Origin of the sequence: Uliginosibacterium sp. 31-12, assembly GCF_030548425.1 — a bacterium.
Lineage (GTDB): Bacteria > Pseudomonadota > Gammaproteobacteria > Burkholderiales > Rhodocyclaceae > Uliginosibacterium > Uliginosibacterium aquaticum.
Map to the genome: position 1 here is coordinate 1 of NZ_JAUOOA010000011.1, position 56950 is coordinate 56950.

Here is a 56950-nt window from a genome sequence, read left to right on the forward strand (position 1 = left end):
TCCAGCGCCTTCAGGGCAGAACCCTTGACGATAGGCACGTCGTCGCCCGGGAAGTCGTACTTGGAGAGCAGCTCGCGCACTTCCATTTCGACCAGTTCCAGCAGCTCGGCGTCATCCACCATGTCGCACTTGTTCAGGAACACGATGATGTAGGGCACGCCCACTTGACGAGCCAGCAGGATGTGCTCGCGGGTCTGGGGCATGGGGCCGTCAGCGGCGGAACACACCAGGATGGCGCCGTCCATTTGGGCAGCACCGGTAATCATGTTCTTCACGTAGTCAGCGTGACCCGGGCAATCCACGTGGGCGTAGTGACGGTTCGCGGTTTCGTACTCGACGTGAGCGGTATTAATCGTAATACCACGCGCCTTTTCTTCCGGCGCTGCGTCGATCTGGTCGTAGGCCTTGGCCGAACCACCGAACTTCGAGGCCAGCACGGTAGTGATGGCTGCAGTCAGCGTGGTCTTGCCGTGGTCAACGTGACCAATCGTGCCGACGTTCACGTGCGGCTTCGTACGTTCAAACTTTTCCTTAGCCATGATCTACCCCAATACCGAGCAAAGCGTTAAGAACAAAAGGATGGTGCCCTTGACGTGGATTGAACACGTGGCCTCTCCCTTACCAAGGGAGTGCTCTACCACTGAGCTACAAGGGCACTGCAAAAACAACAAAAACTGGAGCGGGTGAAGGGAATCGAACCCTCGTCTTAAGCTTGGAAGGCTTCAGCTCTACCATTGAGCTACACCCGCCCAACAAACGAATCGCACCACTTGACTCGCCCATCACCCATCGCATGACAGACTTCATCACACAACTTAAATCTGGTGGAGGAGGTTGGATTCGAACCAACGTAGGCGTAAGCCAACAGATTTACAGTCTGCCCCCTTTAGCCACTCGGGCACCCCTCCGGAGAGGTCGAGACTATAGAGAACCGATTCAGGCAAGTCAAGCACTTCTTGCTAACAATTCCCCACTCTTTGTTCGCACTTGCTGATTCAGGCTTACGGCTACAGTAGTTTTTCCAAGCTCAAACCGGGGAACTGGCAATGCCGACCCACATCGTGAAGGCGCTGGCCGCCCAGGCCGCCGGCCTAATTCTGGTCTATACGCTAGGCCAAAATGGCTGGCTTGCGGCTCTGCCTGCGATCGGCCTCGCACTACTGCAAGGCGTGCTGGCCGCAAGCGCTGCGGTGCTACTCAGCTCACCACGCTGGTGGCTGCCGATTCATTTTCTTTTCTGCCCAGCCTTGGTTCTAGCGTCTGCATCAGGCCTGCCCGCCTGGCTATATGGAATCATCTTCCTTGCCCTGTGCCTGATCTACTGGAGCAGCTTCCGCACGCAAGTCCCCCTATTCCTATCCAATCGCACCACCGTACATCGATTGGCTGCAAGCCTCCCCTCTAGCAATAGCCTGAAGGTCCTGGATGCCGGCAGTGGCACAGGCTCCTTTGTGCGCCATCTGGCCCGACTGCGACCGGACTGGAAAATCCGTGGGCTGGAATCAGCACCAGCCCCCCTGTGGCTATCGCGCTGGCTTGCGCGCAAAACACCGGCAGCGCAGTTGCTACGTGGCGACATATGGGCCCATCCCTTCGGCGAGTACGACTTGGTGTACGCCTTTCTTTCGCCCGTACCAATGCCCGCACTTTGGCGCAAGGCGCGCAAGGAGATGAAGGCTGGCAGCCTGCTGGTCAGCAACAGCTTTGCCATCCCGGACGTCAAACCAGAGTCCATCATCAAGATCGACGATCGACGCCAAACCCGCCTCTACTGCTACCGGATCCCAGGAGCAAAGCCCACAAAGCCCTGATCAGGCGGAAGAAATGGTCGCTGCTTGGCGCTTCGAGCTAGACATCGGGCAGGCATGATCCAGACTGATTAAACCTGCGCCTTAAGCAGGCTATGGAGAAGCAATATGGCTGACATCATCTGCATCATCGGCAGTAAGGGCGGAAGTGGCAAAACCACGCTATCCCATATGCTGTGTTATGGACTTGGCCTGATTGGCCGACGCGCAGCCTGCGTGATGACCGATATCTGCCGCGAACCTCCGCCCGCCCACAGCCTGCCTTATGTGTATGCCGACGGACGTTCAGCCACAGCACGCAACCGGATTCTTGCCACACTGCGCGAGCGCGATAACTGGGTTGGAGTCATTGATGGTGGCGCCAACAGCCTGGATACAGACTCAGCCCTTCACGCCGAGGCGGATCTGGTTCTGCTCCCCTTTCGAGACTCAGCTGAGGATCTACGCGTAGTCTGTGCCGACTTGGCACGCCTGCCGAACGCTTACGCCCTGCCCTCGCAATGGCCAACAAACCCCTGGCAATACAAAGCGTCGGTACGCCTACTCGAATCCATCCCGGCGGAGTTCCGCGGTCGAGTGCTGGCGCCGGTATTCTCGATTTCTTCGTCCAAGCTGCTCCTACAGCAACCGCCAGCGGACAATCTGCCAACGCCGCTCAACAATGCCTGTCGTGCGATCGCACGCTACACACTGGGAATCCTTGAAAACGGGGGAGCGGCCCTGCCAGAAGCACAGACTGCCATTGGCGCTTCACGCCGCCTCCAGCGCATGGTCGACCAGCGGGAAAGCCAGGCCGCCCACGCCTGAACGACCGGATGCAAAAATCAGGCGCGCAGCCCCTGACGGGCCAGCACCACGAGTGCCTGGGCCCGATTCGGAACCCCCAGCGCCCGCAGGATGGCCGAACAGTGCACCTTGATGGTGCCCTCGGCGAGCCCCAGCAAATCAGCTATCTCGCGATTGGTCCGTCCCTCGACCATCAGCTCCATCACCCGCGTCTGCGCAGAGGTAAGTCCATACTGTTCGGAAAGCGAATCGATGCCACGCCGACGCGGGGAGCGCTGCACGGTAGCTGGAGCCTGCTGGAATTCGGGCGTTACCATTCCGCCCTCAAGCACGGCACGAATCGACTCCACCAGTTTGTCGGATGACAAGGCCTTGGAAATGAAGCCGGCAGCGCCGGCTTTCAGTGCGCGCTTGACTGACGCTTCATCCGCCAGCGCCGAAACCACCACCACCGGAATGGTCGGAAAGCGGTGCGCCAGCACTGATACCAACGAAAAACCACTCATATCCGGGAGCATCAGATCGGTCAGAACCAGATCGAACTCCTGCCCGGATTCGATCAGCGCCATGGCTTCGGCCGCGCAGGCGGCCTGAGCCTGCTCGCACGGCATGCCGAGCTGATCCAGCGCCCGCACCAAGGCTTCGCGCACCAGCGCATGGTCTTCGATCACCAGTACCCGACATGACTCCATAACAATTCCCTGCAAGGCCGCGAATTTTGTTCGACCGCAAATCTTACGCTCCCACCTCACTTCGCGCTGATCCGCTTGTCCGGGACTACCCGAGTGGGCAGGGTATTGAAGAGGGATTTCCGGCTCTGCGGCAGCATCAGACAAGCCCCACTCTTGTATCCTTCGGGACTGAATATGACACCCACCAAAATCCAGGCATCCACGCTGATGCCCGCCCCATTCAACGTATCACCCCCTGCTGCGAAAAGTCTGCTCCGGGAGTGCGCACGTTGCGCTTGAAGAGCCTCTGGCGCGTCCTTCTGCTGCTTGCTTGCCTTGCGTGCAGCGCGCTCATGAGTGCCGCCCATGCGGCCTCAATCGTAGTAGTGCTCAGCGAATCAGGGCACGTTCATCAGGAATTTGCCCAGACTTTCAGCAACCAGGTATTGCGCAGCCAGCCCGGTATGCAGATCTCAGTGATCGAAGTCGCCCAACTGGCGGCCAACGCACTCAGCGAGGCCAGTCTGGTCGTCGGCGTTGGCAGTCGGGCCGCTGCTGCCTTGCTCGCTTTGGAAAGCACTCCGCCACTACTTCTGAGCATGCTGCCGCGCGAGAGTTTCGAACGCTTGCGCGGCCAGCGCACACGCGTTGGTGCCGTTTTCATTGACCAGCCGCCAGCACGCTACATCAGCCTGATCCGCCTGGCGCTGCCGGAACTTGAGCGTGTCGGCATGCTCAGCAGCCGCGACAGCCAGGATGGCGTAGCGCGTCTGATGCAGGCAGCACGCGAGCAACACCTGCGCGGGCACAACGAGTTGATCGCGGACGAAAGTGAGATCATGCCGGCGCTGCAGAAGCTCTTCCCGGGCGGTGGTGTGCTGCTCGCCACGCCGGACAGCTCGATCTTCAACGCCCACACTCTGCCCGGCATCCTACTCGGCGCTTTCCGGCGCAAGGTGCCGGTAATTGGCTTCTCTGCAGCCTACGTCAGCGCAGGCGCAGTGCTCTCGCTGTACTCCTCGCCCGAGCAGCTCGCCAGTCAGTGTGCCGACATCGCCCGCAACCTGCTGAACGGCTCGACCGCACTGCCCGCCCAATACCCACGCCAGTTCAGCATCGGGATCAATGACCGGGTGGCCCGCTCCCTCGGGCTAAACCTCGACAGCAGTACCGCCCTTCGCGAAAGACTGGAAAAACTGGAGCGCCAGCCATGAAGCTGAACTGGGATATCCGGACCCGCGTCCTGATCGTTGCGCTCGTGCCGACACTGGTACTGGGCGTGCTGCTCACCGCGCTGCTGACCTTCTCGCGCATCTCCGACCTTGAAGAGGCGCTGACCCAGCGCGGCCAGGCGCTGGCTCGCCAGCTCGCCGCAACCGCGGAATACGGGCTTTTCTCCGGCAACCGCGATGCCTTGCAGCGTCTCGCCGCCTCGGCACTCAATGCGGCCGACCTCTACGGTGTGGCGATCTACGACAGTGACGGCAGCCTGATGGCGGTTTCCGGACTACAGACCCATCCGGCAGGCAGCTCGACACAGCCCAGCCAGGCCGATGTGCAGGCCATCAGCAGCCAGATGCTGCGGATTGCCGAACCCGTGCGCCATAGCCATTCGCTGGAGGATGATCCCTACACCCTGACCGGCGTGCTACCCGCCGAGGACCGGGCACTTGGCGAAGTAGTGGTGCTGATCTCGCGCGAGACCCTGGAGAACCGCAAGCTCAGCCAGATTGCCACCGCGTTCACCACGCTGGTGCTGGTGCTGGCGGGCAGCATCGCCCTGTCAGTGCTGATGAGCAGCTCAGTGAGCACGCCCATCCAGCGCATTGCCCAGGCCATGGCGGATATCGGTCGCGGCAACCTCACCACAAGGGTGCCGATCGAGGGCCGCGGCTCGCTGCGGCGCTTGGCGGAAGGAGTCAACGAGATGGCTGGCCACCTCGCGGTGGCGCGCGGCAACATGGAGCAGCGCATCTCTGCCGCCACACTGCAGTTGCGCGAGCGCACTGAGGAAGCCGAACGCGCCAACATGGCCAAATCCCGCTTCCTGGCAGCAGCCAGCCATGACTTGCGCCAGCCAATGCACGCGCTGGGCTTGTTCATTGCCGACCTCTCGCGCAAGGAACACACCCCGGACACCCGTCTGCTGATCGAGCGCATTGCGGCCTCGGCCGAAGCCATGGAGAACCTGCTCGACAGCCTGCTCGACATCTCCAAGCTCGATGCCGGTGTGGTCAGTTCAGCACCGCGCAGCTTCGCACTCGGCCCGCTGTTCGAGCGCATCGGCAATGACTACACCCATGCCGCCCAAGAACGCGGCCTGCGCCTGCGCGTGCGCTCCACTCAACTGTGGATCCACAGCGACCCGCTGCTCTTTGAACGCATCCTGATCAACCTTGTCGGCAATGCCCTGCGCTACACGCCCAAGGGGTCGATCATGCTGGCAGCCCGCAAACGCGGCGACCATGTGCTGATCGAGGTCCGCGACAGCGGCCTGGGCATCGCGCCCGAAAATCAGGCCAGCATCTTCGTGGAGTTCGTGCAGCTCGATAATCCGGCGCGTGACCGCAGCAAGGGCCTCGGCCTGGGTCTGGCCATCGTACGGCGTCTGGCGGACCTGCTCTACCATCCGATCACCCTGCGCTCGGAGCCCGGGCGCGGCTCGGTGTTCGGTGTGGTAGCCCCGCTGGTGCCAGCTGAAGCCAGCTATCACAGCCAGCCGCTGCCGGAGCAGGACTTCCTCGGCCGCATCATCGCCATGGTCGATGACGACGCACTGGCCCAGGAGAGCCTGGCCGGCCTGCTGCGAGCCTGGGGCTGCTTCGTGGTCGCAAGCGACAGCCTGCAAGGCATTCTGGACGCACTGGAAGAAATGGAGCTGGAACCGGAAGTGGTGGTCAGCGACTACCGTTTGCCTGGCGAGCACACCGGGCTGGACATCATCGCCAACATGCGCGCCCGCTTTGGCGCCCATCTGCCGGCCCTGCTGCTGTCTGGCGATACCGGCCCGGAAACCCTGCAGGAAGCCACCTCGCGCGGCGTACCGCTGCTGCACAAGCCGGTCCGCCCGGCCAAGCTGCGCGCAGCCCTCGCCCACCTCCTCAATTCGCGCAACACGCAGACCACGACGCCCGCAGTCCGCAACGAAGCGCTATGATCGTCCGCTAGATCGCCTGGAGGATATTCATGTCCACGAACAGCAGTCAGGAAGACGGTTTCGAATTCATCCGCAAGATGTGGGGCAACATGGGCGTCGGTCTGCCCGGCATGGTCACCCCCACTCTGGACGTGGATGAACTGGAGCGCCGCATCAAGGATCTGCAGGCGGTCGAAGGCTGGCTCAAGATGAATCTGGGCATGCTCCAGATGAGCATCCAGGGGCTCGAAGTGCAGCGCTCCACCCTGGTCGCCATGCAGGCCATGAGCAAAGCCGGCGAAGGTGAGGGCAATGCCAATCCTTTCGCCAATCCGGCGCTGTGGTCCTGGCCTTTCGCCAACAGCGAAACACCCACCCCGGCAGCCCCCTCCTCCACCACAGCGGCTCCGGCAGACACACCGGAAAAGACCGCCAAACCTGCTAAACCCGGCAAACCATGAATTCACCGCGTTTCGCCAGTGCCTGGGCAAATGCCGCTGGCTGGGAAGACGCGCTGCATGCCGTCATCGCTGCCCTGCCCCGGCTGGCTCAGGCCAATCTTGGCTTTCTCTACGTCTCGGATCATTTCGCCTTCGCGCTGGAGCCCATCCTGTCGCGCCTGCGCCAGCACACTGGAGTGCTTGAATGGGTCGGCGCCACCGGCGTTGGCGTTCTGGGCACGCAAGGCGCGGCACTGGATGCGCCCGGCATTTCGGTGATGCTAGGCGCCTTCCCGCTCGACTCCTTCCGCGTGTTCTCCGGCCGCAAGCCGCTGCCGCGTGATTTCGCGGCCTATGCGGCACTGGTTCATGGCGACCCGCTAACGCCGGACATGGGTGAGCTGGTCGCGGACATGAGTCTCAAGGTACGTGGCGGCCAGCTCGCCGGTGGTCTGGCCAGCGCGCGCCAGCAAGCTTGGCAGATCGCCGAGGAGCCGCTCACGGGCGGCCTATCCGGCGTGGCCTTCAGCAAGGACATCCAGACCCTCACCGGCGTGAGCCAGGGCTGCTTGCCACTGGCCGGCAACTGGCGCATCACCGCCGCGCAGGACACCCTGATCGAGCGCATCGATGGTCGCCCGGCAGTTGAGGTGTTCCGCGAAGCCGCCGGCCCGGCCCTTGGCGCCGATCTGCGCCGCGCCGTAAGTACCCTGCTGGTAGGCCTCACCGACGATGATTCGGATCGCCGCCAGTTCGCCGCCCGACGCATCGTGGCACTGGATGTCCGCACCGGCCGCCTGGCCATCACCGAATCGGTCGATGCGGGGCAGCACATGGTCTTTCTCAAGCGCGACGAAGCCGCCGCGCGCGAGGATCTGCAGCACATGCTGCAGGAGTTGCGCGACGCCTGCCCGCGTCCGCCTGCCGGCGGCATCTACGTCAGCTGTGCCGGGCGCGGCGGCATCATGTTCGACGACGATGAAACCGAGATCCGCGCCATCCGAGAAGTGTTCGGCGATATCCCGCTGGCCGGATTCTTTGCCGCCGGCGAGATTGCCGGCAGCCGACTCTACGGCCAGACCGGCAGCCTGACCCTGTTCGTATGAAACCGCAGGCCCACAAAAAAGCCGCCCAAGGGCGGCTTTTTTGTGGGCTGAGCCGACTTCAGTGGGCAGCGTTCTGGCCGCGATTGGCCCAGCCGGTGAGGCGCCGCTCCAGACGTGCAAACAGCTCGTACATGATCACGCCCATGATGCCGATCACGATCAGGCCAGCAAACACCAAGGGCATGTTCATCGACGAGCTGGCGCTCATCATCAGGTAGCCGACGCCGACGTTGGAGGCCACGGTTTCGGACATCACCGAGCCAACGAAGGCCAGCGTAATCGCCACCTTCAAGGACGCAAAAAAGAAGGGCATCGAGCGTGGCAGGCCGACCTTGCGCAAGATGTCCAGGCGCGAGGCACCCAGCGAGCGCAGCACATCTTCCAGCTCGGGCTCCAAGGTGGACAGACCAGCGGCGACGTTCACTACCACCGGGAAGAAAGAGATCAGAAAGGCCGTCAGGATGGCCGGCACGGTGCCAATGCCGAACCACACCACCAGCACCGGCACGAAGGCTACCTTGGGCACGCTGTTGAAGCCCACCAGCATCGGATAAACCGCCTTGTAGATAACCGGCGAGGAGCCGACGATCATGCCCAGCACGGCCCCTACCACCACGGCCACGGCAAAGCCCGCCAGCGTGGTCAGCAGGGTATGGGTGGCGTGCTCCATGATCGGTCCGGCGAGCTCAATCCCAGTGGTATAGATCTGGCTCGGTGCCGGCATCAGATAGGTCGGGATAGAGAAACCGCGGCAGATGGCTTCCCAGCACACCAACACGAAAAGGGTCAGCAGCCAGGGGGCCAGACGGCTGATGGTCTTGGGGGATAGTTTTTTCATCTCAGCTCTCCCGCACGCGGCCGATAGCCTCGCGCAGCACATGGACGTGGGCCGAAAAAGCGTCGGTATAGGTCACTTCAAGCTCCCGCGGGCGGGGCAGGTCGATCTGGCGTTTGACCAGGATGCGCCCCGGGCGCTTGCTCATCACGTACACGGTGTCAGCCAGGAACACCGCCTCGCGCAAATCGTGAGTCACCAGGATCACGGTGAAGGGCTGCTGCTGCCACAGATCACGCAACATGCACCATAGCTCTTCACGGGTGAAGGCGTCCAGCGCGCCAAAGGGCTCATCGAGCATCAAGAGGCGCGGCTTGTGGATCAATGCGCGGCAGATCGAGGCGCGCTGTTGCATGCCGCCGGAGAGCTCCCACGGATATTTGTCCTCGAAGCCCCCCAGGCCCACGCGTTTGAGCTGCTCGCGGGCCATTTCCTCGAATTCCTTGCGGCGAGCGCGCAGCTGGCCACGATAGGGCTCAACAATTTCCATCGGCAACATCACGTTCTCGAGCGTGGTGCGCCAGGGCAGCAGATTGGCCGCCTGAAAGGCCATGCCGACGATGCCCAGCGGGCCACCGACCTGGCGGCCATTCACGTACACATAGCCCTCGGAGGGCGGTTTGAGCCCCGAAATCAACTTCATCAGGGTGGACTTGCCGCAACCGGAGGGACCGACGACGGCAACGAACTCACCCTCCTCGATCTGCAGGCTGACATCCTCGATGGCCTTCGGACCGCCTTCGCTGTAGCGCAGGCTGACATTCTCGAACTCCACGAAACTCATGATCGGGCTCTCTGTATTCTGGATAGATGGGCGGGTCACGTTGCAGCGCGCCCCGCCCTTGTTGTGATGAGGTCTTGCGGGTACTGCCTTACTTCACCATGCGCTCGGCCTTGGCCGGCAGGAAAGCGGGGTTGAAGAGTTCCTTGGCATCCGGCGTGGTCTTGAGGTCATATGCAGCAACCGTCTCGGCCACCGACTTGCGCATGCGCTCCTCGGTCACGCTGCCCAGACCATTGGCCTTGGCTTCGGGCGTCACCACCACCGAGTTCAGCGCCATTTTCAGGCGACGCGTCTCGAGCGCCAGGTCAACCAGGGCATCCTGCTTCTTGACGTAAGTAGCCGCCTCATCCGGGTTGGCGATGCTTTCCTTGAGCGCCTTGTTGAAAGCACGCAGGAAGCCTTCGACCGCCTTGGGCTTCTCGGCCAGGAACTTCGGCGAAGCGATGATGGCGTTGCCGTACAGTTCCACGCCGTAATCGTTGTAGAGCATCACGGACAGGTCCGATTCCTTCACGCCGCGCGCTTCCATGTTCAGCACGCTGGTGAAGGAGAAGCCGGTGATGCCATCCACCTCGCCCTTGGCCAGCAGGGTTTCGCGGATCGCCGGATCCACGGTCTGCCACTTCACACTGGCCGGGTCGAACTTGTTGGACTTGGCGAACGCCGGGAAAGCCTTGCGGCCAGCGTCAAAAACCGGTGCGGCCAGCGTCTTGCCAACCAGATCGGCGGGCTTGGTGATGCCGGACTTCTTGAGCGTCACCACGGCCGCCGGCGTGTAGTTGTACACCATGTACAACGCCTGCAGCTTCGACTCCGGGTTCTTGGCGTCGTACTCGACCAGGGCGTTGAAATCGGTGAAGCCCATGTCGTACGCGCCCGTTGCCACGCGAGTGAACGCCCCAGCGGAGCCCGCGCCTGCATCAATGGTCACGTCCAGGCCTTCAGCGGCGAAGTAACCCTTGGCCTTGGCCAGCAGGAAGGGCGCTGCCGGACCTTCAAAGCGCCAGTCGAGCGTGAATTTGAGCTTGGTGAGATCCTGGGCAAGGGCACTGCCGGCCACACAGCCGAGAGCCAGAGCCACGACAGCGTGACGGGCCAGGCGGGAGAAAGACTTGTTCATGGGGCACTCCGGTGGATTGAAAAGACAACACCACTCCTTCAGCAATCGCTGTGCCACGCCCGAGCCGCAGGCTGCGGGCCTTTAGCGCCGGGCACGCACCCCAACTTGGTGCATGCGGCAGCGTATCCCCGCGCAAACAGGCCTGCCTGCGTGCCAGACTGGTGCCAGCCCGGCGCAATCCGAGGGCGGGATGCGCGCAGGAATATGAACCCTATGCGGCAGCCTTTATAGCGCCAGAAGCTGCGCCGGGTGCCCGAAAGCGCGGGTTCAAGCTAAGCCTGTGCGGAACATGGCACGCAGATTGCCTTGGTGAGGGCATAGCCAAGGAGAAAGCTCATGTCCAACACCCATCTGTGGGATTCCATCGACGTTCATCTGCTGCGCGTGCTGCATCTCTTGCTCACCGAATGCAGCGTTTCTCAGGCTGCACGGCGCCTGAACCAGTCCCAGCCCGCCGTCAGCACGGCCCTGCGCCGCCTGCGTGATCTGACCGGCGATCCGCTGCTGGTGCGCAGCAAGAACGGTATGACACCGACCGAACGTGGTGCAGCGCTGCTCGAACCGGTGCGTCAGGCCCTCGCCAGCATCGAGCAGATCGCCACCAACCCGGACCGTTTCGATCCGGCCAGCACCCGCCGCACGTTCAATGTGGCCACGCCCGACTACCTCGACCCGACCCTGCTGGGCCACATCCTCTCGCGCTTTCACACCCTCGCCCCGCAAGCCCAGGTCGTGTTCCACTCCTTCAGCCCGGAGCAGGATTTCGCCAGCTCGCTGGCCGAAGGCCGGCTGGATGTGGTGATCGGCAACTGGCCGCATCCGCCCGAGCAGCTGCGCCTCGCCCCGCTGTTTGAAGATGAAGTGGTATGCATGATGCGCGAGGACCATCCGCTAGCCGCCCGCCCGCTCACGGCCAAGGGCTACCTGGAGGCCGAGCATCTGGCGCCCACGCCCTACTCGGTAGGCCAGCGTGGCGTGATCGATACCTATCTGGCCCGCGAGCGGCTCAAGCGCAACGTGGTGGCCTGGGTGCCCTACTTCAGCTTTGCGCCTTACATGCTGCTGGAGTCCGACATGCTGTTCACCTGCCCGCGCAGCTTTGCCGAGCACTTCGCGCGTCGGCTGCCGCTGGCCCTCGCCCGCGCGCCGATGGAGTACCCGCTGATGGCCTTCTCGCTGCTATGGCACGAACGCAGCCACCAGGCCGAAGAATGCCGCTGGTTCCGCGAACAGCTGGTCAGCCTGATCCGCAGCAACTACGCCGGTCAGCCGCCCTCGCGTGCCCTGCCGAGCATCCCGACAGCGCCGCAGCGCCTGCCCTCACTGGTCTGAACAGTGCGCTGGAAACCGCTCCTGCAGGCGCAGCGAGGCAATCCTCAGGATCTGTCGCAAGGCTTCAGCGAACTCATCTTCGCGGCTGTGCAGCACCCGCGCAGCAAAACGCTCGATGATCGCGGCGCGATCAAAGCCTCGCACGGCGAGGATGAAGGGAAAGCCGAACTTGGCGTTGTAGGTAGCGTTGAGCGCCTGCAGCCGGGCAAACTCTTCGGGGCTGCAGGCGTCGAGCCGGGCCCCTGCCTGCTCGCGCGTCGATTCGGCCGTCAGCTCACCGGCAATCGCAGCCCTGCCGGCCAGCTCCGGGTGGGCACGGATCAGCGCCAGCTGCTCCGCTTCGCTAGCAGCAAGCAGCACGGCCGCGAGGCTTTTCTCCAGCGCCACCAGACTGGTGAAGGGACGCTGTTGCCAGGCACGGGCGGCGATCCAAGGCGTGTGTTCAAAGATGCCCTCCAGCGCCGCCACGAAGGCGGGTTGGTCGAGCGCGGAGAGGGCAGAAAGACTGAGCGTCGGCATGGCGTCATCACACAAGAGTTCACTTCCAGCTTATGCGGCAGGCAAACGCTGCGGCAATGTGCCGGCGTGAATACCCGGTATGCGACCGTTCGCTCCGGCCTCCTTCCTATAATCGACTGCAAATATTACGGAGCATGCCCATGGGCCGCCTCAGCACCCACGTACTCGACACTGCCCACGGCTGCCCGGCCGCCGGCGTGGCTTTCAGCCTGCACAAGGCCGGTGACCCCAGCCCGCTATTCACCAGCATGACCAACAGCGATGGCCGCTGTGACTCGCCCCTGCTCAGCGGCGACGCGCTGCAGGCCGGCTGTTACGAACTGGTCTTCGAGGTCGCCGCGTATTTCCGCGCGCGCGGTGTCGAACTGCCCGAGCCGCCGTTTCTCGACAAAGTCACGCTGGCCTTCGGTATCGCCGACCCGGCTGGTCACTACCACGTACCCCTGCTGGTCTCGCCGTGGAGTTATTCGACGTACCGGGGTTCGTGACGCTCATGCAGGAGCGGCCTCTGGCCGCTCTACGAAAATAAACCGGCGGAGTTTGCACTCCGCCCTACTGCGGGCACTGAAGTTGCTCTGAAGAAAACCGTTGCTGTGCAGACTCTGCACAACAGGAATGCCGCAAAGGGAGCGGGAAGCGTCGCGAGCGCTGCAAGGCTGTGAGGAGAAGCGCAAGCCGTACTCGGGTACGGCGAGCATCGCTTCGCAGGATTGGAGCGCGCAGTAGCTTCCCGCCCCTTTTGCGAACGTGCACGACGAAATCGACATCAAGGGCGGGTCGTGCGGATGCCGCGTCAAAAGGCATCCGGATTCACTGGAGCATCACCATGGAGTTCTCTTACCTCATCGATGCCAGCAGCATGCTCTTGCGCTGGCTGCACCTGATCGTGGGCATTGCCTGGATCGGCGCCTCGTTCTACTTCGTATGGCTGGACAACAGCCTCAAGACCCCCACCGATCCGAAACTCATCGAAGACGGTGTCGGCGGCGAGCTGTGGGCCATGCATGGTGGCGGCTTTTACAACCCGCAGAAATACGCCAACACCCCCAAGCATCTGCCCGAAGACCTGCATTTCTTCTTCTGGCCCAGCTATACCACCTGGATCACCGGCTTCCTGCTGATCTCGGTGATGTACTACTTCCAGGCCGCCACCTTCATGGTGGACCCGAGTGTTTCCAGCATCACCCCGGCCCAGTCAGTGGGCATCGGCATCGGCACCCTGGTGCTGGGCTGGGTCGTGTATGACCAGCTCGCGCGCCTCCTGATCGAACGCAGCCAGCTGCTGTTCGCCATCATCTACGTGGCCTTCGTGACCCTGGTGGCCTTCGTGCTGACCCAGTTGCTGGCCGGCCGCGCGGCCTACATCCATGTTGGCGCGATGATCGCCACCACCATGAGCGCCAACGTGTTCTTCTGGATCATCCCTGCTCAGCGCCGCCAGGTCGCGGTCATGAAACAGGGCGGCGAAGTGCCGGCGATCTGGGGCAAGCGTGCCAAGCAGCGCAGCTACCACAACAACTACCTGACCCTGCCGGTGCTGTTCGCGATGATCAGCAACCACTACGCCAGCACCTACAACCATCCGCATGCCTGGCTGGTGCTGGTGCTGATCATGCTCGGCGCAGTACTGATCCGTCACTTCTTCAACCTGCGTCACAAGAAGGTGGTGCGCTGGGAGTTCCCGATTGCCGGCCTCGCCATCATCTTCGGCGTGCTGGTGTGGATCGCGCCCAAGCCCCTACCGAAACCGGCAGCCGATGCGGCGCCGGCCCCCACGCTGGCCGAAATCACCCAGATAGCCCAGGCCCGCTGCGCCGGTTGTCACGCCGAGCATCCGAACATCATGCCGGTGGCCCAGATGGGCGTGATGCTGGATACGCCAGAACGCGTCAAGCAACATGCCCAGCGCGTCTTTGAACGTGCGGTGCAGTTGAAGAACATGCCACTGGCCAACATGACCCAGATGACCGATGACGAGCGCGCCAAGATCGGCGCCTGGTTCGCGGCCGGAGCCAAGTGAGGCTGACGCAAACGCAGAACACGCGTAGCCCGGATGCAGCGCAGCGTAATCCGGGGCTTGGCGCGGTCCATGGGAGGCGTCCTCCCGGATTTCGGCTTTCCGCCTACATCCGGGCTACGCATACAGGCTGAAAGCTCAGAATGACGACGAAAAACTACCCACGCGATCTGATCGGCTACGGCCGCAATCCCCCGCACGCGAACTGGCCCGGCAAAGCGAAGATCGCCGTTCAGTTTGTGCTCAACTATGAGGAAGGCGGCGAGAACTCGGTGCTGCATGGCGACGCCGGCAGCGAACAGTTTCTCTCCGAAATGTTCGCACCACCGGCCTTCCCGGATCGCCACATGAGCATGGAGTCGATCTATGAATACGGGTCGCGCACCGGCGTATGGCGCATCCTGCGCGAGTTCGAAAAACGCAGCCTGCCGCTCACCGTGTTCGGCATCGCCATGGCACTGGAACGCCACCCGGAGCTCACCGCCGCTTTCAGGGAGCTGGGCCACGAGATCGCCTGCCACGGCTGGCGCTGGATCAGTTACCAGAATCTGGATGAAGCCACCGAGCGCGAGCACATGCAGGTCGGCATGGACATCATCACCCGCCTCACCGGCGAGCGCCCGCTGGGCTGGTACACCGGCCGCGATTCACCCAACACCCACCGGCTGGTGGCAGATCATGGCGGTTTCCTCTACGACAGCGACTACTACGGCGACGATCTACCGTTCTGGCTACCGGTGCAGAAGACTGACGGCGACACCGTGCAGCAGCTGATCGTGCCCTACACGCTGGACGTGAATGACATGCGCTTCGCGCTACCGCAAGGCTATTCACAGGGGCAGGATTTCTTCACCTACCTGCGTGACACGTTTGACGTGCTCTACGCCGAAGGTGAAGACTCACCGAAGATGATGAGCATCGGCATGCACTGCCGCCTGCTCGGCCGGCCGGGGCGCATGAAGGCGCTGATCGATTTCCTCGACCACATCGAAAAGCATGACCGGGTGTGGGTAACGCGCCGCGTCGACATCGCCCGCCACTGGCGCGAACACTTTCCGGCACCGCGCTGCGGCGGGGCAGGCGTTTCGTAGTTTCGTAGCCCGGATGAAGGCGCGGCCGGAATCCGGGGATTGGGCAAGGTGGCAACGCTCGGATTCCGCTACGCTGCATCCGGACTACATGGTGATCAAACCCGTCCTTCCTCAACAATCACCGCTAGGCGCCGGATCGCCGCCTCCACCTCGGGCGTGAAAGGGATGCCGCAGTTGATGCGCAGGTAATTGTCGTAGCGATCCGAGTTGCTGAAGATCCAGCCTGGCGCATAGCGGATGCCCTCGCGCAAGGCGGTATTGAACACCGCACGCGGGTCGCGCAACACCGGCAACTGCACCCATAGCAGCATGCCACCCTGCGGCATCGAAAGCCGCGTCTCCGCCGGAAAATGGGTCGCGATGGCCTCGGCTACCGCGCTGCGCCGCGCCCGCAAGAGGCGGCGCAGGCGGTTCAGGTGCCGGTCAAAAGCCGGGCTGGCCATGAACTCGCTGGCGGTGAGTTGCAGCAAGGTGTCATTAGGCCGGCTCTGCGCGTACTTGAGCATCTTCACGCGGGCATGCCAGCGCCCGCCGCTGATCCAGCCCAAGCGCATGCCGGGGGCGAGCGTCTTATGCAGCGAGGCACAGTGAATCACGCCGCCGTCTTCATCCCAGGATTTCACCGCGCGCAGCGGCTGATCCTCGTCGCCCAGCGCCGCATAGGTATCGTCCTCGATCAGGGCTACGCCGTACTGCGCGCACAGCGCCACCATCGCTGCCTTCTTCGCATCCGGCATCACGCTGCCGAGCGGGTTCTGGAAGTTCGGGATCACCACCACGGCCTTGATCGGCTGGGTCTGCAGCGCCAATTCGAGGGCCTCGACCGACATGCCGGTCTGCGGACTGGTCGGAATCTCGATGCTGCGCAGGCCCAGACTCTGGATGATCTGCAAGAGGCCGAAGTAACAGGGCGACTCGACCGCCACCGTATCGCCCGATTGCGTCACCGCGCGCAACGCGAGGTTCATCGCCTCGGTGCAACCGTGGGTGACGACGATGTCATCCGCAGTGAGGCGCATGCCGCTTTCCAGCGCACGCCGCGCCAGCACCGTGCGGAAGCCCTGCTCTCCATGCCAGGGCGTGGGATTGACCAGCACATCCGGATGCAGACGCAAGGCGCGAGTCGCCGCATTCTTCAGCGCCGCCGCCGGGTAGGCATCGGGCGAGCCGAAAGCCTGGGCCAGGTTCAGACGCAGCGAGTGTTGCTCGCAACGCGCCAGAAAATCAGACACCCGCTCGTGGATGCCGAGGAACTGGGCGGCATCGATTTTGGCCGGAATCGCCGGTTCGGTAGAGGGCTGCAAAGCCAGTCGGCGTGGCCGGCACACGTAATAGCCGGAGCGCGCCCGCGCCTCCAGCCAGCCTTTCTCCTCCAGGTGGCGACAGGCCTGCAACGCGGTGCTGAGGCTCACCTGATGGAGCTTGGTCAGCGCGCGCACCGAGGGCATCCGGTCGCCCGGCTTCAGGGCGCCGGCGTCGATCGCGCCGAGATAGTGGCCGGCCAGCTGCAGGTAGAGCGGCGAGGCTTCAGGGGTGTGAGTTGCGATATCCATGGCTGATGGTGCTCCGGGTCCATACGCTCACAACAGATACAGAAATTGCGTTCTGTAACCATAACAGTTGGATTCTGTATCTGCTGATCTGCTTCACAAAGCCTGCCCCTGTGCCTGCCAGCGTGACGCCCCGACGCCTAGGATTCGGTCAAGGATCAAACAGGAGCAGATCATGCGCAGCAGCACTCAGAAACCGGCCCCCGCCGCCCGCGAAGTCCAGCTTGAACGCGGCATGGGCCTCTCGGCCTACGCCCGCCGCCAGACCCGCATCGTATGCGTGGAGGGGGAAGTGGAAGTCAGCGAAACCATCATGTGGATCGGTGCCCAGCCGCTGCGCATCACCCGCCGGCTGCGTGCCGGGGACGCCTGCCGGGTCGAGGAAAGCGGCTGGCTGATCCTGCGCGCCGACGCAGCCAGCGCCCGACTGCAATTAGAAGCCCCGCCGCCGGCTGCGGCGATGATTCTGCTGGCGCAACTGCGCTGCTGGCTCAGCAGCCATCTGCATCTTCCCAGCGGTACGGCACAAGCGCAATAAGCCCGCGCATGGCCAGAGCCCCGCTGGCAGAAACCGCCCTGCGTACGGCGTCAATCGGGAGCCGCGCAGCGCCGTAGGTGCGGCTTCAGCCGCGCGGCCAGTGGAGGCGCCCTACGATCTTGGGCGCCCCTACCAACCCGGCACGCGTCTCAACAATAAGAAAGCCGGGCTTGTGCCCGGCCTTCTCTTGCACGCTGCGCTGCGCGCTTACTTCAGATCGAAGCGGTCCAGGTTCATCACCTTGTTCCAGGCCGCCACGAAGTCCCGCACGAACTTTTCCTTCGCATCGTCCTGGGCATAGACCTCGGCCAGCGCACGCAACTGCGAGTTCGAGCCAAAGACCAGATCGACGCGGGAGGCGGTCCATTTCACCGCGCCGGTGCTACGGTCACGCCCCTCGAAGCGCTGGGCGCTTTCATCGACCGGCCGCCACACCGTGCCCATATCCAGCAGGGTGACGAAAAAGTCGTTGCTCAGCTGGCCGGCGCGCTGGGTGAATACGCCGTCCTTCGAGCCACCGGCGTTCGCCCCGAGCACCCGCAGACCGCCGACCAGCACGGTCATTTCGGGTGCTGACAGCGTCAGCAGCTGGGCCTTGTCGACCAGCAACTCCTCGGCCGGTACGCGGTATTGCGCCTTCTGGTAGTTGCGGAAGCCATCGGCCTGCGGTTCCAGCGGCTCGAAGGAAGCAGCGTCGGTCTGAGCCTGCGAAGCATCGGTACGACCCGGCGCGAAAGGCACCTCCACGGTGAAGCCCGCGGCCTTGGCCGCCTGCTCGACAGCTGCGGAGCCGGCCAGCACGATCAGATCAGCCAGCGAGACCTTCTTGCTGCCTGCTGCATTGAAGCCTTTCTGGATGCCTTCGAGCACGCCCAGCACCTTGGCGAGCTGCGCCGGCTGGTTCACTTCCCAGTCCTTCTGCGGGGCGAGACGGATGCGCGCACCATTGGCACCACCACGCTTGTCCGAGCCGCGGAAAGTCGATGCCGAGGCCCAGGCGGTCGCAACCAGTTCGGCCGTGGACAGGCCGGAGGCCAGCACTTTGGCCTTGAGCGCCGCGATATCTGCCGCATCCACCAGCGGGTGATCGACGGCCGGCACCGGGTCTTGCCAGATCAGTTCTTCGGCCGGCACATCCGGGCCGAGGTAGAGCGCCTTCGGGCCCATGTCGCGGTGAGTAAGCTTAAACCAGGCGCGGGCAAAGGCGTCGGCGAAGGCGGCTGGATCTTGATGGAAGCGGCGCGAGATCTTCTCGTAGATCGGGTCGAAGCGCAGCGAGAGGTCGGCCGTAGTCATCATCGGCGGATGTTTTTTCGACGGATCATGCGCGTCCGGGATCAGGTGCTCGGGCTTGCAGTCCTTCGCGTACCACTGATGCGCGCCAGACGGGCTCTTGGTGAGTGCCCACTCGTAGCCGAAGAGCATGTCGAAGTAGCCGTTGTCCCACTGCGTGGGGTTGGGCTTCCAGGCGCCTTCGATACCGGAGGTGGTGGTGTGCACACCCTTGCCCGTGCCGAGCTTGTTGATCCAGCCCAGGCCTTGTTCCTCAAGCGGAGCGGCTTCGGGCTCGGGGCCGACCAGTTTCGGGTCACCCGCGCCGTGCGCTTTGCCGAAGGTGTGACCGCCGGCGACCAGGGCCACGGTTTCCTCATCATTCATGGCCATGCGGGCGAAGGTTTCGCGCACGTCGCGGCCGGAGGCGACCGGGTCCGGGTTGCCGTCCGGCCCTTCCGGGTTCACATAGATCAGGCCCATCTGCACAGCGGCGAGCGGGTTATCCAGCTCGCGATTGCCGGAGTAGCGGCTGTTGGGTTTATCGCTCGTTGCCAGCCATTCCTTCTCGGCGCCCCAGTAGATGTCTTCCTCAGGCTGCCAGATATCGGCGCGGCCGCCGCCAAAGCCGAAAGTCTTGAAGCCCATGGATTCGAGCGCAACGTTGCCGGCAAGGATCATCAGGTCGGCCCAGGAGAGCTTGTTGCCGTACTTCTGCTTGATCGGCCAGAGCAGACGACGGGCCTTGTCGAGGTTACCGTTGTCGGGCCAGCTGTTGACCGGGGCGAAGCGCTGGTTGCCGGTGCCGGCGCCGCCGCGGCCGTCGGCCGTACGGTAGGTACCGGCGCTGTGCCAAGACATGCGGATGAAGAGGCCGCCATAGTGGCCCCAGTCAGCCGGCCACCAGTCCTGCGAGGTGGTCATCAGCGCAACCAGATCTTTCTTGACCGCAGCGAGATCCAGCTTCTTGAACTCCGCGGCGTAATCAAAATCGGCGCCGAGCGGGTTCGAGGCCGGCGCGTGCTGGTGCAGGATGGAAAGATTCAACTGGTTAGGCCACCAGTCACGATTGGACTGGCGGCTGGCAGTGGTGCGGCTACCGTGGCCGAAGGGGCATTTTGCTTCGCTGCTCATGAGTCGTTTCCTTTGGATGGGGTGTTGAACTGCATGGACGCAGCTTAGCGATGGCACTGTGCTTGTTCTATTGAATTACCTTCATGGGCGGAATATCAAAAAGCTATCAATACAAAAACAATCAAAACAAAAAAACTATCGAACACCCATCCCGACCGGGTGCATGCCCCCGAGGCACAGGTACTCGGATGGTGCAAAACGGGTCTCAGGCAGCGCTCGAAGCAGAATCAGAACGGCGCTGTAATCCCCTTGCAGCAAGGCGTATCAAATTTTTACGGCACGCCTTCTGGCATCTGGCACGGCTTCTGCATTAACTGGTCAGACCAGTTAGACCAGAGCCCCTACCGTGACCCGCCTCTCCAGCTTTGCCGCCCAGACCCTGCAGCGCCAGATCCACGCCGGCCATTACGCCACCGGCAGCGCCCTGCCCGGCCAACGGGATCTGGCCGCCAGCCTGGGAATCAGCCGGGCAGCACTGCGCGAAGCGATTTCAACGCTGGAAGCACTGGGCATGGTTCGCTCGCAGCCGGGCAAGGGGGTTTTCGTCACCGCCGGCGCAGGCCGCGCAGCAAACGAAGTGCCGGCCGGGCCGCTGGCCATGTCGCCGCAGGATGTCTTCCAGTTCCGCGCCATCGTCGAGCCTGCTGCGGCTGCGCTGGCCGCCCGTAACGCCACGGCCGCCGAACGCGAAGCCCTGCAGGCGATCCAGGCACGCATGGATGCCGCCCTGCATGCGCTGGACCTGGTCGGCGCCTCCGAAGCGGATCTCGAATTTCATCTGGCGATCGCCGATTTCTCTGCCAACCCGCTGTTGAGTTCGGCAATTCGCTCCCTCGAAGAGCCAATCGCCTACAGCCTGCGCCTGCCCTTCGCCGATCCCGGCGGCGTGTGGGCACCCGCGGATGAACACCAGGCCGTGCTCGCTGCGATCTGCGCAGCCGATGCCACCGCCGCTCACCGCGCCATGACTTACCACCTGAGGCACGCCGCGACGCGGATCAGCCTCAGTTTCATCGACACCTCTTCCCCCACGCCCTGACCCGGCACCTTGTTATCAGGAGTTCCCCATGAACCGCCGCACCATCCTTCGCTTCCTCTCCACCTCGGCTCTCGCCCTTGGCCTGCTCAGCAGCCTGCCGGCTTTCGCTGACGGCCTCGACAACGTCAAGAAGGCCGGCGTGCTACGCGTAGCCGTGCCGCAAGATTTCCCGCCCTTCGGCACCGTGGGCGCCGACATGAAACCCCAGGGTTACGACATCGACATGGCTGCGCTGATCGCCAAGGAAATGGGCGTGAAGCTGGAGCTGATTCCGGTGTCTTCCACCAATCGCATTCCCTACCTCACCACTGGCAAGGCTGATCTGGTGATCTCCAGCCTCGGCAAGAATCCGGATCGCGAAAAGGTGATCGACTTCACCATCGCCTACGCCCCCTTCTACAACGGCGTGTTCGGCCCGGCTGACGTCAAGGCTGCCAGTGCCGCCGATCTGGCCGGCAAGAGCATCGCCGTGACGCGTGGTTCGGTGGAAGACCTGGAGCTCACCAAGATCGCCCCGGCCACAGCCGTGATCAAGCGCTTCGAGGACAACAACACCACGATCTCGGCCTATCTCTCCGGCCAGACCCAACTGGCCGCAACCGGCAACGTGGTCGCGGCGGCACTCAACGAGCGCACCAAGCTGCGCCCGCTCACCTCGAAGTTCCTGATCAAGAACTCGCCCTGTTTCGTGGGCGTGAACAAGGGTGAAGTGGCCCTGATCGCTCGCGTCAATGAAGTCATCACCAAGGCCAAGAAAGATGGCTCGCTGAACCAGATCGCCCTCAAGTGGCTGCGCAACCCGCTGCCGGCCGAGCTGTAAAAACATGCTCAGGGTGGGCTGCCGCGCGAACCCACCCTAAACCCGGCCCTATGCCAAAAGGATTCCCATGGCCTACGCATTTGATTTCACCGCAGTTGCCGAGTACCACGCACAGCTCCTGAGCGGCGTGGGCTACACGCTGCTGCTCACGGCCGTGGGCGCCACGCTGGGGGTCGCCATGGGCACTCTCGGCGCGGTGCTGCGCGCCTGGCGCATCAAGCCTTTCGCGCAGGTGTTCGGCCTGTATGTGGAGCTCATCCGCAACACGCCCTTCATCGTGCAACTGTTCTTCATTTTCTTCGGCCTCCCGGCGCTGGGCATTCGCCTGGCCGAATGGCAGGCGGCCACGCTGGCGGTGGTGATCAATCTGGGCGCCTATTCCACCGAGATCATCCGCGCCGGCATTCAGGCTATTCCGCGTGGTCAGATCGAAGCGGCCGGTTCGCTGGCCATGACCCGCAGCCAGATCTTCCGCCATGTGGTGCTGCAGCCGGCGCTGCAGAAGGTGTGGCCGGCGCTTTCCAGCCAGATCGTGATCGTGATGCTGGGCACCTCGGTGTGCTCGCAGATCGCCGCCGAGGAGCTGACCTTCGCGGCCAACTTCATCCAGTCGCGCAACTTCCGCGCCTTTGAAACCTACATCGTGGTGGCGCTGGTGTATCTAGGTCTGTCGATCGCGCTGCGCGCCCTGCTCGCCCGCCTCGGCCAGCGCTTTGTCGTAAAACGGAGGGCCGCAGCATGATGATGGAATTCACCCTGTGGGACATCCTGCGCAACCTTGGCTTTGGCGCACTGTGGACCATCGGCCTCTCGCTCACCGCCTTCGTGCTCGGCGGCACCGCCGGTCTGCTGGTACTGGCCGCGCGGATGGCCAAGTCGCCCTGGTTGCAGCGTGGCGCGCGCGTCTACATCGAGTTCTTTCAGGGCACGCCGCTCTTGATGCAGCTCTTCATGGTGTTCTTCGGCATCGCCCTGCTCGGCGTGGATGTACCGCCCTGGCTGGCCGCCGCGCTGGGGCTCACCCTATTCTCCAGCGCCTACCTCGCCGAGATCTGGCGTGGCTGCGTGGAGGCGATTCCGAAGGGCCAGTGGGAAGCGTCCGCGAGTCTGGCCATGACATGGCTGGAGCAGATGCGCCATGTGATCCTGCCGCAGGCGCTGCGCGTCGCCGTCGCGCCGACCGTGGGCTTTTCGGTGCAGATCGTGAAAGGCACCGCCGTGACTTCAATCATCGGTTTCGCCGAGCTCACCAAGACCGGCTCGATGCTCGCCAACGCCACCTTCCAGCCCTTCATGGTCTTCGGCTTCGTGGCGCTGGGCTATTTCATCCTGTGTTATCCGCTGTCGCACTACGCGGCAAGTCTTGAAAGGAAGTTCCATGGAAGCACCTCTGGTTCGCATTGATGCTCTGCATAAACACTTCGGCAGCAACCATGTGCTGAAGGGGATAGACCTGCGCATCCAGCAGGGTGAAGTGGTGGCGATCATCGGCCGCAGCGGCTCCGGCAAGAGCACCCTGCTGCGCTCGATCAACGGCCTGGAAACCTTCGATGATGGCCTCATCGAAGTCGATGGCGAACGCCTCTACGCCGGCCAGACCGATCTGCGCGCACTGCGCCAGAAAGTCGGCATGGTGTTCCAGCAGTTCAACCTCTTCCCGCACCTCACTGCGGGCGAGAACGTGATGCTGGCGCCGCAAGTGGTGAAGAAAACGCCCAAGGCCGAGTGCGAGACGATTGCCCGCGCCATGCTCGCCAAGGTGGGTCTGGCCGAGAAATTCGATGCCTACCCGGACCAGCTCTCGGGCGGCCAGCAGCAACGCGTGGCGATTGCCCGCGCGCTGGCGATGGAGCCCAAGGTGCTGCTCTGCGACGAGATCACCTCTGCGCTGGACCCGGAACTGGTCAACGAAGTGCTGGCGGTGGTGAAGCAACTGGCCGCCGAGGGCATGACCCTGATCATGGTCACCCACGAGATGCGCTTCGCACGCGAAGTGGGCGACAAGCTGGTCTTCATGTACCAGGGCAGGGTGCATGAGAGCGGCCATCCGAAAGAACTCTTCGCCGCCCCGCAGACACCCGAGTTGCAGAACTTCATCGGCGCGGTCAACTAAGACGCTTCAATAAACACTATTCACCGCCACGACCCCGTCCGCAGCTAAGCTGCAGGGGTACTGAAACAGGATCCACAGCATGGCCATCGTCACCCTCGACCCCAACGCCCCCGCCTTCACCCGCCGCACCACCAATCTCGCTGACCCACGTCTGGGCGCGATTGCGGTGGCCTGCAGCGACGATTTCTTTGCCGACATGCAGCGCATGCTGGCGCCGGAGGAGCCGGTGTTCGTGCCGGGCAAGTATGACGCCCATGGCAAGTGGATGGATGGCTGGGAATCGCGCCGTAAACGCGGCCCCGGCCATGACTGGTGCATCGTGCGCCTGGCCCGCCCCGGCCAGATCGCCGGCGTGGAGATCGACACTCGCCACTTCACCGGCAACTACCCGCCCGGCGCTTCGCTGGAAGCTTGCTGCACCGACGCAGCCATCCCGGGTGCCGACACGCAATGGACCACCCTGCTGCCCGCCGTGGCGCTGGCCGGCAACAGCCGCCACTACCACGCGATTGACGATACGAACCGCTGGACCCATGTGCGCCTCTCGATCTACCCGGACGGCGGCATCGCCCGCCTGCGCGTATATGGCCGGCCGGATGCGTCCGCCGTGAAGCTCGGCAGCGAACTGGATCTGGCCGCCGCGATCAACGGCGCCTGGGTCGTCGCCACCAACAACGAACACTTCGGTCTGGCCGCCACCCTGTTGCTGCCGGGTCGTGGCGTGAACATGGGCGATGGCTGGGAAACCCGCCGCCGGCGCGAGCCCGGCAATGACTGGGTCATCATCGCGCTAGCCACTCCCGGCATCATTGAACGCATTGAAGTGGATACCGCCCACTTCAAGGGCAATTTCCCCGACGCCTGCTCACTGCAAGGCGCGTACATGGGGGAGGCAACGGAACAAAGCCTGATCACCCAGAGCATGTTCTGGGAGGAATTGCTGGAGCCGCAGAAGCTGCGCATGGATGCCGAGCACCGCTTCGCCAGCATCGCGATGGGCCCGGTGACGCATGTGCGCTTCAACATTTTCCCGGACGGCGGCGTGAGCCGGCTGCGCCTCTTCGGCAAGGTGGCGGCGTGATCGAACTCAAAGTCGAAGCGCTCAGCCGCGAGGCCTTCGCGCCTTTCGGTGAGGTCATCGAAGCCAGCGAAGCGGTGCAGCACTTCACCATCAACGCCGGCAGTACCGAGCGCTATCACGATCTGGCCGGGCTCGACGCCGGGCCCGCCGGCCGCCTGATCGTGAGCATCTTCCGCGGCCAGCCGCGTGCCCTGCCCTTCACCGTAAGCATGATGGAGCGCCATCCGCTCGCCTCGCAGGCCTTCGTACCGCTCTCAAACCGACCCTATCTGGTCGTCGTCGCGCCGCCCGGCAAAGCCCCCACCGCGCAGGATCTGCGCTGCTTCCTCGCCAGCGGCCAGCAAGGCGTGAATTACGCCACCGGCACCTGGCATCACCCGCTGCTGGCGATCGACGCAGTGAGTGATTTCCTGGTGCTGGACCGTGCCGGCGAAGGCCCGAACTGCGACGAAGTCCAGCTCGAACCAGCGGCCTGTATCCCCGCAGACCGCTGAGCGCACGCTCAGCTGCACGACCCTCCTCATCGCCACGCCGGGCACCGCCGGCTGAAGCCGGCCCCGCAAACCTGGCCTACTTGCCCGGCGTACGCAGCATCCCGGTGATCAGGCGCGCGCCGCGCTTGAAGGTCAGGAATGACCACAACCAGCCCAGCGTCACCGCCACCCGATTGCGGAAATCGATCAGGAAGAAGATGTGGGCAATGCCCCACAGCCACCAGGCCAGCGCGCCCCGCAAACGGATCCAGCCGAAATCGGCCACTGCTGCATAGCGGCCGATGGTGGCGAGATTGCCGTAGTTGCGATAGCGGAACGGAGCCGGCTGTGGAAAGCCGCTGAGCCGCCGCGTGATCATGTCGCCTACATAACGCCCGGCCTGTTTGGCCGCCGGCGCCACCCCGGGCACCACCTGGCCCGCTACGTCGGTAAGGCTGGCGGTATCGCCAATCGCGAACACGCCTTCATGCCCCGGCACACTGAAGTCTGGCCCGACCAGCACCCGCCCGGCACGATCCGCCGCAGCACCGAGCCAGCCCGCAGCCGGCGAAGCCTGCACCCCTGCCGCCCACAGGATGGTGGCCGCCGGCACGCGTTCCTCGCCGATCACCACGCCCTCCGCATCACAGTTCATCACCCGGGCATTCACCCGCACGCTCACCCCCAGCTTCTCCAGCGAGCGCTTCGCAGCCTCCGACAACTCGGGCGTGAAGCTCGGCAGGATGCGTGGCCCGGCTTCCACCAGCAGCACCCGCGCCTTGCGCGGATCGATGCGGCGAAAATCCTTGGCCAGCGCGGCGCGCGCGAGTTCGATGATGGAACCGGCCAGCTCCACGCCGGTCGGCCCGCCGCCCACGATCACGATCGTGAGATTGGCGTCGCGCTCGGCGATGTCGGTGGCCATCTCGGCGCGCTCGAACGCCCACAGCAAGCGCCGCCGGATGCTCGTGGCATCTTCAATGGTTTTCAGGCCCGGCGCGTAAGGCTCCCAGTGGTCGTTGCCGAAATAGGCATGACGTGCGCCGGTAGCGAGGATCAGGTAATCGTAGGCAATCGCGCCGCTGCGCACGCCATTGTCGATGCTCACGCTGCGGGCGGCAGAATCGATGCCGGTCACCGTGCCCAGCACCACCGTCACATTGGGCTGGCTGGACAGGATGCTGCGCACCGGCCCGGCGATGTCGGCGGGCGACAAGCTCGCCGTGGCCACCTGATACAGCAGAGGCTGAAAGATGTGGTGATTGCGCTGGTCGACCAGCACGATGTCGACCTCCGCACTGGCCAGCGCACGCGCAGCGGAGAGCCCGCCAAAACCTGCACCGACGATGATGACTACCGGCCTTTTTTGATCACTCATTTTCATGGCTCCAGAAGGGGGGCTGATGGTCGCAGCAGGCTTCTGCCCACCGCTTCTCCGCCTAGGGAAAACCCTAGTGCAATTGCGGAAAAAGCGCACTCCGCAATGCAGCAAACCGATTCCGCCAGCAGCACCAAAAAACGCCTGCACACTGCACTCCCACGGTGCCCAAACGCATGCTTGGCGATCCAACAAAGTGCTCTTCAGACGCCTGCATGCCCGCCCTGAGCAGCCCCTGCCAACGCCATGCGCATAGGCATACAAGCCAAAGCCTTGATTTTCATCAACACGCCATTTCCTCCCGTATGCTTGGCACGCCGATTGCTAAACAAGCAGTGGAGTAGAAGCTGTCAGTTGTGAAGCCTCAGGGCATGCGCAACAGGTCATTGCTCCGGCAGTCGTCAGCCCTGGCTGACGACTGTGTGCCCGCCAGCGGGCGCTTGTGTTCGTTACGGAACGCACCGGGGTTCGATCAGGTTTGCCAGCAGCCCACGCAAGATCCGAATCGCCCCTGTGAGTTCCGGTTCCCCGCATGGCCCCCCATGCGAAAAAACTTCTCAACGGAGAACCGGCATGACAACAGCAACCCGTAGCCCTCTTGGTCGCCTGCTTGGCACCATCCTTCCCGCCGCCCTGCTGGCCTTCGGCGCCAGCACCGTAAAGGCAGAAGACAAGGTCACCTTCCTCACCTCGTGGTACGCCCAGGCCGAGCACGGTGGTTTCTATCAGGCTGTCGCCAAGGGCATCTACAAGAAGTACGGGCTGGATGTCACGCTCAAGATGGGCGGCCCGCAGGTCAACGGCATGCAGTTGCTCACCGCCGGCCAGGCCGACTTCATCATGGGCTACGACCTGCAGGTGCTCAACTCGATCGAGAAGGGCATGCCGGTCACCACCGTTGCGACCTCTTTCCAGAAAGACCTGCAGGGCATGATGACGCACGACGACGTCAAATCCCTGGCCGAGCTGAAAGGCAAGACCATCCTCGCCGGCACCACCGCGCACACCACCTGGCTACCCTGGATCAAAGCCCGCTACGGCTTCACCGATGCCCAGTTCCGCCCCTACACCTTCAACCTGCAGCCCTTCTTTGCTGACGCCACGCTGGCACAGCAGGCCTACCCCTCTTCCGAGCCTTTCCAGGCCATGAAGAACGGCGTGAAGGCCAACTTTTTCCTGTTCGCAGATGAGGGCTACCCGCCCTACGGCACCACCATCGTGACCATGCAGAAGACCGTGGCCGACAAGCCCGACCTGGTGGCCCGCTTCGTCAAGGCCTCGATCGAAGGCTGGAAGAGCTACCTCGCCGACCCGGCCGCCGGCAACGAGCTGATCAAGAAAGACAACCCGAAAATGGAAGACGAGCAGATCGCCTTCGGCGTGAAGCGCATGAAGGAACTCAAGGTCTTTGACGGAGGTGACGCCGCCAAGTATGGCGCTGGCATCATGACCGATGCGCGCTGGGAGCAGACCTACAAGTTCATGGTCGGTGCCGGCCTGCTCAAGGCGGACACGGACTGGAAGAAGGCCTACACGACGCAATTCGTGAAAGACCTGAAGATCATGCCCTGAAGCGATTCATGCACCGCGCTGCGGCCCGTGCCGCAGCGCACCCGACGAAGGCGACCCTCCTGGCACGCCGGTCGGACCGGCGAAGAAAGCGCCGCCCCGCATGGAGACCGATCATGCTCGTAACCCAACAGAAAACCCTGCGCCGTTTCTGGTACGCCATCATGCCGATGGCCAGGCTCGCCAGCGGCCCGCAGCCCTTCACCCTGCTCGGTGAGCCCATCGTGATCTGGCAGAAGTCCGATGGCAGCCCGGCAGCGGTACGCGACCGCTGTTGCCACCGCACCGCGAAACTCTCCAAGGGTTTCGTCGAGGGCGACCACATCGTCTGCGGCTACCACGGCTGGCAGTACGACTGCCGCGGCGCCTGCGTGAAGATCCCGCAAAGCCCCGGCAACACGATCCCACCCGGCGCGAAGGTGGACGCTTTTCACTGCCAGGAGAAATACGGCTATGTGTGGGTGGCCCTGGAAGATCCGCTCAAGCCGGTATTCGAGATCCCCGAACACGCCGCGCCCGGCTATCGCTGCATCCAGCAGTTCGACGTGCGCTGGCAGACCGGCGCCCTGAGATTGATGGAGAACAGCTTCGACGCGGCCCACTTCGCCTTCGTGCACAAAGGCACTTTCGGCCAGTTCCAGGCACAGAAACCCGAGTTCTTCGAGATCCGCGAAACCGACTACGGCTTCGAGGCCGAAACCCGGCTGGTCATCAACAACCCGCCGGCCTCGCACCGCATCACCGGCAGCACCGAGCCCACCACGCGGCGCCACTTCCGCAATCAGTGGCACCTGCCCTTCAACCGCCGCCTGGGCCTGAGCTATCCGAACGGGCTGGAGCACCTGATCGTGACCTGTGCCACACCGATTGATGACGCACACATCCAGATCCTGCAGTGGCTCTACCGCAACGACAGTGAAGCCGACTGCCCGGCCAGCGAGCTTAATGACTGGGATTTGCGCGTAATCGCCGAGGACAAGGAAATCCTCGAAACGGTGGATGCCGATGCGCCCGTGGATGTGAGCCGCCGCATGGAGCAGAACATGGCCGCAGACCAGCCGGGTCTGATCATGCGCCGGCGCCTGCTGGCGCTGTTGCAGGCGCACGGCGAACAGGAAGTGCATCGCGCCACGGCTCAGGCCTGAAGCCCCGTCACGCCGGCGCCTGCCGGAATGACGATTGGATTGAATGGCTGCCGGCATGCCGCGCAGCCCACTGGCGAAGGCGACCGTATTGGCACGCCGGCCGGAGCAGTAGAAGTCAAGGAGTACACGAAAATGCTGGTCACCCAACAAGCCGTGCTGCGTCGTTTCTGGTACGCACTGATGCCGATGACGGCCCTCGACGACGGCCCCAAGCCCTTCACCCTGCTCGGTGAGAAACTCGTGCTGTGGAAGCAGGCCGACGGCACGCCCGCCGCCCTGCAGGACCGCTGCTGCCACCGTACCGCGCAGCTCTCCAAGGGCTTCGTGGAGAACGGCCACATCGTCTGCGGCTACCACGGCTGGAGCTACGACTGCAGCGGCGCCTGCGTGAAGATCCCGCAAAGCCCGGGCAGCGCGATTCCGCCGGGCGCCAAGGTCAAACCCTTTCACTGCCAGGAGAAGTACGGCTATGTGTGGGTCGCGCTGGAAGCGCCGCTGCGCGACATCCCGCATTTCCCCGAAGACGGAGCCCCAGGCTATCGCCGCATCTTCCAGTTCTACGAGACCTGGAAAACCAGCCCGCTGCGCATGATGGAGAACAGCTTCGACAACTCGCACTTCTCCTTCGTGCACAAGGCCAACTTCGGCATCCTCGAGCAGCCGCAGCCGGCACCTTACGAGTTCAATGAAACCGACTACGGTTTCGAGGCCATCACCACCGTGCCGATCCGCAACCCTGAGGCCAGCCACCGCGTCACCGGCACCACCGAACAGATCACCCATCGCCATCTCGTCAATCGCTACTACCTGCCCTTCTGCCGCCGCTTTGGCTGCACCTACCCGGCCAGCGGCACGGATCACATCATCTACAACTGCGCCACGCCAATCGACGACGACAACATGGTCCTCGTGCAATGGCTCTATCGCAACGACACAGAGGAAGCCTGCAGCACGCAGGAGCTGATCGACTGGGATGCGGCCATCACCGCCGAGGACCGCGACATCCTCGAAGCCACCGACCCGGATGCCTGCGTCGATACGCGCCGCCGCGTCGAGTTCCACATGCCCTCCGACAAACCCGGCCTGATCATCCGCAAGCAGCTGATGGACCTGCTGACGGCGCATGGCGAAACCGAAATTTTCCGGCCCTGAGCGCGGCGATCAGAAGGAGCTGAACATGCTGATGAAATACATGGATATCGAACCGGAACCGACCCTGCTGGTGCCGGATGCGGACAGCGTGCTGTTCGCCAACCGCGTCGAGAAAACCTACCCCAACGGCACCCGCGCGCTGGACGAAGTGCGCCTCATCATCCAGCGCGGCGATTTCGTCTCGCTGCTGGGCCCTTCCGGCTGCGGCAAAAGCACCCTGCTCAAGATGTTCGCCGGGCTCGAATCGCCATCGCACGGCCATCTGCGCTGGCAGGGCGCGGATGCGCCCGGCAAGAGCGGCCTGAAGATCGCGATGGTGTTCCAGGAAGCCACCCTGATGCCCTGGGCCAGCGTGGCGGCCAATGTGCGCCTGCCGCTGGACCTGGCCGGGGTCCCGAAGGCCGAAAGCGAATCACGCGTGCAACAGGCGCTGAATCAGGTCGGCCTCGGGCGCTTCGGCAACTGCTATCCGCGCGAGCTCTCTGGCGGCATGCAGATGCGCGCCTCGATCGCGCGGGCGCTGGTCACTGAACCGGATGTTTTGCTGATGGACGAACCCTTCGGCGCCCTCGACGAATTCACGCGCAACAAGCTCGATGCCGATCTGCGCAGCCTGTGGGCAGCCAAGGCCGGCCAGCTCAGCGTGATCTTCGTGACCCACAGCATCTACGAGGCGGTGTACCTCTCCAGCCGCGTCGTGATGATGGCCGCCCGCCCCGGCCGCATCGTGGCCGACCTGCCGATCCCCGAGCCGCAGCGCGATGAGGAATTCCGCCTCTCGCCAGCCTTCACCGAACACTGCCGTGATCTCTCGGCCCGCCTGCTGGCGGCCAGTGGCGGCGAGTTGCAGCACGACTGAGGAGCGCCACCATGAAAACCCCTCTGTTACACCGCCCTGCCGTGGTGAAAATCGTCGCCCCCTTGCTGCTGGGCGTTTTCCTGCTGCTGGTGTGGCAAGTGCTGTGCACCGCCTGGAAGGTGCCGACCTATCTGGTGCCCAAGCCCACCGACATTCTCGCCACTCTGTGGACCGACGGCCCCGGCCTGCTGCGCGCGCTGGGCGTCACCCTCAAAATCACCTTCCTGGCCTTCTTCGTGGCGGTGGTGCTGGGGGTGGCAGCGGCTTTCCTGTTCGTGCAGAGCAAGCTGATCGAAACCAGCCTGTTCCCCTACGCGATCCTGCTGCAGGTCACCCCGGTGGTGGCGATTGCGCCGCTGATCATCATCTGGGTCAAGAATCCCACTGCGGCCCTGGTGGTGTGCGCCACGCTGGTCGCGCTGTTTCCGATCATCTCCAACACCGTGCTGGGGCTGCGCAGCGTGAATCCGGGCCTGCTGAACCTGTTCCGCATCAATGGCGCCTCGCGCTGGCAGACGCTCACCCGCCTGCGCATCCCGAGTGCCCTGCCCTGCTTCTTCGGCGGCCTGCGCATTTCCAGCGGCCTGGCCCTGATCGGGGCGGTGGTGGCGGAGTTCGTAGCCGGCACGGGTGGCACCGGCGCCGGGCTGGCCTACGAGATCCTTCAGGCCGGCTTCCAGATCAACATCCCGCGCCTGTTTGCCGCCCTGCTGCTGATCTCGATCACCGGCGTGCTGCTGTTCTCGCTGATGGCCTGGCTGGCAAAAATTTCCTTGTCGCACTGGCATGAGAGCGAGATGAGCTGATAGGCAAACGCCTCTTCTGATCCCGACAGGACATCCCCAATGACTTCCCTCCTCATCAAGAACGCCGCCGCCATCATGACCGGCCTCGCTGGCGCCGCCGCGCGCCATGCCGGCCCGGACATCCGTATCAGCGCCGGCCGCATCACAGCCCTCGGCGCACTCACGCCTCAGGCCGGCGAGCAGATCCTCGACGCCACCGACTGCGTGATCTACCCGGCCTGGGTGAATACCCATCACCACCTGTTCCAGGCGCTCCTGAAAGGCGAGCCGTTGGGCCTCAATGCGACCCTCACGCCCTGGCTGGCAGCCACGCCCTACCGCTTCCGCGCCGGTTTCGATGCTGCGAGTTTCCGCCTCGCCGCACGCATCGGCCTGATCGAACTGGCCCTCTCCGGCTGCGCCACAGTGGCCGACCACAACTACCTCTACTACCCCGGGCAGGACTACGACAGCTCGGCCATCCTGTTCGAGGAGGCGGAGAAACTGGGCCTGCGCTTCGTGCTGTGCCGGGGCGGCGCCACCCTCACCCGTCAGCTCGAAGCAGAGCTGCCGCAGGCCCTGCGCCCGGAGAGCATGGCGGCCTACATGGCGGACATGGAACGCCTCGCCAACCAGTTTCACGACCCCGCACCGGATGCCATGCGCCGCGTGGTGATGGCCCCCACCACGCCGCCCTATTCGATGCAGCCGGGCGAGCTGCGTGAAGCCGCCGCCGTGGCACGCAAGCTGGGCCTGCGCCTGCATTCGCACCTTTCGGAAACGGTCGGCTATCAGGACAGCGTCAATGCCATGCGCGGCATCAGTCCGGTGCGCTATTGCGAGAGCATCGACTGGCTCGGCGCAGACGTGTGGTTCGCCCACCTCGTCAAACTGGATCCGGACGAGATCGCCCTGCTCGGCGCCACCCGCACCGGCATCGCCCACTGCCCGCAGAGCAACGGCCGCCTGGGCAGCGGCATCGCGCCGATCAGGGCACTCGAAGCCGCCGGCGTGCCGGTGTCGATCGGCGTCGATGGCGCCGCCTCCAACGAAGCGGCTGACATGATCTCGGAGACCCATGCGGCCTGGCTGATGCAGCGCGCCAAGGCCGGCGAAGCCGCCCAGCCGAAGTTCCGCGGCGGCGCAGGGGAAGCTGGCGCGGACGCCGCCACGGTGGAAGACGTAATCCGCTGGGGCAGCAGCGGTGGTGCCGCCGTCCTGGGCCTGCCCGCCATCGGCAGTCTGGCCGAAGGGCAGGCAGCGGACATCGCGATCTACGATCTCTCGCGCAACCCGCGTTACTTCGGCCTCCATGACCTGGCCATCGCTCCGGTCGCCTGCGGCGGCAGCGCCCATCTGCGCAGCCTGCTGGTGGGCGGGCGTGAAATCGTGCGTGAGGGCGCCATTCCTGATCTGGACATGGCCGAGCTGGCTGCAGAAGCCCGCGCCGCCACCCGGGCGCTGATCCGCCGCGCGGAGGCCGCATGATCGAAGTGATCATCCGCAGCATCCGCATCGAAGCCGAAGGGGTGCGCAGCTTCGAACTGGTGCCAGCCGGCCGGGAAAGCTTGCCGCCCTGGTCGCCCGGCGCGCACATCCAGGTCCGCCTCCCCGCTGGCCTGCAGCGCGCCTATTCGCTATGCAACCACCCCGGCGAGGACCAGCTCTATCGCATCGCGGTGAAGCTGGAAGCCAACTCGCGCGGCGGCTCGCAGGCCATGCACCGGCTGCAGGTGGGCGAGCGGCTGCGAATCGGCGCGCCAACCAATCTGTTTGAAATCGATGCCAGCGCCAGCCACCATGTGCTGCTGGCCGGCGGTATCGGCATCACCCCCTTGTATGCCATGCGCAATGCGCTGGGCACGGCCGCCGAACTGCACTACTTCGCGCGCAGTGCGGCCCACGCGGCTTGGGCCGACCGCCTCGGTGAGTCCGACACGCTGCATGCCGGACTCGACGGAACACAGACCGCCGCAGCCCTCGCCATGATCGTGCGCGCCCACGCAGGCGACGCCGGCACCCGCTTCTACACCTGTGGTCCGGCGCCCTTCATGGCCGCCGTCGAAACCGCACTGGCCGCCGCCGGCATCCCAACCCAGCGTCTGCGCAGCGAGCGCTTCAGCACTGCACCCGGCACCGCGCTCAACGACGATGGCGCGTTCACGATTGTCTTCGCGCGCAGCGGCATCGAAGCCGAAGTGCCGGCGGGCGTCCCCATCATCCAGGTGGCCCGCACCTGCGGCGTGGACATCCCCACCTCCTGCGAGCAAGGCGTCTGCGGTGCCTGCCTCAGCGAGGTGCTGGAAGGCACACCGACGCATCACGATGCCTATCTGAACGAAGTCGAGCAAGCCGGCGGCAAGCTCATGCTGCCCTGTGTGTCGCGCTGCGCCGGGAAGCGCCTGGTGCTGGACCGCTGAACGCCCGCCCACGCCCTGACAGCCCCCTCCGCCTCCCGTAGGTGCGGCTTCAGCTGCAGCCTCCCCGCTCTCCGTGCGGGCCCCGCCGGCTGAAGCCGGCCCTACACAAAGCTCCGCCTGAACTCGCCCATGCCCTGGCGGTCCCCTCCGCCTCCCGTAGGTGCGGCTTCAGCCGCAGCCCCTCTCTCCTTACGGGCCCCGCCGGCTGAAGCCGGCCCTACACAAACCTCCGCCTGAACTCGTCCATGCCCTGGCGGCCCCCACCGCCTCGCGTAGGTGTGGCTTCAGCCGCAGCCCCTCTCTCCTTACGGGCCCCGCTGGCTGAAGCCGGCCCTACACAAACCTCCACCTGAACTCGCCCATGCCCTGGCGGCCCCACCGCCTCCCGTAGGTGCGGCTTCAGCCGCAGTCACCCCTCTCCGTACGGGCCCCGCCGGCTGAAGCCGGCCCTACACAAACCTCCGCCTGAACTCGCCCATGCCCTGGCGGTCCCCACCGCCTCCCGGAGGTGCGGCTTCAGCCGCAGCCCCCCCCCTCTCCGTCCGGGCCCCGCCGGCTGAAGCCGGCCCTACACAAACCTCCACCTGAACTCGTCCATGCCCGGCGGCCCCCACCGCCTCCCGTAGGTGCGGCTTCAGCCGCAGTCACCCACTCTCCGTACGGGCCCCGCCGGCTGAAGCCGGCCCTACACAAAGCTCCGCCTGAACTCGCCCATGCCCTGGCGGCCCCACCGCCTCCCGTAGGTGCGGCTTCAGCTGCATCGGCCTCGCTTCGGTGCGCATGCAAACGCCTCCTGCGCCGCCAATCAAGCATCAAGACTCTGTTTTAAAAGCAAAAACATCTTGTCCACCATCTTGTATTCAAGTGGTTCAGCTCTTGCTTTAGTCGTAACGAAGAATATTTCACCGCACACCGGGAGCCACCATGAGCACAGCGCTGATCGATGCAGAACCGGGGCCGATCGCCATCGATCCGGCCCACACGGCCCTGATCGTGATCGACATGCAGCGCGACTTTCTGGAACCCGGCGGCTTCGGTGAAACCCTCGGCAATGATGTCTCCCGCCTGCAGAGCGCAGTGGCGCCCATCCAACGCCTGCTGGCCTGCGCGCGCCAGCTCGACATGCTGGTCATCCACACCCGCGAAGGCCACCGACCGGATCTGAGCGATGCGCCGCTCGCCAAGATCGCGCGCGGTGCGCCGAGCCTGCGCATCGGCGACAAGGGGCCAATGGGCAGGATCCTGGTCCGTGGTGAAGCCGGCCACGCAATCATCCCGGCCCTGCAGCCGATCCCTGGCGAGGTCGTAATCGACAAACCGGGCAAGGGCGCGTTCTACGCCACCGATCTGCAGCTCGTGCTGAGCAAGCGCGCCATCGACACCCTGATCGTCTGCGGCGTGACCACCGAGGTCTGCGTGCACACCACGGTGCGCGAGGGCAATGATCGCGGCTACCGCTGCGTGCTGCCCGCCGATGGCTGTGCCTCCTACTTTCCCGAATTTCACGAAATCGCCCTGCGCATGATCAGCGCGCAGGGCGGGATCTTTGGCTGGGTGTCCGATTCGCAGCGCATCCTCGCTGCGTTGATGAGCAGCAGTTGAAGCCCCGGGGCTGCTTCGCGATGCGAAGCGGCAGGCTTGATCGAGAAACGCCCGGCCCCTCAGCGGGCAAGGCGCGCCAACTGGAGAGCAGCAATGATTTCGACCATGAGCAAACCCCGGCTATGGGTGCCGGGCGACTGGAACGCCCTGTTCGGCTTCGGCACGAACATCCTCGTCAACATGCTGGTGCTAACCGGCCTCCTGCGCTTCGTACTCAAGATGCCGGATGCCATTGTCTTCGGCCGCATCCTGCCCGCCGTGGGCCTGATGATGTGCCTGTCCACCTGTTACTACGCCTGGCTGGCCTACCAGCTCGCCAAGAAAACCGGGCGCAGCGATGTCTGTGCCCTGCCTTCCGGCATCAGCGTGCCGCATATGTTCGTGGTGGTCTTCGTGATTATGCTGCCGATCTCGCTCAGCACCGGTGACCCGATCAAGGGCTGGGAGGCCGGGCTCACCTGGGTCTTCATCCAGAGCTTCGTACTGATGATCGGCGGCTTCATCGCCCCCTTCATCCGCAGGATCACGCCGCGCGCCGCGCTGCTCGGCACCCTGGCCGGTGTGTCAATCGCCTTCATCTCGATGCGCCCAGCGCAGGAGCTTTTCATCACCCCGCTGATCGGCCTGGTGTGCTTTGCCATCATCGTGGTGAGCTGGTTCGGCGGCGTGCGTTTCTTCAAGGGCATCCCGGCAGGCCTCGTAGCCATCGCCGCCGGCAGCCTGATTGCCTGGGGCTCCACCGCAGCCGGCTACAGCTATGGCGGCATGAGCGTGGCCAACGTAACGCAGGCCCTGGCAAGCTTCGGTTTCTCGCTGCCGCTCCCCGCCGTGGGGCATGTATTTTCAGGCTTCGAGTTTCTCGGCGTGATCCTCGTCACCGCCATTCCCTTCGGCATCTACGATCTGGTTGAAGCGATGGACAACGTGGAGAGCGCTGCCGTGGCCGGTGACAGCTTCCCCACCACCCGCGTACTCACCGCTGATGGTGTGATCAGCCTGGTTGGCTGCCTGATGGGCAACCCCTTCATCAATGCCGTCTACATCGGCCATCCGGGCTGGAAAGCCATGGGCGGACGGATCGGCTACTCCGCCGCGACCGGCCTCGCAGTGATCCTGATGTCATGGTTTGGCATCATCGCCCTGATGATGGCACTGATCCCGGTGGTGGCGATCTCGCCGATCCTGCTCTACATCGGCATGCTGATCGGCGCCCAGGCCTTTCAGGAAAGCCCGAAGAAGCATGCCCCGGCCATCATCCTGGCCCTCACACCTCACCTTGCCGCCTGGGGCAAGCTGATGATCGACAACGCACTGGCCGCAGCCGGCACCAACGCCGCCACGGTGGGGCTGGACAAGCTGGGCCAGGTCGGCGTGCTTTACCACGGCCTGGAAGTCATGGGCGGCGGCGCCATCCTCGGCGGCCTGATGCTGGGCGCCATCGGCGTCTGCGTGATCGACCGCAACTTCATGAAGGCCGCCGCCTTCGCAGCCTGCGCTGCGGTACTGAGCTTCTTCGGCTTCATGCACGGCGAGGCCATCGGCATCGCCCAAAGCCCGCTGGTGGCCCTGAGTTACCTCGCAGTAGCCGGTGTGCTGGCCGGCTGTGCGAAGTACGCCTGTGCAGAGAACACGACCCGCGCCGACGCGGAGGACGAAGCCCTGCCCCAAGCGCTAGCGAGCTGAGTTCCCCTGCCCCCAAGCAAGCCGGCCCGAGGGCCGGTTTTTTAATTCCAAATGCATCAAATCGTGTTGTGCCGGCGCCACACAGTCTTATCACTTTGGTTATAAGCAATCTGCCTCATCCGACATGAGAGCCCGGCCGCATGAACCGTGCCGGTGCATGCACCAGCAAGCTATCCATACGCTCAGGTTTGTTATTTTTTTTCAATTACTTGCAAGACCACCCCAAATCCATCCTGGGGCACAAAAGACACCCGCCCGCACTCTTGCAAGGCATTCAATTTCCCGTATGAAGGCCATGCGGAGCAGCAGCGAACGCTTCTCATAGGATGGCCATCAACAGCCCGCGCTGGACTGTCCCACTTCATGACAAGGAGTTTCGAATGAACACCCGCCTCACCCAGATCAGCAGTGCCCTCATTCTCGCCTTCGGCTGCGTTGCAGCTCAGGCCGCTGACTGGAGCGACAACTCGGTCAGCTATCGCTATGGCACGAGCTTCCATGAGCCCGCCAACGACAAGGACGTCACGAAGAACATCCTGAACTTCACCCATGTCAGCGGCTTCAAGTACGGCAGCAACTTCTTCACGATCGATGCACTCAAGTCGGACCACAACGATCCGGCGAATAACGGCGGCGGCGGCGCCCAGGAACTGTATGCAATCTTTTCCAACCAGCTGCACTACGGCAAGCTCACCGGCAGCAAGATTGCCCTTGGCCCGATCAGCGATTTCGCCTGGACCACCCGTATCGACCTGAACTCCAAGGATGACGCCTTCGCCTCGCGCGTGCAGAAGCTCATCCTCGGCCCGACCATCAAGTTCGGCGGCTCCTGGGGCTGGGCCGACCTGGACTTCCTGAGCTACAAGGAAAAGAACCACAACGGCATCGTCGGCAAGGCGGTTGATTTCGATCTGACCTGGCGCGTGGGCAGCGCATGGGGCGTGGGCTTCGACGCCGGCCCCGTACCGCTCAAGTTCAATGGCTGGGCCACCTACACCGGGGCCAAGGGCAAGGACGGCTTTGGCACCGAAACCAAGGCTGAAACCTGGATCAACGCCTTCCTGATGGTGGATGCCGGCAAGCTCGCCGGTGGCAGCAAGGACACCTTCCTCGCGGGCGTGGGCTACGAATATGTGAAGAACAAGTTCGGCTCCTCCGGAACCGGCTCGAAGACATCCACCCCGATGGTCAAAGTTGAGTGGCACCTGTAAGCAGGTCCGTCCGCACATGAAAAAGGGCCGCGCAGTGCGCGGCCCTTTTTTTGCCCGATCTATTCCGGGCATCACCAGAATCTCTCAGTAGCCGCTGATGCTGCCCAGTGCTGCCGGCAGCAGACCACTCACTTGCGCAGGGGTATAGGCAGCCTCATTGGTCCAGATCACCCAATCGATGTCACCCTTGGCGTGCTCCGAGGTGGTTTCCTCACCGATCCGCAGATAGTTCTGCCCCACGGCAGTCGCCTGCTTCAGATTGCTCAGCGTCTTCTCCAGTATCGGCGTGGCGGCACCATCCAGATACACGCGCACCGTACCTGCCGTGGCGCTGGTGAACGTCACCGAGAGCTGATAGGTGTGATAGACCGTGGTGTCGAAATCCGACGAGTACACGTTCTGGTCGCCCGTGAGGGACTGATCGAGCGCCCCGGCATACATCCCGGTACTGTGATTGTCCGGCAAGAGCTGGAGCTGCACGCGCGGGCCAGACAAGCCGGTCTGCGAGAAGGCCGTATCAATCGTCAGCCCCTTCAGGTTGGCCACACTATTGCCGCGCATGCGTGCGATGAGCGTGGCAGACTTCGGATAACCGCCCGTCTTGAAGGCGTTGTCGAGCTGGAAGTAGCTTTGCTCGGTAACAACGGTTTCTGCCGTGGTATCAACCGTCAGGATGCCGCCAGCAACCGATGCGTAGCTCGCGTTGCAGCCGGACGAGGCACACAGATTGAACTGCCCCACCGTGCCGCCTGCCAGCATGATCGAGCCCGTAGCAGTCGGAAGCTGATCGGCCGTATAGGTATTCCAGCCCATGTAACCGCTCACCGGGCCCAGTGTGGCAGGCAGCGCACCGGCGAGTTGCGCCGGGGTGTAAGCCGCATCCGAACTCCAGATCACCCAGTCGAAATCACCCTTGGCGTGCTCCGAAGTGTTTTCCTCACCGATCCGCAGATAGTTCTGCCCCACGGCAGTCGCCTGCTTCAGATTGCTCAGCGTCTTCTCCAGAATCGGCGTGGCGGCACCATCCAGATACACGCGTACCGTCCCCGCAGTTGCGCTCGTGAACGTCACCGAGAGCTGATAGGTGTGATAGACCGTGGTGTCGAAATCCGACGAGTACACGTTCTGGTCGCCCGTGAGGGACTGATCGAGCGCCCCGGCATACATCCCGGTACTGTGATTATTCGGCAAGAGCACCAGTTGCACGCGCGGCCCGGACTCACCCGGCTCGGAGAAAGCCGTGTCGATCGTCAATCCTTTCAGGTTCGTCACGCTGTTGCCACGCATGCGGGCAATGACTGTTGCCGACTTCGGATAACCGCCCGTCTTGAAGGCATTGTCGAGCTGAAAGTAGCTTTGCTCGGTAATGGCAGTTTCTGTGGTGGTATCAACCGTCAGAATGCCGCTGCTGACCGAGGCATAACTCGCGTTACAGCCGGCCGAGGCACACAGATTGAACTGCCCCGCCGTGCCGCCTGCCAGCGTAATCGAGCCCGCAGCAGTCGGCAGTTTGTCGGCCGAATACACCGCCCAGCCAGACGGGAAGGAACTGCTGGATGACGAAGCGGCTGAACTGGCACTGACGGAGCTCGTCACAGAACTGCTGGCAGAACTGGCTGACGACACCGCAGCGGCCGTACCGCCCCCACCACCACCGCCGCCTCCACCGCATGCAGCAAGAACCAGCGCCAAGGCTGACACCGAAAGCAACTTTAAACAGGCCCGCATAGACTCCCCTTGTCTTTTATCTTGTAAAAACCCATCAAAAAACATCTGCTTTTCTCAAGCAGGCCGGATTCTATGCTGAAAGTGATAGCCAGTGCTGGTTCAGGAAATACCTCCAACGCGAGCCCGCCCGCCCTGAATTTCAAGGGTTTTTGAGTTCCCGTGACCACGTCACGCTTGGCCAGAAAGCCGCACGATCCGGAGTTTTGATGACGCTCAGAACATCTGCCCTAGCCGCGCTGCTTGCAGAACGAGGCAGGTGCTGAAGCGTGGCTTCAAGCGCGTTAAGAAGCCGACCGCTACGGCGCTTAAAACACTTGCAGGGATAAAGTTTCGCCTCATCAGCGAGGGGGAAAATCCGTCGGGAAGAAGGCTCAACGCGCGGCGTTTGCGAGCCCCCGCGCCAGCACATCGTGGCGGCGCTGAACCTCAGGAAGGTCGATGCTCGTCAGCTGGCCATCGCGCACGATCACCCGCCCGTTGATGACGGACCAGGCCACGCGTGGCGGGGTGCAGAAAACCAGCGCGGCGACCGGATCATGCACCGCACCGCCAGCGAGGCCGACGTCACCCAACGGGAAAGCCACGCAGTCTGCGCTCATCCCGGGCGCAAGGGCCCCGATATCTTCACGCCCGAGCACCCGGGCGCCACCGAGGGTCGCCATCTCCAGCGCCTGCCGGGCCGACAGCGCGGCCGGGCCATGCCCCACGCGTGCCAGCAGCAGGGCCTGGCGAGCCTCGCCCAACATGTGCGCGCCATCATTGGAAGCCGAGCCATCCACGCCCAGCCCCACCGGCACGCCGGCCGCAAGCATCTGCGGAACGGGTGCGATCCCAGAGGCCAGGCGCATGTTGGAGCACGGGCAATGCGCCACTCCGGTGTGGCTGCGTGCGAAGAGTGCAATCCCGGCCGCGTCGAGCTGCACGCAGTGGGCGTGCCAGACGTCGTGCCCGGTCCAGCCGAGCGACTCCGCATATTCGGCCGGCGTCATGCCGAACTTTTCGCGGCTGTAATCCACATCCTTGAAGTTCTCGGCCAGATGGGTGTGCAGCCTCACCCCATAGCTGCGCGCCAGTGCGGCCGATTCACGCATCAGATCCCGGCTTACCGAAAACGGGGAACAGGGCGCCACCGCGATCTGCAGCATGCTGTGGGAAGAGGCATCGTGCCAGGTTTCAATCAGGCGTCGGGTATCCCGCAGAATGGCGTCTTCCTGCTCGACCACGGCATCCGGCGGCAGCCCGCCCTGTGAGCGCCCCACGCTCATGCTGCCGCGGCAGGCCGTGAAGCGCATGCCGATACCGGCAGCGGCCTCGATCGAATCATCCAAGCGGCAGCCGTTCGGATAAATGTAGAGGTGATCGCTCGAAGTCGTGCAGCCGGAGAGGATCAGCTCGGCCATGGCGACCTGCGTCGAGACGTGGATCATCTCGGGCGTGAGGCCGGCCCAGACGGGATAGAGCGCGGAAAGCCAGTCAAACAGTTCGGCGTCCTGCGCTGCCGGGATGACCCGCGTCAGGCTCTGGTACATGTGGTGATGGGTGTTGATCAGGCCCGGCATGAGTACATGGCCTGCCAGGTCGATGACCTCCCCAGCCGACTGCGGCAAATCAGCGGCCAGGCCGACGGCCTCGATGACATGGTCGCGAATGAATACGCTGCCACCGCGAATTTCGCGGCGGCCAGCATCCATGGTCACGACCACATCCGCGTTCTTCAGCAACAGGGTGCTCATGGCGCTTTCCTTGAGAGAGGTTGATGCGCGCATTGTCCCGATCCGGCCCGGGCTGTCGACTCAGCGGCGCCAATAAGGATTATGGGCGCTCGCCCTCTCACCCAAGCGCTACGACGACCCGGGCGGCAAGCGCAGATCCTCCGCCACCCGGTTACGCCCCTCGGTCTTGGCCCGGTAGAGGTTTTCATCGGCCTGGCGCACGGCAGCATTTTCATCCTCATCCGAGGGCCAGGCGGCGGCCACGCCGATGCTCACGGTGATCTGGCCAACCGGCTCAATGCGGGCCTCAGCCAGGGTCTGGCGCATTTTCTCGGCGACCAGCGCGGCCTGGAGCGGTGCCGTCGCCGGCAGGATGACAAGAAACTCCTCACCGCCAAAGCGGGCCAGGAAGTCCGTGACACGGCAGGAATGGTTGAGGGTGTGGGCCACATGCCGCAGCACCTTGTCCCCCTGCTCGTGGCCGAACTGATCGTTCACCCGCTTGAAGTGATCGATATCGATCAGCAACACGGAATAAGCCAGGCCGCTGCGCTTCATGCGCAGGAACTCCTCGTGCAGATGCTCATCCGCCGCCAGCCGGTTGCCAAGCCGGGTGAGCGTATCGCGGCGCGCGAAGCGCTCCAGCGCCTGATTAGCCTTGCTGAGCTCAAGCGTGCGCTCCTCCACCTTCTGCTCCAGCGTGGCATTGGCCTCTTCGAGCGCATCCTTGCGCCGCTCCAGCTCGGCATAGAGCTGGGCGCGCTCGGCTATGATGCGCTCGAGCGCCTCCCCGATCCGGGTACGCTGGGCGATGTCTTCATTGAGGCGGATCTGGCTGCGATAGACGCGGAAGGTGGCGAACCAGGCCACCAGCAACGTGAGACTGGCGAGGCTGCTGATCACCAGCACGCTGAAGCGCCAGGCGCGCAGATAGTCGTCGGTGGCCTGACCGACGATCACGTAGAAGGGATAGCGCTCAACGCGCCGGTAGGCGTTGCTGCGCTCCACGCCATCGAGCTTGGTCGTCGCCAGATACTCGCCGCCCTGCGGCCGTGCGGCAATCACCTCGCGCAACTGGGCTGACACATCCTTGCTGCCCACCGCGTTGCGGGTATCGGGAAAGCGATGGACCAGCGCCAGGTCAGTGGTGCGGATGGTGGCCGCTCCATTCGGCCCGAGGGAGGCCAGCGACAGGATGCTCTCGAAGTAGCTACAACCGAGGTTGGCGTACAGCACACCGGCGAAGGAGCCGTCCGGCTTGCTGAGGCGGCGTGCCAGAACCATTACCCAGGCCTTGCTGATGCGCGCCAGAAAGGGCCCGTGCACGATCAGGCGATCCGCCGGATCATTACGCGCTTCGGCAAAATACGAGCGATCACTGACGTCTACCGAGCCTTCCGCCGGTACTCCCCGGCCATAACGCACGACGCCCTGCGCATCGACAATGCGCAGGCTCACGATTTCCGGCAGCAAAGCCTCCTGCGCGGCGAGATGCTGGTTGAGATGGGCTGCATCGAGCGAGCCTTCGGCCAGCATCGAGGTGTAGATCTTGCTGCTGGTCTGCAAGGAAAGATCAATCTTGTCGATCACGCCGGAAATCTGCTGATCCAGCAGGCGAGCGATATTGCCGGTAGCCACCGAGGCGCGCTCGCGGTAGCGCTGCTTCTCCTGCCACAGCGCAACGCCCGCCAGGCTGATGACCAGCACGGACACCAGGGCCGCCAGCAGCGCAAGGCGCAAGCGCAGACGGCAACGGCTGTGCCGCTGGCTCTGTTGATCATGAAGAATCGTCGGCTTCGCGTCCTTCACGCGCGCCCGCCTCGCCAGTCAGATGCATCCATGCTGCGCCCCGTGCGGTTGAGGAAGCGGCCCCGCCTGGCCGGCCCGCCAAGCAGGGGGCGTCCTCAATCAATCTATGCAAGATGGCGGCGGAATACATTGCCCATTCGGGGCCGTGTGGCATGAATGGGCCGTGTGGCACCCATGAAAGGGGCATGCAACGGACTTCACAGCACGATTCCACTGCGGATTCCGATGCGGAAGCCGATAGTTAACGCATGCCGCATTTGAAGAATGGAATCCATGATGAGTGAATCAATCACAGTCAACCTGAGTTCAGTCGCCAGCTCCGGGGCGAGCTCCAGCGCACAAGGCGCGAGTGGCGGGGGTGGAATTGCCGGCCAGATCGAAGCGCTGAAAAACAAACTCAAGCAGCTCACCAAGGAGATGGCCGACACGGCCAAGAATCCGGACGAGGGCTCGCAAAAGAAAGTCGAACTGCTGCAGGCGCAGATCCAGCTCGTGCAGGCCCAGATTGCCGAGCTGGAGAAACGCCAGGCGCAACTGGAAGAGCGGAAGGGCAACTCACAGCCGGCCCAGGCCGAGTCGTCGCGCCGCGCAGATTCGAGCGCCCCGAAAGACTCGTCCCTCGGGAGGCTTGTGGACGAGTATCTCTAGCCCGGAGACTTGGTCAGCCCTGGCCGCGCCCTGCAGCCAGGACAATCAACCCGCTCACGCTCTGGCAGCCTGCACTCAGCCAGCGAAGTGAGCCTCCACCTGCGCCAGCCAGACGGCCCGTTCCGCTTCGCTGACGAAACTGGCGCGAAAGCTGTTGGCCATCAGGGTGCGCCAGGTGGCGGCGTCGAAATCGAAGGCGTCCTGCACGGCGCGGATGTTGTTGCCGAGGTAGCCGCCGAAGTAGGCCGGGTCGTCGCTGTTGAGCGTCACGCACAGGCCCTGGGCGAGCAGTGCCGGCAGGCTGTGCTGGCGCATGTCGTCGAACACGCACAGGCGCACATTGGAGAGCGGGCACACGGTGAGCGGGATCTCTTCGCGGGCAAGCCGCTCCAGCAAGGCAGGATCTTCACTGGCGCGTACCCCGTGGTCGATGCGCGCCACCTTGAGGATATCCAGCGCCTCGAAGATATAGGCGGGCGGGCCTTCTTCGCCGGCATGGGCCACCAGCGGCTTGCCCAGTGCAGCGCAACGCGCAAAGAGGCGGGCGAACTTGGCCGGTGGATGGCCCAGCTCGGAGGAGTCCAGCCCGAAGGCGTGAATGCGCTCGATGAAGGGCAAGGCTTCATCCAGCGTGCGCATGCACTCTTCTTCGGAGAGATGGCGAAGGAAGCTCATGATCAGGCGGGTGCTCATGCCCCACTCGCGGCGCGCAATCTCAGCGCCCTGCTCCAGCCCGGCCAACACGGTGGCAAACGGGATGCCACGCGCAGTGTGGGTCTGCGGATCGAACATGATTTCGGCATGCACGATGTTGTCGGCCCGCGCCCGGCGCAGGTAGGCCAGCATCAGGTCGCGGAAATCCTCTTCGGTGCGCAGCACATCAGCGCAGGCGTAGTAGAGATCGAGGAAGCTCTGCAGATCTTCAAAATCGTACGCAGCGCGCAGGGCGGCGATGTCGGCGTAGGGCAGGCGGATGCCGTTGCGCGCGGCCAGCTCGAAAGCCAGCTCGGGCTCCAGGCTACCTTCGATGTGCAAGTGCAGCTCGGCTTTGGGACAGCTCAGGGCCAGTTCGAGAGGGTTCATTGTTTGCTTCCAGCGAGAAAGAATTGTTGTGGTGCCAGCATAGCCGAGCTGCACACACCAAGACACGGCCTGTCCAGCCGGATCTCGCAATGAGTGTCATGTGGGCATGCGGATAAGGATGGGCATGTCACGTGCTAGGTATGCACACCCCAAGGAGAAATACCCATGACAAGAACCGATATCCGCTTCTGGTACCAGGGCAAGACCCTGAGCCTGAGCGACCAACCCGCTCAGCGCACCGTGCTGCAATGGCTGCGCGAAGAGCGTGGCGCCTGCGGCAGCAAGGAAGGCTGCGGCGAAGGCGACTGCGGAGCCTGCACCGTGGTGGTGGCCACGCTGGACGCGCAAGGCGCGGGCGGCCTGCGCCTGCAAGCCATCAACAGCTGCATTGCGCTGCTGCCCACCCTGGATGGCAAGGCGCTGTTCACGGTGGAAGATCTCGCCGGCGCCGATGGCCTGCACCCGGTGCAACAGGCATTGGTGGATCTGCACGGCTCGCAGTGCGGCTTCTGCACGCCAGGCTTTGCGATGAGCCTGTGGGCCGATTACGAGGAGCAGCCGCGCGTGCCGACGCTGGAAGAGGCGCAGCAGGTGCTCTCCGGCAATCTGTGCCGCTGCACCGGCTACCGGCCCATCCTGGAGGCCGCCCAACGCTGCCGCGAATACCCGCTGCAACGCCTGGAGCGCGCACCGATCCGCAGTGCGCTGGAAAAGATCGCCAGCGAGCCGGCTCTGGATTTCGATCACGGCGGTCAGCGCTTCTTCGCCCCGCGCTCGCTCACCGAACTCGCCACCCTGCGCCAGGCGCTGCCCGAAGCCCGCCTGCTGGCGGGCGGCACCGACATCGGTCTGTGGGTCACCAAGCAGCTGCGCGAACTCGGCGACATCATCTATCTTGGTGCAGTGGAAGAGCTGTGCCGCACCGAAACGGACGATACCTGGCTCACACTTGGTGCAGGCCTCACACTGACCGAAGCCTTCACCCTGCTGTGCCGCGATGAGCCGCAATGGCAGGAGCTCGCCGCGCGCTTTGCCTCCCTGCCGGTGCGCAATGCCGGCACCCTCGGCGGCAACGTGGCCAATGGCTCACCGATTGGCGACTCGATGCCGGCCCTGATCGCCCTGGGCACTCACGTCGTACTGCAGAAAGGCGAAACCCAGCGCGAGCTGGCCCTTGAAGATTTCTATCTCGGCTACCAGCAGACGGCCCTGCAGCCGGGTGAATTCGTGCGTGCCCTGAGAGTGCCGCGCGCCGTGCCGGGCCGCCTGTTCCGCACCTGGAAAGTCAGCAAGCGCCAGGATCAGGACATCTCGGCGGTCTGCGCCGGTTTCGCCCTCACCCTGGGTGACGCCGGCCTGATCAGCGACGCACGCCTCGCCTTCGGTGGCATGGCCGCCACCCCGCGCCGGGCACTGGCAGCCGAAGCGGCCCTGCGCGGTCAGCCGCTCGAATTGCGCAGCATCGAAGCGGCAATGGACGCGCTGGAGCAGGATTTCCAGCCGATTGCCGACATGCGCGCCTCTGCCGCCTACCGCCAGCAGGTAGCCCGTAACCTTTTGCGCCGCCTGTGGCTTGAGCACAGCACCCAGGCCCAGCTGCGCGTTGATCGCATCACCGAGGTTTTCGCATGACCCATCCTGTTGGCGCGCCGCTGCGCCATGAAAGTGCCACCCTGCATGTGCAGGGCGCTGCCCGCTATATCGACGATCTGCCTGCTCCGGCGGGCTGCCTGCACGCCGCCTTCGGCCTTGCCAGCATCGCGCATGGCCGCATCCTCGCCATGGATCTTGCTGCCGTACTCGCCGCACCCGGTGTAGTGGCGGTGCTCACCGCGCAGGACATCCCCGCCAGCAACGATTGCGGCCCGATCGTGCATGACGACCCGATCCTCGCCGATGGCCTGGTCCACTTCATGGGCCAGCCGCTGTTCCTGGTGCTCGCCGAAAGCCACGAGCAGGCACGCCGCGCCGCACGCCTGGCAAAGCTTGAATACGACACCCTGCCCGCCATCCTCGACATCCCCAACGCGATTGCCGCCGAATCCTGGCTGATGCCGCCGGTGCATGTGCAGCGTGGTGACGCCGACAAGGCGCTGGCCAACGCCCCGCATCGCCTGCAAGGCCGCGCCACACTGGGCGGGCAGGAACACTTCTATCTCGAAAGCCAGATCGCACTGGCCATCCCGCGCGAAGAAGGCAGCCTGCATGTGCAGAGCTCCACCCAGCATCCCACCGAAATGCAGCAAACGATTGCCCACATGCTTGGCTGGGCCGCGCATCAGGTGAGCGTTGAATGCCGCCGCATGGGCGGCGCTTTCGGCGGCAAGGAATCGCAGTCAGCCCAGGTCGCCAGTGCCGCCGCGCTGGGCGCCTGGAAAACCGGCCGCGCGGTGAAGCTGCGCCTCGACCGCGATGACGACATGCTCATCACCGGCAAGCGTCACGACTTCGCCTACGAATGGGAGGCCGGCTTCGATGACCATGGCCAGCTGCAGGGGCTGGCGATCACGCTTGCCTCACGCTGCGGTTTTTCCACCGACCTCTCCGGCCCGGTCAATGACCGCGCCATCTTCCATCTGGATAACTGCTACTACCTCGATGCTGTTGCGATCCGTAGCCTGCGCTGCCGCACGAATACCGTGTCGAACACCGCCTTCCGCGGCTTCGGCGGCCCGCAGGGCATCTTCGCCATCGAGTACATCCTCGACGACATCGCCCATCATCTGGGCCTCGATCCGCTCGAAGTGCGCCGGCGCAATTTCTACGGTCTGCCCGGCAACGACGCCTGCACCACCACCCACTACGGCATGCCGGTGCAGGACAACGTCGCCCCGCAGCTCGTCGACCAGCTCGCGCAGGACTGCGATTACAGCGCCCGCCGCGCCGCGATTGCCGCCTTCAATGCCACAAGCCCGGTGCTCAAGCGCGGCATCGCGCTCACCCCGGTGAAGTTCGGCATCTCCTTCACCGCCACGCACTACAACCAGGCCGGCGCCCAGGTCTGTGTGTATGCCGATGGCTCGGTGCTGGTCACCCACGGCGGCACCGAAATGGGCCAGGGCCTGTACACCAAGATCGCCCAGATCGTCGCCCAGGCGCTGGGCCTCTCCATTGACCGGGTGCGCCTCTCCTCCACCGACACCAGCCGGGTGCCGAACACCTCGGCCACCGCCGCCTCCAGCGGCACCGACCTGAATGGTCAGGCCGCACTCGCCGCCGCGCGCAAGATCAGGAAGCGCCTCACCGACTTCTTCTCGACCCGCCACGGCCTGCGCGGCGCCAAGATCGAGTTTGCCGATGGCAAGGTCAGCGCCGGCGAGATCAGCGAGGATTTCACCACCCTCACCGCCGCCGCCTACCGCGCCCGCGTCCAGCTGTGGGATTCCGGCTTCTACGCCACGCCGAAGATCCACTACGACCCAGCCAGTCTGCAAGGCCGCCCCTTCTTCTACTTCGCCTACGGTGCCTGCTGCGCCGAAGTGGTGATCGACACCCTCACCGGCGAGTCGCGCATCCTGCGCGCCGACATCCTTCACGACGCCGGCCGCTCGATCAATCCGGCGCTGGATATCGGCCAGGTCGAGGGCGCCTTCATCCAGGGCGCTGGCTGGATCACCAGCGAGGAACTGGTCTTCGACGGCGTGGGCCGCCTGCGTACCCATGCGCCCTCCACCTACAAGATCCCGGCCGCCTCGGATTGCCCCCCGGTGCTGAACGTGAAGCTCTTCGACAACATCAATGCCGAAAACAGCATCCACCGCAGCAAGGCCGTTGGCGAGCCGCCGCTGGTTCACGGCTTCGCGGCCTTCTTCGCACTGCGTGATGCCTGCTCGGCCGCCCTCGGCGCCCCCGCGCCGCTGCAGGCGCCGGCCACCCCGGAGGCCATCCTGAGCGCCATCGGAGGTCTGAATGTCTAGCCTGGATACAGCGCAGCGGAATCCGGGGGGCCTCGCCCAGAGAGACCCGGATTCCGGCCTTCGGCCTGCACCCGGGCTACGGCCCTCACTGATGCCGGAGGCATGACATGAGCTGGCTCACCCAGATTCCCACCGCCCTCGCCCACGGCCCACTGGTGCTGGTCTCGGTGGCGGGGGTACGTGGCTCGGCGCCGCGCGAGGCGGGTGCTTCAATGCTGGTCGGCGCCGATTTCGTGGTCGACACCATCGGCGGCGGCCATCTCGAATGGGAGGCCATGGCCGAAGCCCGTGCCATGCTGCTCACCGGCCATCGTCGCCCCGAGCTGCGCCGCTATGCGCTGGCCGCCAGCCTCGGCCAGTGTTGCGGCGGCATAGTCTGGCTGAGCTACGAAACCCTGCGCCCAGAAGATGCGGCCGCCTGGCAGGCAAGTGCCACCCAACATGCCTCAGGCATTGCCCTGCTGCGCCAGCTCAATGGTGACGCAGCGGCCTCATGCTGGTCCGCCGGAACGGCCAGCGGTGCGCTGAAACTCCCCACCACCGAAAGCGCGCGCGACTGGTCGCTGACCCAACCGCTCACCCCGCCGGCCTTCTGCCTCAATGTGTATGGCGCCGGCCATGTCGGTACGGCACTGGTCACACTGCTGGCCCCGCTGAACCTGCGCCTGCGCTGGATCGACCCGCGTGCCGACCTGCTGGCAGCTGCGCCGGCCGGTGTCGAATGCCAGCCTTGCGACGCTGCCGACGAAGCCGTCAGCAGCGCCCCCACCGGCAGCAGCCATCTGGTGCTGACCCACGACCATGCGCTGGATCTCGCGCTCACTGAAGCCATCCTGCGCCGAGGCGACTTCGCCCACTTCGGCCTGATCGGCTCGCAGAGCAAACGTACCCGCTTTCGTCAGCAACTCGCAGCACGCGGCTTCACGCCCGCGCAGATCGAACGCATGCAATGCCCGATCGGCGTGCCCGGGATTCGCGACAAAACCCCGCAGGCGATTGCCATCGGCGTCGCCGCCCAGGTCCTGCAATGGCGCGAAGCGCTCATCACTCCGACACGCACAGGGCCAGATGCGCGGATGCGCAGCAACTGACGCCGCCTCATGTTCGCGGATCTCCACCAGCTCTCCCATCACCACGCCTGGCGACGCCAGCTGGAGATGCTTCTGGAATCGACGGGCGAAGGCATCTACGGCATCGACCTGCGCGGGCGCTGCATCTTCATCAACGGCGCCGGCGCCGAAATGCTCGGCTACACGCCGGATGAAGTGCTGGGCCGCAACATGCACTACCTGATCCACCACTCCCACGCCGATTCAGCCCTGATGCCGGTGCATGACTGCCGCATCTTCCGCGCCTTCCAGGAAGGGCGCGGCGTGCGCGTGGATGACGAAGTGCTGTGGCGGCGCGATGGCAGCGCCTTCCCGGCCGAATACGCGTCCTACCCGATCCGCGATGGCGAGCATGGCGGTGACGTGGTCGGCGCGGTCGTCACCTTCAGCGACATCTCCGAGCGCAAGCGCACCGAAGCCGCCCTGCAGGCCGCGCACGACGAACTGGAGCGGCGCGTGGCCGCCCGCACCGCCGAACTGCAAGCCGCCAGCGAAGAACTGCGTGCCTCGCACGCCGCGCTGCAACGTCTCTCGGCGCACTCGAATGCGGTGCGCGAAGAAGAGCGCCGCCATATCGCCCGCGATATCCACGACGAACTCGGCGCCTCGCTCACCGCCCTGCAACTCGAAATGAACTGGCTGCGCCGCCAGCTGCCGGCCCCCGCCTTGCAAACAAAGCTGGACGACATGCTGGAGATCGCCGGCAACGCCATGGGCGCAGTGCGCCGCATCCTCACCGACCTGCGCCCCGGCGTGCTCGATCACCTCGGCCTGTGGGCCGCGCTCGAAGCCCTGCTCACAGAATTTCAGCAACGCACGGGCCTCGTCTGCCACTACGACTGCGCGCCGCATATCGAGCAATGCCGCCTCGGCCGTGAAGCCGAAATCGCCCTCTATCGCATCGCGCAGGAAGTGCTCACCAATGTCAGCCGCCACGCCCAGGCCAGCGCCGTCCGCCTGCATGCCAGCGCCATCGGGCGCGACCTGCTGCTTGAAATCAGCGACGACGGGCGCGGCATGATCGCCCCCGCCCAGCCCACCAGCTTCGGCCTGCTCGGCATGCAGGAGCGCGCCCGTGCGCTGGGCGGCGAACTCGAAATCGACAGCACGCAAGGCGCCGGCACCACGGTGCGCGTCACGCTCAAGGGAGTCTTCGCATGATCCGCGTGTTGATTGTGGACGACCACATGATCATCCGCCGTGGCCTGCGCCAGATCCTCGCCGAGGACGCGCGCATCGGCGACATCCACGAAGCCGCCGACGGCCCCGCCGCCCTGAGCCTTTTGCGCAAACACGCCATCGACGCGGTGCTGCTCGATATCGCGTTAGGTGAGCGCGACGGGCTGGACGTGCTCGGCAGCCTCCGCAACGAGTTCCCCAAATGCGGCGTGGTCATGCTCTCGGTCTACCCCGAAAGCCAGTTCGCCCTGCGCGCGATCCGCAGCGGCGCAGCCGCCTATCTCAACAAGGGCTGCGCACCGGAAACCCTGCTCGCCGCGCTGATCCGCGCAGCCGAGGGCGGCAGCTACATCACGCCCGAAATCGCCGAGCTGATGACGCAAGACATCCGCCGCGACCACGCCCGCGCCCCACACGAGACCCTGTCGAACCGTGAGTTCCAGGTACTGCAGTTGCTCGCCCAGGGCCGCACCGTGGGCGACATCGCCCAGCAGCTCTCGCTTTCCGCCAACACCATCAGCACCTACCGCGCCCGCATCTGCGAAAAACTCGGCCTGCGCAACGCCCTCGAAATCGCGCACTACGCCGCGCGGCATCAGTTGCTGGGGACATAGCAGCCCCCGTAGGGCGCAGTGATAACTGCGCCACCTCGATCAACGCAAATGGATCGGAACAGAAACGTAGCCCCCACCCCGCAGTCTTATACGTCAGTGCCCGAAACTCGGCCTTAGCGGCCATCTGAGTGGTTTGCTTGCTCAGGCTGCAGTGAGTTGCTTACCGGCCTTTCAGCGCCAATCAACACCGAACTTCAGCGTCTCGGTCCGTCGTACTCACACTCCCGCCTCTTTGTGATCGGGCAGACCTGTGAGAAGCGGAGGTTCGGGCGTAGGGCGGAGCCCCAACTCCGCCAACTGATCGACGTCTGCGGTGGCAGTTTTACTCTACCCTTGTATTGCGCCGTACGCGGTCAGAAATACACCATGAGCGGACTCCATCCTTTTACGGGAAGTCGAGTGGTGAGATTTCTGCTACCAGATGCACTCTGTAGTTCTATCGTGTAGTCGCCATTGGGCAAATCAACGAAACAGAACAAGCCCGGTGTTACGAAGTCCTGAGCAAGCGGAGCTTCGTCCGGAGTGGCGTAACGCACATCGATATGACGAACAATATCTGGCCCACGTAGCTTCACGTGAGAAATTTCGACGGGTACAGCAGCCTTCAGACCTGCCGCAGCGTACTCTTCGTTGGATCGTAAAACGACACCACAGATTGAGCCCTCGCGAGCCCGTAAGGGCAAAGCCGCTGTAGTGGTTGCATTGGGTTGAACCGTTACTGGTAGCTCGTCTGGCTGCATGCGCACCCGCAGCGAACGCACGCGTAAGCGGTACTCGCCAGCGGGCACATTGACCGACGTGCCGCTGGCAGTTTGCGGCAGCGGCAAACTTCGGCTTCTACCCTGCGCATCCTGCAGTATCAGGCTAGTCATGCTGTCGACATCCCCAAGTACTGATGTGTCAGCCATTTGCACGCTCAGTACGCCCGAAGTTTCTGGGTAATAGGCCGCATCGCGCTCTTTCAGGATGCGGCCAACCTCGGAAAAGACCTCTGCGCTGTTCAGTATCGTAAGGTGTGTTTCGTTGAAGCCGCGAACTTTCCGTGCGCCAGCCTGAGCGCGTGCGTCGAGAAGACTTTCCATAAGAACAGCACCATCATTGTTGGCACGTAATGACGCACCGCCCCGATAGCCGAAGAGCAAGTAGTAGCCTGTGGTCTCGGGAATGGGATTTCGGTACAGCTGGGCGAAAAAATCACTCGTTGGCTGCATGTCTACCCATGAGGGCAAGACTACGGGCGAATGCTTGACGCCAAGTTGAGCCAAGGGCTCGCCCCCCCAAGGCGTAGAAATGGAAATAAAAGTATCGATGTATGGGTGGTATTTGGCATACCTACTCAGAAAATCACGCACCACCAACCCGCCCGCGCTGTGCGCCACGATGTGCATGCGGGAAATAAAATGTTCCTGTTCAAGATCCATCAGCTTCATACGCAACAGATTTGCCGCATCAGCCAGCGACGTTGACGTCGAATAATAGAAAAAGCAGGGCTGATAACGCGTTGTGTCAATGTGACGGAAAGCAAATTTCCAGTCTTGCGGGCCGCCCCGTGCGCCGTGCACGAACAGCACAGGAATACGCTGCGGATCGTAGGGTTCCAGGAAAAAAATATTGCCGCCTCCTTCCCGGAAAAATCGCAGCCCTTCCCAGTACGCTGTATCAGCTGCATAGGCTTCAGAAAATAGCGGGGAAGCAAGGTCTGCAACAGCACCACTTCGCGAACTCTGTGTCTCGTCTGCTGATCTGGACGGGATCTGCGTTCCTGCGACTAGCAAGTCCTGCCGGCTATCTTTTTTCAAAGCAATGTCGATAGCCGCTGCCATTGCGTTCTTCCCTAGCATTACAGGAGAGGAATAGGCAGACGCCGCCTCCGACGCGTCGATACGAAAATTGCGGTTTGCATCCTCAAAAGCAATCACGCGATAACTACCGGGCGGTACGAGCAGGATGTAGCTCCCGGCGGCGTCGAGCATCGAGTATTCAACAAACGTGGGCGTTTCAGCGTTTTTGCCCTCGCGCCAAGCGCCAACAAAAATCGGCCCAACTAGCGGATAGTCAGCGGTGATTCGGCCAACTATTACTGAGTTGTCGCGTGCGTTTTCTTGCTCTTTGCGCGCGCGGATCAGCCCGCATCCGACAAGCAGCGTGAGTGCGCAGCACAAAACTAAAAATTTTGTCGGCTTACCGAGCACATGCATTCTCCCTGCCCCCTTAACGCCTTGAGTTCCTGATCCAACGGCATATGCCCATATGCCGTTAAGCACAATCTAGCACTTTCACTGAGTCATCCCGAGTTCCGTTGCCGTTTTGATGTCCGCTGTTGCTTCCAATCCCGCTGCTTAGACAAGAAGAGGCGAATGGCTGCAAAGGCCGAACAGCAGACACCGCCCACTGGCTAGGTCCTGCGTGAATCATCAGATCAAACAAATCTCAATTTCTGAGGCCGAGCGAGCTCATAGCGCGTTATCAATTCGCCCCACAACTACCCCTGTAGTGCAATCACTACACCCCAATCACAAATCCGGTGATACCGCCCCTGCCCCGCCCTCCCTAATCTGGAGCCATCAGACAGGGAGCACCCCATGGCACGCACCGCAGGATTCCGGCTCGGCATTTATGTGTTCAAGGACGCGGAGATCATCGACTACGCCGCCCCGGCGGGCGTGCTGTCGGTGGCGCGGCGGCTGGACCCGGAGATCGATGTTTTCCTGATTGCGGATGCGCTGCGCCCGGTGCAGACCCAGGCGGGTTTCACCGTGATGCCGAACTACAGCTTTGCCGAGGCGCCGGCGCTGGATGCCTTCCTGATTCCCGGCGGATTCGGCACGCGGCAGGAAATGCATAACCGCCGCCTGCACGATTACATCCGCGCCCTCCCGGAATCCTGCCTGCTGACCAGCGTATGCACCGGCTCGTGGATTTACGCCCGCATGGGGCTGCTCGATGGCTTGCCGGCCACCAACCGCAAGGAGCCGGACCGGCTCGAAGCCTCGCACATGGGCAAGACGCCGATTGACCGCCTCGCCGAGATTGCGCCGGCCTGCCGGATCAGCCGCGCCCGCGTGGTGGATGCCGGTCGCATCGTGACCGCCGGCGGCATCGCCTCGGGCATGGAGCTGGGCCTGCACCTGCTGGCACGCGCCGGTTACGACAAAGCTTTCGTCGCCGACGTGGCCCGGATCATGGAATACCACCGCGCCTGGAATCTCTACCAGGACGATATCGAATTCGCCACCGCCCCCGCTCCCTGCTCTGCAGCCGCCTGAACCTGAAAGGAGAAGTCCCCATGTCGATTTTCCGCAACCCCTTTGATCCTGAAACCCGGCTGCACAAGGGCTGCAGCTGCGGCCAGCACAGCAGCCAGGCCGCGCATGACATGGAACTGCAGGCCGCGCAGGACCGCGCGGTGGAAGGCGCGGTGATGCGCGCGCTCTTCCCCGATGACAACATGCGCCGCAACTTCCTGCGCTCGGTGGGCGCCGGCACCGCGCTCGCCGCGATCTCGACGATCTTCCCGCTGGGCGCAGCGAAGGAGGCTTTCGCGCAAACCGGCGGCAAGCTGGAGAAACAGAAGCTTAAGGTGGGTTTCATTCCGATCACCTGCGCCACGCCGATCATCATGGCCGCGCCGATGGGCTTCTATTCAAAGTACGGCCTCGATGTGGAAGTGGTGAAAACCGCC

50 protein-coding genes and 3 tRNA genes (1 of these 53 cut by a window edge) are annotated in these 56950 nt (G+C 63.9%); 36 read left to right on the forward strand and 17 right to left on the reverse strand.

Going from position 1 to position 56950, the window contains the following annotated elements; genetic code table 11:
- From Q3Y64_RS17410 to Q3Y64_RS17425, 4 genes are all read right to left on the reverse strand, one after another.
- Positions 1-539: GTP-binding protein (locus Q3Y64_RS17410; RefSeq protein ID WP_303563790.1), on the reverse strand; the 539-nt coding region annotated here is incomplete at its 3' end.
- 41 nt (positions 540-580) lie between these two features.
- Positions 581-655, reverse strand: a tRNA-Thr gene (locus tag Q3Y64_RS17415).
- A 20-nt stretch (positions 656-675) separates the two neighbouring features.
- Positions 676-749 (reverse strand) — tRNA-Gly (locus tag Q3Y64_RS17420).
- A 73-nt stretch (positions 750-822) separates the two neighbouring features.
- Positions 823-908: transfer RNA gene (locus tag Q3Y64_RS17425), tRNA-Tyr, on the reverse strand.
- Between the two features lie 138 nt (positions 909-1046).
- On the opposite strand from Q3Y64_RS17425, the gene Q3Y64_RS17430 reads away from it, so the two are divergent.
- Together Q3Y64_RS17430 and Q3Y64_RS17435 are read left to right on the forward strand one after the other, a co-directional pair.
- Positions 1047-1811 (forward strand): trans-aconitate 2-methyltransferase, encoded by a 765-nt coding sequence (locus Q3Y64_RS17430; RefSeq protein ID WP_303563792.1) that lies wholly within the window; start codon positions 1047-1049, stop codon positions 1809-1811.
- A gap of 105 nt (positions 1812-1916) precedes the next feature.
- Positions 1917-2615, forward strand: a complete 699-nt coding sequence (locus Q3Y64_RS17435; RefSeq protein ID WP_101941786.1) for a ParA family protein — start codon at positions 1917-1919, stop codon at positions 2613-2615.
- Positions 2616-2632: 17 nt separating this feature from the next.
- On the opposite strand, the gene Q3Y64_RS17440 is transcribed toward Q3Y64_RS17435, so the two are convergent.
- Positions 2633-3286, reverse strand: a complete 654-nt coding sequence (locus Q3Y64_RS17440; RefSeq protein ID WP_101941787.1) for a response regulator transcription factor — start codon at positions 3284-3286, stop codon at positions 2633-2635.
- A 332-nt stretch (positions 3287-3618) separates the two neighbouring features.
- Here Q3Y64_RS17440 and Q3Y64_RS17445 point away from each other — a divergent pair, with 332 nt between their 5' ends.
- Genes Q3Y64_RS17445 through Q3Y64_RS17460 form a run of 4 tightly spaced genes read left to right on the forward strand, consistent with a single transcriptional unit; the run spans position 3619 to position 7947 of the window.
- A complete protein-coding gene (locus Q3Y64_RS17445; RefSeq protein ID WP_303563796.1) occupies positions 3619-4479 on the forward strand; it encodes an ABC transporter substrate-binding protein in 861 nt (286 codons plus the stop codon).
- Positions 4476-6422, forward strand: coding sequence for a response regulator (locus Q3Y64_RS17450; RefSeq protein ID WP_101941789.1), 1947 nt, complete (start codon positions 4476-4478; stop codon positions 6420-6422). Before Q3Y64_RS17445 ends, Q3Y64_RS17450 begins: the two co-directional genes overlap by 4 nt.
- A 29-nt stretch (positions 6423-6451) precedes the next feature.
- Positions 6452-6862 carry a PhaM family polyhydroxyalkanoate granule multifunctional regulatory protein gene (locus Q3Y64_RS17455; protein WP_101941790.1) on the forward strand — a complete coding sequence of 137 codons (411 nt, stop codon included), beginning with the start codon at positions 6452-6454 and terminating at the stop codon, positions 6860-6862.
- Positions 6859-7947, forward strand: coding sequence for an FIST N-terminal domain-containing protein (locus Q3Y64_RS17460; RefSeq protein WP_101941791.1), 1089 nt, complete (start codon positions 6859-6861; stop codon positions 7945-7947). Before Q3Y64_RS17455 ends, Q3Y64_RS17460 begins: the two co-directional genes overlap by 4 nt.
- 58 nt (positions 7948-8005) lie before the next feature.
- On the opposite strand, the gene Q3Y64_RS17465 is transcribed toward Q3Y64_RS17460, so the two are convergent.
- The 3 genes from Q3Y64_RS17465 to Q3Y64_RS17475 all read right to left on the reverse strand — a co-directional run bounded on the left by Q3Y64_RS17465 (position 8006) and on the right by Q3Y64_RS17475 (position 10686).
- Complete coding sequence (locus Q3Y64_RS17465; RefSeq protein WP_101941792.1) at positions 8006-8785, reverse strand: ABC transporter permease; 780 nt, start codon at positions 8783-8785, stop codon at positions 8006-8008.
- Position 8786: 1 nt separating this feature from the next.
- The gene (locus Q3Y64_RS17470) at positions 8787-9566 is read right to left on the reverse strand and encodes an ABC transporter ATP-binding protein (protein ID WP_101941793.1); all 780 of its coding nucleotides are present in this window, start codon (positions 9564-9566) and stop codon (positions 8787-8789) included.
- 88 nt (positions 9567-9654) lie between these two features.
- The gene (locus Q3Y64_RS17475; RefSeq protein WP_170020146.1) at positions 9655-10686 is read right to left on the reverse strand and encodes an ABC transporter substrate-binding protein; all 1032 of its coding nucleotides are present in this window, start codon (positions 10684-10686) and stop codon (positions 9655-9657) included.
- 336 nt (positions 10687-11022) lie between these two features.
- Here Q3Y64_RS17475 and Q3Y64_RS17480 point away from each other — a divergent pair, with 336 nt between their 5' ends.
- A complete protein-coding gene (locus Q3Y64_RS17480; RefSeq protein WP_101941795.1) occupies positions 11023-12018 on the forward strand; it encodes a LysR family transcriptional regulator in 996 nt (331 codons plus the stop codon).
- Here Q3Y64_RS17480 and uraD read toward each other — a convergent pair.
- Positions 12007-12537 (reverse strand): 2-oxo-4-hydroxy-4-carboxy-5-ureidoimidazoline decarboxylase, encoded by a 531-nt coding sequence (uraD, locus tag Q3Y64_RS17485; RefSeq protein ID WP_303563808.1) that lies wholly within the window; start codon positions 12535-12537, stop codon positions 12007-12009. The genes Q3Y64_RS17480 and uraD overlap by 12 nt on opposite strands.
- A gap of 140 nt (positions 12538-12677) precedes the next feature.
- Between uraD and uraH the strand changes: the two genes are divergently transcribed.
- The 3 genes from uraH (at position 12678) to puuE (ending at position 15645) form a co-directional block, all read left to right on the forward strand.
- Complete coding sequence (uraH, locus tag Q3Y64_RS17490; protein ID WP_101941797.1) at positions 12678-13025, forward strand: hydroxyisourate hydrolase; 348 nt, start codon at positions 12678-12680, stop codon at positions 13023-13025.
- Between the two features lie 338 nt (positions 13026-13363).
- On the forward strand, positions 13364-14557 hold the full coding sequence (locus Q3Y64_RS17495; protein WP_170020140.1) for a urate hydroxylase PuuD: 1194 nt from the start codon (positions 13364-13366) through the stop codon (positions 14555-14557).
- A 140-nt stretch (positions 14558-14697) separates the two neighbouring features.
- A complete protein-coding gene (gene puuE / locus Q3Y64_RS17500) occupies positions 14698-15645 on the forward strand; it encodes an allantoinase PuuE (RefSeq protein WP_303563815.1) in 948 nt (315 codons plus the stop codon).
- A gap of 95 nt (positions 15646-15740) precedes the next feature.
- Here puuE and Q3Y64_RS17505 read toward each other — a convergent pair whose 3' ends face one another.
- Entirely contained in the window at positions 15741-17198 is a 1458-nt protein-coding gene (locus Q3Y64_RS17505) for a PLP-dependent aminotransferase family protein (RefSeq protein ID WP_101941800.1), read from the reverse strand.
- Between the two features lie 172 nt (positions 17199-17370).
- On the opposite strand from Q3Y64_RS17505, the gene Q3Y64_RS17510 reads away from it, so the two are divergent.
- On the forward strand, positions 17371-17733 hold the full coding sequence (locus Q3Y64_RS17510) for a hypothetical protein (protein ID WP_303563818.1): 363 nt from the start codon (positions 17371-17373) through the stop codon (positions 17731-17733).
- A 207-nt stretch (positions 17734-17940) separates the two neighbouring features.
- On the opposite strand, the gene katG is transcribed toward Q3Y64_RS17510, so the two are convergent.
- Positions 17941-20139, reverse strand: coding sequence for a catalase/peroxidase HPI (katG, locus tag Q3Y64_RS17515; RefSeq protein ID WP_303563821.1), 2199 nt, complete (start codon positions 20137-20139; stop codon positions 17941-17943).
- A gap of 346 nt (positions 20140-20485) precedes the next feature.
- Here katG and Q3Y64_RS17520 point away from each other — a divergent pair, with 346 nt between their 5' ends.
- From Q3Y64_RS17520 to Q3Y64_RS17550, 7 genes are all read left to right on the forward strand, one after another.
- Positions 20486-21178 (forward strand): FadR/GntR family transcriptional regulator, encoded by a 693-nt coding sequence (locus Q3Y64_RS17520; protein ID WP_303563826.1) that lies wholly within the window; start codon positions 20486-20488, stop codon positions 21176-21178.
- Between the two features lie 28 nt (positions 21179-21206).
- Positions 21207-21998: a transporter substrate-binding domain-containing protein gene (locus Q3Y64_RS17525; RefSeq protein ID WP_101941804.1), complete on the forward strand. Its 792-nt coding sequence runs from the start codon at positions 21207-21209 to the stop codon at positions 21996-21998.
- A 67-nt stretch (positions 21999-22065) separates the two neighbouring features.
- Positions 22066-22740 (forward strand): amino acid ABC transporter permease, encoded by a 675-nt coding sequence (locus tag Q3Y64_RS17530; RefSeq protein ID WP_303563832.1) that lies wholly within the window; start codon positions 22066-22068, stop codon positions 22738-22740.
- Positions 22740-23402 (forward strand): amino acid ABC transporter permease, encoded by a 663-nt coding sequence (locus Q3Y64_RS17535; RefSeq protein WP_368506665.1) that lies wholly within the window; start codon positions 22740-22742, stop codon positions 23400-23402. Before Q3Y64_RS17530 ends, Q3Y64_RS17535 begins: the two co-directional genes overlap by 1 nt.
- Positions 23377-24111: an amino acid ABC transporter ATP-binding protein gene (locus Q3Y64_RS17540; RefSeq protein ID WP_101941806.1), complete on the forward strand. Its 735-nt coding sequence runs from the start codon at positions 23377-23379 to the stop codon at positions 24109-24111. Before Q3Y64_RS17535 ends, Q3Y64_RS17540 begins: the two co-directional genes overlap by 26 nt.
- 79 nt (positions 24112-24190) lie before the next feature.
- Positions 24191-25192 (forward strand): allantoicase, encoded by a 1002-nt coding sequence (alc, locus tag Q3Y64_RS17545; protein WP_101941807.1) that lies wholly within the window; start codon positions 24191-24193, stop codon positions 25190-25192.
- The gene (locus Q3Y64_RS17550) at positions 25189-25686 is read left to right on the forward strand and encodes an ureidoglycolate lyase (protein WP_101941808.1); all 498 of its coding nucleotides are present in this window, start codon (positions 25189-25191) and stop codon (positions 25684-25686) included. Before alc ends, Q3Y64_RS17550 begins: the two co-directional genes overlap by 4 nt.
- Positions 25687-25762: 76 nt before the next feature.
- Here the strand turns inward: Q3Y64_RS17550 and Q3Y64_RS17555 are convergent, their stop codons facing one another.
- Positions 25763-27043 (reverse strand): NAD(P)/FAD-dependent oxidoreductase, encoded by a 1281-nt coding sequence (locus Q3Y64_RS17555; protein ID WP_101941809.1) that lies wholly within the window; start codon positions 27041-27043, stop codon positions 25763-25765.
- A gap of 573 nt (positions 27044-27616) precedes the next feature.
- On the opposite strand from Q3Y64_RS17555, the gene Q3Y64_RS17560 reads away from it, so the two are divergent.
- The 10 genes from Q3Y64_RS17560 to Q3Y64_RS17605 all read left to right on the forward strand — a co-directional run bounded on the left by Q3Y64_RS17560 (position 27617) and on the right by Q3Y64_RS17605 (position 39469).
- Positions 27617-28615 carry an ABC transporter substrate-binding protein gene (locus Q3Y64_RS17560; RefSeq protein ID WP_303563842.1) on the forward strand — a complete coding sequence of 333 codons (999 nt, stop codon included), beginning with the start codon at positions 27617-27619 and terminating at the stop codon, positions 28613-28615.
- Between the two features lie 113 nt (positions 28616-28728).
- Positions 28729-29757, forward strand: a complete 1029-nt coding sequence (locus tag Q3Y64_RS17565; RefSeq protein ID WP_303563845.1) for an aromatic ring-hydroxylating dioxygenase subunit alpha — start codon at positions 28729-28731, stop codon at positions 29755-29757.
- 27 nt (positions 29758-29784) lie between these two features.
- Positions 29785-30909, forward strand: coding sequence for an aromatic ring-hydroxylating dioxygenase subunit alpha (locus Q3Y64_RS17570; RefSeq protein WP_303563847.1), 1125 nt, complete (start codon positions 29785-29787; stop codon positions 30907-30909).
- A gap of 25 nt (positions 30910-30934) precedes the next feature.
- Positions 30935-31768 carry an ABC transporter ATP-binding protein gene (locus Q3Y64_RS17575; protein WP_303563850.1) on the forward strand — a complete coding sequence of 278 codons (834 nt, stop codon included), beginning with the start codon at positions 30935-30937 and terminating at the stop codon, positions 31766-31768.
- A gap of 11 nt (positions 31769-31779) precedes the next feature.
- Positions 31780-32574, forward strand: coding sequence for an ABC transporter permease (locus Q3Y64_RS17580; RefSeq protein ID WP_101941812.1), 795 nt, complete (start codon positions 31780-31782; stop codon positions 32572-32574).
- A gap of 39 nt (positions 32575-32613) precedes the next feature.
- Positions 32614-34041, forward strand: a complete 1428-nt coding sequence (locus Q3Y64_RS17585; protein ID WP_303563852.1) for an amidohydrolase family protein — start codon at positions 32614-32616, stop codon at positions 34039-34041.
- Positions 34038-34973 (forward strand): PDR/VanB family oxidoreductase, encoded by a 936-nt coding sequence (locus Q3Y64_RS17590; protein WP_303563853.1) that lies wholly within the window; start codon positions 34038-34040, stop codon positions 34971-34973. The genes Q3Y64_RS17585 and Q3Y64_RS17590 overlap by 4 nt, the downstream gene beginning before the upstream one ends.
- 924 nt (positions 34974-35897) lie before the next feature.
- Entirely contained in the window at positions 35898-36575 is a 678-nt protein-coding gene (locus Q3Y64_RS17595; protein WP_101941815.1) for a cysteine hydrolase family protein, read from the forward strand.
- A 93-nt stretch (positions 36576-36668) separates the two neighbouring features.
- Complete coding sequence (locus Q3Y64_RS17600; protein WP_101941816.1) at positions 36669-38258, forward strand: regulator; 1590 nt, start codon at positions 36669-36671, stop codon at positions 38256-38258.
- A gap of 380 nt (positions 38259-38638) precedes the next feature.
- Complete coding sequence (locus Q3Y64_RS17605) at positions 38639-39469, forward strand: hypothetical protein (RefSeq protein ID WP_101941817.1); 831 nt, start codon at positions 38639-38641, stop codon at positions 39467-39469.
- Between the two features lie 84 nt (positions 39470-39553).
- Here the strand turns inward: Q3Y64_RS17605 and Q3Y64_RS17610 are convergent, their stop codons facing one another.
- From Q3Y64_RS17610 to Q3Y64_RS17620, 3 genes are all read right to left on the reverse strand, one after another.
- A complete protein-coding gene (locus tag Q3Y64_RS17610) occupies positions 39554-41161 on the reverse strand; it encodes a hypothetical protein (protein ID WP_303563860.1) in 1608 nt (535 codons plus the stop codon).
- A gap of 407 nt (positions 41162-41568) precedes the next feature.
- Positions 41569-42930 carry an 8-oxoguanine deaminase gene (locus Q3Y64_RS17615; RefSeq protein WP_303563861.1) on the reverse strand — a complete coding sequence of 454 codons (1362 nt, stop codon included), beginning with the start codon at positions 42928-42930 and terminating at the stop codon, positions 41569-41571.
- 108 nt (positions 42931-43038) lie between these two features.
- Positions 43039-44718 carry a diguanylate cyclase gene (locus Q3Y64_RS17620; protein ID WP_303563862.1) on the reverse strand — a complete coding sequence of 560 codons (1680 nt, stop codon included), beginning with the start codon at positions 44716-44718 and terminating at the stop codon, positions 43039-43041.
- 276 nt (positions 44719-44994) lie between these two features.
- Between Q3Y64_RS17620 and Q3Y64_RS17625 the strand changes: the two genes are divergently transcribed.
- Positions 44995-45366: a FlxA-like family protein gene (locus Q3Y64_RS17625; protein WP_303563864.1), complete on the forward strand. Its 372-nt coding sequence runs from the start codon at positions 44995-44997 to the stop codon at positions 45364-45366.
- 75 nt (positions 45367-45441) lie between these two features.
- On the opposite strand, the gene Q3Y64_RS17630 is transcribed toward Q3Y64_RS17625, so the two are convergent.
- Positions 45442-46449, reverse strand: coding sequence for an adenosine deaminase (locus tag Q3Y64_RS17630; RefSeq protein ID WP_101941822.1), 1008 nt, complete (start codon positions 46447-46449; stop codon positions 45442-45444).
- A 165-nt stretch (positions 46450-46614) separates the two neighbouring features.
- Here Q3Y64_RS17630 and xdhA point away from each other — a divergent pair, with 165 nt between their 5' ends.
- The 5 genes from xdhA (at position 46615) to Q3Y64_RS17655 (ending at position 53268) form a co-directional block, all read left to right on the forward strand.
- Positions 46615-48081: a xanthine dehydrogenase small subunit gene (gene xdhA, locus Q3Y64_RS17635; RefSeq protein ID WP_101941823.1), complete on the forward strand. Its 1467-nt coding sequence runs from the start codon at positions 46615-46617 to the stop codon at positions 48079-48081.
- Positions 48078-50366 (forward strand): xanthine dehydrogenase molybdopterin binding subunit, encoded by a 2289-nt coding sequence (gene xdhB / locus Q3Y64_RS17640; protein ID WP_303563868.1) that lies wholly within the window; start codon positions 48078-48080, stop codon positions 50364-50366. Before xdhA ends, xdhB begins: the two co-directional genes overlap by 4 nt.
- 107 nt (positions 50367-50473) lie before the next feature.
- Positions 50474-51457 carry a xanthine dehydrogenase accessory protein XdhC gene (xdhC, locus tag Q3Y64_RS17645; RefSeq protein WP_303563870.1) on the forward strand — a complete coding sequence of 328 codons (984 nt, stop codon included), beginning with the start codon at positions 50474-50476 and terminating at the stop codon, positions 51455-51457.
- 9 nt (positions 51458-51466) lie between these two features.
- Positions 51467-52636: a PAS domain-containing sensor histidine kinase gene (locus Q3Y64_RS17650; RefSeq protein WP_303563873.1), complete on the forward strand. Its 1170-nt coding sequence runs from the start codon at positions 51467-51469 to the stop codon at positions 52634-52636.
- The gene (locus Q3Y64_RS17655; protein ID WP_303563875.1) at positions 52633-53268 is read left to right on the forward strand and encodes a response regulator transcription factor; all 636 of its coding nucleotides are present in this window, start codon (positions 52633-52635) and stop codon (positions 53266-53268) included. Before Q3Y64_RS17650 ends, Q3Y64_RS17655 begins: the two co-directional genes overlap by 4 nt.
- A 353-nt stretch (positions 53269-53621) precedes the next feature.
- Here the strand turns inward: Q3Y64_RS17655 and Q3Y64_RS17660 are convergent, their stop codons facing one another.
- Positions 53622-55460 carry an alpha/beta hydrolase gene (locus Q3Y64_RS17660; RefSeq protein WP_303563877.1) on the reverse strand — a complete coding sequence of 613 codons (1839 nt, stop codon included), beginning with the start codon at positions 55458-55460 and terminating at the stop codon, positions 53622-53624.
- Positions 55461-55850: 390 nt separating this feature from the next.
- Here Q3Y64_RS17660 and Q3Y64_RS17665 point away from each other — a divergent pair, with 390 nt between their 5' ends.
- Complete coding sequence (locus tag Q3Y64_RS17665) at positions 55851-56534, forward strand: DJ-1/PfpI family protein (protein WP_303563880.1); 684 nt, start codon at positions 55851-55853, stop codon at positions 56532-56534.
- A gap of 20 nt (positions 56535-56554) precedes the next feature.
- Positions 56555-56950, forward strand: the 5' end (the start) of a protein-coding gene (locus Q3Y64_RS17670; protein ID WP_303563882.1) for a CmpA/NrtA family ABC transporter substrate-binding protein. Its footprint extends 954 nt past the window's final position; the window shows 396 of its 1350 coding nt (coding positions 1-396); its start codon is at positions 56555-56557; its stop codon lies off the right edge, out of view.

Excerpts from the sequence above, each read along its gene's own strand:
- Q3Y64_RS17480 (WP_101941795.1), top strand. The coding sequence starts at position 11,023 with ATGTCCAACACCCATCTGTGGGATTCCATCGACGTTCATCTGCTGCGC.
- xdhA (WP_101941823.1), top strand. The coding sequence starts at position 46,615 with ATGACAAGAACCGATATCCGCTTCTGGTACCAGGGCAAGACCCTGAGC.
- Q3Y64_RS17440 (WP_101941787.1), bottom strand. The coding sequence starts at position 3,286 with ATGGAGTCATGTCGGGTACTGGTGATCGAAGACCATGCGCTGGTGCGC.
- Q3Y64_RS17535 (WP_368506665.1), top strand. The coding sequence starts at position 22,740 with ATGATGGAATTCACCCTGTGGGACATCCTGCGCAACCTTGGCTTTGGC.
- Q3Y64_RS17595 (WP_101941815.1), top strand. The coding sequence starts at position 35,898 with ATGAGCACAGCGCTGATCGATGCAGAACCGGGGCCGATCGCCATCGAT.
- Q3Y64_RS17495 (WP_170020140.1), top strand. The coding sequence starts at position 13,364 with ATGGAGTTCTCTTACCTCATCGATGCCAGCAGCATGCTCTTGCGCTGG.
- Q3Y64_RS17625 (WP_303563864.1), top strand. The coding sequence starts at position 44,995 with ATGAGTGAATCAATCACAGTCAACCTGAGTTCAGTCGCCAGCTCCGGG.
- katG (WP_303563821.1), bottom strand. The coding sequence starts at position 20,139 with ATGAGCAGCGAAGCAAAATGCCCCTTCGGCCACGGTAGCCGCACCACT.
- Q3Y64_RS17590 (WP_303563853.1), top strand. The coding sequence starts at position 34,038 with ATGATCGAAGTGATCATCCGCAGCATCCGCATCGAAGCCGAAGGGGTG.
- Q3Y64_RS17430 (WP_303563792.1), top strand. The coding sequence starts at position 1,047 with ATGCCGACCCACATCGTGAAGGCGCTGGCCGCCCAGGCCGCCGGCCTA.
- Q3Y64_RS17560 (WP_303563842.1), top strand. The coding sequence starts at position 27,617 with ATGACAACAGCAACCCGTAGCCCTCTTGGTCGCCTGCTTGGCACCATC.
- Q3Y64_RS17655 (WP_303563875.1), top strand. The coding sequence starts at position 52,633 with ATGATCCGCGTGTTGATTGTGGACGACCACATGATCATCCGCCGTGGC.
- Q3Y64_RS17435 (WP_101941786.1), top strand. The coding sequence starts at position 1,917 with ATGGCTGACATCATCTGCATCATCGGCAGTAAGGGCGGAAGTGGCAAA.
- Q3Y64_RS17555 (WP_101941809.1), bottom strand. The coding sequence starts at position 27,043 with ATGAGTGATCAAAAAAGGCCGGTAGTCATCATCGTCGGTGCAGGTTTT.
- Q3Y64_RS17475 (WP_170020146.1), bottom strand. The coding sequence starts at position 10,686 with ATGAACAAGTCTTTCTCCCGCCTGGCCCGTCACGCTGTCGTGGCTCTG.
- Q3Y64_RS17600 (WP_101941816.1), top strand. The coding sequence starts at position 36,669 with ATGATTTCGACCATGAGCAAACCCCGGCTATGGGTGCCGGGCGACTGG.
- Q3Y64_RS17510 (WP_303563818.1), top strand. The coding sequence starts at position 17,371 with ATGCGCAGCAGCACTCAGAAACCGGCCCCCGCCGCCCGCGAAGTCCAG.
- xdhC (WP_303563870.1), top strand. The coding sequence starts at position 50,474 with ATGAGCTGGCTCACCCAGATTCCCACCGCCCTCGCCCACGGCCCACTG.
- Q3Y64_RS17450 (WP_101941789.1), top strand. The coding sequence starts at position 4,476 with ATGAAGCTGAACTGGGATATCCGGACCCGCGTCCTGATCGTTGCGCTC.
- alc (WP_101941807.1), top strand. The coding sequence starts at position 24,191 with ATGGCCATCGTCACCCTCGACCCCAACGCCCCCGCCTTCACCCGCCGC.
- xdhB (WP_303563868.1), top strand. The coding sequence starts at position 48,078 with ATGACCCATCCTGTTGGCGCGCCGCTGCGCCATGAAAGTGCCACCCTG.
- Q3Y64_RS17605 (WP_101941817.1), top strand. The coding sequence starts at position 38,639 with ATGAACACCCGCCTCACCCAGATCAGCAGTGCCCTCATTCTCGCCTTC.
- Q3Y64_RS17665 (WP_303563880.1), top strand. The coding sequence starts at position 55,851 with ATGGCACGCACCGCAGGATTCCGGCTCGGCATTTATGTGTTCAAGGAC.
- Q3Y64_RS17540 (WP_101941806.1), top strand. The coding sequence starts at position 23,377 with ATGGAAGCACCTCTGGTTCGCATTGATGCTCTGCATAAACACTTCGGC.
- Q3Y64_RS17530 (WP_303563832.1), top strand. The coding sequence starts at position 22,066 with ATGGCCTACGCATTTGATTTCACCGCAGTTGCCGAGTACCACGCACAG.
- uraH (WP_101941797.1), top strand. The coding sequence starts at position 12,678 with ATGGGCCGCCTCAGCACCCACGTACTCGACACTGCCCACGGCTGCCCG.
- Q3Y64_RS17470 (WP_101941793.1), bottom strand. The coding sequence starts at position 9,566 with ATGAGTTTCGTGGAGTTCGAGAATGTCAGCCTGCGCTACAGCGAAGGC.
- uraD (WP_303563808.1), bottom strand. The coding sequence starts at position 12,537 with ATGCCGACGCTCAGTCTTTCTGCCCTCTCCGCGCTCGACCAACCCGCC.
- Q3Y64_RS17460 (WP_101941791.1), top strand. The coding sequence starts at position 6,859 with ATGAATTCACCGCGTTTCGCCAGTGCCTGGGCAAATGCCGCTGGCTGG.
- Q3Y64_RS17445 (WP_303563796.1), top strand. The coding sequence starts at position 3,619 with ATGAGTGCCGCCCATGCGGCCTCAATCGTAGTAGTGCTCAGCGAATCA.
- Q3Y64_RS17570 (WP_303563847.1), top strand. The coding sequence starts at position 29,785 with ATGACGATTGGATTGAATGGCTGCCGGCATGCCGCGCAGCCCACTGGC.
- Q3Y64_RS17455 (WP_101941790.1), top strand. The coding sequence starts at position 6,452 with ATGTCCACGAACAGCAGTCAGGAAGACGGTTTCGAATTCATCCGCAAG.
- Q3Y64_RS17465 (WP_101941792.1), bottom strand. The coding sequence starts at position 8,785 with ATGAAAAAACTATCCCCCAAGACCATCAGCCGTCTGGCCCCCTGGCTG.
- Q3Y64_RS17630 (WP_101941822.1), bottom strand. The coding sequence starts at position 46,449 with ATGAACCCTCTCGAACTGGCCCTGAGCTGTCCCAAAGCCGAGCTGCAC.
- Q3Y64_RS17615 (WP_303563861.1), bottom strand. The coding sequence starts at position 42,930 with ATGAGCACCCTGTTGCTGAAGAACGCGGATGTGGTCGTGACCATGGAT.
- Q3Y64_RS17565 (WP_303563845.1), top strand. The coding sequence starts at position 28,729 with ATGCTCGTAACCCAACAGAAAACCCTGCGCCGTTTCTGGTACGCCATC.
- Q3Y64_RS17585 (WP_303563852.1), top strand. The coding sequence starts at position 32,614 with ATGACTTCCCTCCTCATCAAGAACGCCGCCGCCATCATGACCGGCCTC.
- Q3Y64_RS17650 (WP_303563873.1), top strand. The coding sequence starts at position 51,467 with ATGTTCGCGGATCTCCACCAGCTCTCCCATCACCACGCCTGGCGACGC.
- puuE (WP_303563815.1), top strand. The coding sequence starts at position 14,698 with ATGACGACGAAAAACTACCCACGCGATCTGATCGGCTACGGCCGCAAT.
- Q3Y64_RS17575 (WP_303563850.1), top strand. The coding sequence starts at position 30,935 with ATGCTGATGAAATACATGGATATCGAACCGGAACCGACCCTGCTGGTG.
- Q3Y64_RS17580 (WP_101941812.1), top strand. The coding sequence starts at position 31,780 with ATGAAAACCCCTCTGTTACACCGCCCTGCCGTGGTGAAAATCGTCGCC.
- Q3Y64_RS17525 (WP_101941804.1), top strand. The coding sequence starts at position 21,207 with ATGAACCGCCGCACCATCCTTCGCTTCCTCTCCACCTCGGCTCTCGCC.
- Q3Y64_RS17505 (WP_101941800.1), bottom strand. The coding sequence starts at position 17,198 with ATGGATATCGCAACTCACACCCCTGAAGCCTCGCCGCTCTACCTGCAG.